41 protein-coding genes (2 of these 41 running past the window's edge) are annotated in these 57,671 nt (G+C 34.7%); 17 read left to right on the top strand and 24 right to left on the bottom strand.

From position 1 onward, the window contains the following. The 5 genes from ACHRV5_RS12075 to ACHRV5_RS12055 form a co-directional block, all read left to right on the top strand. Positions 1–775, top strand: the 3' portion of a protein-coding gene (locus ACHRV5_RS12075; RefSeq protein ID WP_395426923.1) for an alpha/beta hydrolase. Its footprint begins 329 nt before the window's first position; the window shows 775 of its 1,104 coding nt (coding positions 330–1,104); its start codon lies beyond the left edge, outside the window; it ends in the stop codon at positions 773–775. A gap of 164 nt (positions 776–939) precedes the next feature. After that, positions 940–3,312, top strand: coding sequence for a TonB-dependent siderophore receptor (locus ACHRV5_RS12070; protein ID WP_395426922.1), 2,373 nt, complete (start codon positions 940–942; stop codon positions 3,310–3,312). A 76-nt stretch (positions 3,313–3,388) separates the two neighbouring features. Further along, positions 3,389–4,114 (top strand): DUF4198 domain-containing protein, encoded by a 726-nt coding sequence (locus ACHRV5_RS12065; RefSeq protein ID WP_230005054.1) that lies wholly within the window; start codon positions 3,389–3,391, stop codon positions 4,112–4,114. A 293-nt stretch (positions 4,115–4,407) separates the two neighbouring features. Continuing rightward, a complete protein-coding gene (locus tag ACHRV5_RS12060; protein ID WP_395426921.1) occupies positions 4,408–6,726 on the top strand; it encodes a TonB-dependent siderophore receptor in 2,319 nt (772 codons plus the stop codon). 201 nt (positions 6,727–6,927) lie between these two features. Next, positions 6,928–8,247: an APC family permease gene (locus tag ACHRV5_RS12055; protein ID WP_395426920.1), complete on the top strand. Its 1,320-nt coding sequence runs from the start codon at positions 6,928–6,930 to the stop codon at positions 8,245–8,247. Between the two features lie 90 nt (positions 8,248–8,337). On the opposite strand, the gene ACHRV5_RS12050 is transcribed toward ACHRV5_RS12055, so the two are convergent. Further along, complete coding sequence (locus tag ACHRV5_RS12050; RefSeq protein WP_395426919.1) at positions 8,338–10,971, bottom strand: valine--tRNA ligase; 2,634 nt, start codon at positions 10,969–10,971, stop codon at positions 8,338–8,340. Positions 10,972–11,203: 232 nt separating this feature from the next. Here ACHRV5_RS12050 and ACHRV5_RS12045 point away from each other — a divergent pair, with 232 nt between their 5' ends. Then, positions 11,204–11,584, top strand: coding sequence for a DUF1573 domain-containing protein (locus ACHRV5_RS12045; protein WP_230005050.1), 381 nt, complete (start codon positions 11,204–11,206; stop codon positions 11,582–11,584). A gap of 82 nt (positions 11,585–11,666) precedes the next feature. Here ACHRV5_RS12045 and ACHRV5_RS12040 read toward each other — a convergent pair whose 3' ends face one another. The 5 genes from ACHRV5_RS12040 to ACHRV5_RS12020 all read right to left on the bottom strand — a co-directional run bounded on the left by ACHRV5_RS12040 (position 11,667) and on the right by ACHRV5_RS12020 (position 19,494). After that, the gene (locus tag ACHRV5_RS12040; protein WP_395426918.1) at positions 11,667–12,155 is read right to left on the bottom strand and encodes a hypothetical protein; all 489 of its coding nucleotides are present in this window, start codon (positions 12,153–12,155) and stop codon (positions 11,667–11,669) included. 138 nt (positions 12,156–12,293) lie between these two features. After that, a complete protein-coding gene (locus ACHRV5_RS12035; protein WP_395426917.1) occupies positions 12,294–14,420 on the bottom strand; it encodes an OmpA family protein in 2,127 nt (708 codons plus the stop codon). Between the two features lie 10 nt (positions 14,421–14,430). Then, on the bottom strand, positions 14,431–15,366 hold the full coding sequence (locus ACHRV5_RS12030; RefSeq protein ID WP_395426916.1) for a type IX secretion system membrane protein PorP/SprF: 936 nt from the start codon (positions 15,364–15,366) through the stop codon (positions 14,431–14,433). A gap of 32 nt (positions 15,367–15,398) precedes the next feature. After that, positions 15,399–18,029: a gliding motility-associated C-terminal domain-containing protein gene (locus ACHRV5_RS12025; RefSeq protein ID WP_395426915.1), complete on the bottom strand. Its 2,631-nt coding sequence runs from the start codon at positions 18,027–18,029 to the stop codon at positions 15,399–15,401. Positions 18,030–18,168: 139 nt separating this feature from the next. Further along, complete coding sequence (locus ACHRV5_RS12020; RefSeq protein ID WP_047775550.1) at positions 18,169–19,494, bottom strand: PDZ domain-containing protein; 1,326 nt, start codon at positions 19,492–19,494, stop codon at positions 18,169–18,171. Between the two features lie 123 nt (positions 19,495–19,617). Between ACHRV5_RS12020 and ACHRV5_RS12015 the strand changes: the two genes are divergently transcribed. The 6 genes from ACHRV5_RS12015 to lgt all read left to right on the top strand — a co-directional run bounded on the left by ACHRV5_RS12015 (position 19,618) and on the right by lgt (position 24,931). Further along, complete coding sequence (locus ACHRV5_RS12015; protein ID WP_395426914.1) at positions 19,618–20,817, top strand: pyridoxal phosphate-dependent aminotransferase; 1,200 nt, start codon at positions 19,618–19,620, stop codon at positions 20,815–20,817. A 205-nt stretch (positions 20,818–21,022) separates the two neighbouring features. Further along, a complete protein-coding gene (folE, locus tag ACHRV5_RS12010; RefSeq protein ID WP_047775547.1) occupies positions 21,023–21,694 on the top strand; it encodes a GTP cyclohydrolase I FolE in 672 nt (223 codons plus the stop codon). A gap of 71 nt (positions 21,695–21,765) precedes the next feature. Beyond that, positions 21,766–22,113, top strand: coding sequence for a four helix bundle protein (locus ACHRV5_RS12005; RefSeq protein WP_395426913.1), 348 nt, complete (start codon positions 21,766–21,768; stop codon positions 22,111–22,113). An 83-nt stretch (positions 22,114–22,196) separates the two neighbouring features. Beyond that, the gene (gene cysS / locus ACHRV5_RS12000; protein ID WP_395426912.1) at positions 22,197–23,672 is read left to right on the top strand and encodes a cysteine--tRNA ligase; all 1,476 of its coding nucleotides are present in this window, start codon (positions 22,197–22,199) and stop codon (positions 23,670–23,672) included. A 21-nt stretch (positions 23,673–23,693) separates the two neighbouring features. Next, positions 23,694–23,933, top strand: a complete 240-nt coding sequence (gene yidD / locus ACHRV5_RS11995) for a membrane protein insertion efficiency factor YidD (RefSeq protein ID WP_047775542.1) — start codon at positions 23,694–23,696, stop codon at positions 23,931–23,933. A gap of 65 nt (positions 23,934–23,998) precedes the next feature. After that, positions 23,999–24,931 (top strand): prolipoprotein diacylglyceryl transferase, encoded by a 933-nt coding sequence (gene lgt / locus ACHRV5_RS11990; protein WP_230005041.1) that lies wholly within the window; start codon positions 23,999–24,001, stop codon positions 24,929–24,931. 245 nt (positions 24,932–25,176) lie between these two features. Here lgt and ACHRV5_RS11985 read toward each other — a convergent pair whose 3' ends face one another. From ACHRV5_RS11985 to ACHRV5_RS11930, 12 genes are all read right to left on the bottom strand, one after another. Beyond that, positions 25,177–25,800, bottom strand: coding sequence for an acyloxyacyl hydrolase (locus ACHRV5_RS11985; RefSeq protein WP_395426911.1), 624 nt, complete (start codon positions 25,798–25,800; stop codon positions 25,177–25,179). A gap of 82 nt (positions 25,801–25,882) precedes the next feature. Further along, positions 25,883–28,858, bottom strand: a complete 2,976-nt coding sequence (gene secDF, locus ACHRV5_RS11980) for a protein translocase subunit SecDF (protein ID WP_395426910.1) — start codon at positions 28,856–28,858, stop codon at positions 25,883–25,885. A gap of 227 nt (positions 28,859–29,085) precedes the next feature. Further along, positions 29,086–30,021: a malate dehydrogenase gene (gene mdh / locus ACHRV5_RS11975; protein ID WP_395426909.1), complete on the bottom strand. Its 936-nt coding sequence runs from the start codon at positions 30,019–30,021 to the stop codon at positions 29,086–29,088. Between the two features lie 111 nt (positions 30,022–30,132). Then, positions 30,133–32,073, bottom strand: coding sequence for a DNA topoisomerase (ATP-hydrolyzing) subunit B (gene gyrB / locus ACHRV5_RS11970; RefSeq protein ID WP_047775536.1), 1,941 nt, complete (start codon positions 32,071–32,073; stop codon positions 30,133–30,135). Positions 32,074–32,378: 305 nt separating this feature from the next. Further along, positions 32,379–35,111 (bottom strand): M16 family metallopeptidase, encoded by a 2,733-nt coding sequence (locus tag ACHRV5_RS11965; RefSeq protein ID WP_395426908.1) that lies wholly within the window; start codon positions 35,109–35,111, stop codon positions 32,379–32,381. 201 nt (positions 35,112–35,312) lie between these two features. Continuing rightward, positions 35,313–36,929, bottom strand: coding sequence for an asparagine synthase B (asnB, locus tag ACHRV5_RS11960; protein WP_047775533.1), 1,617 nt, complete (start codon positions 36,927–36,929; stop codon positions 35,313–35,315). 241 nt (positions 36,930–37,170) lie between these two features. Beyond that, on the bottom strand, positions 37,171–38,847 hold the full coding sequence (gene asnB / locus ACHRV5_RS11955; protein WP_395426907.1) for an asparagine synthase B: 1,677 nt from the start codon (positions 38,845–38,847) through the stop codon (positions 37,171–37,173). Between the two features lie 170 nt (positions 38,848–39,017). Then, positions 39,018–40,586, bottom strand: a complete 1,569-nt coding sequence (locus tag ACHRV5_RS11950) for a hypothetical protein (protein ID WP_395426906.1) — start codon at positions 40,584–40,586, stop codon at positions 39,018–39,020. Positions 40,587–40,607: 21 nt separating this feature from the next. Continuing rightward, on the bottom strand, positions 40,608–41,057 hold the full coding sequence (locus ACHRV5_RS11945; RefSeq protein WP_395426905.1) for a hypothetical protein: 450 nt from the start codon (positions 41,055–41,057) through the stop codon (positions 40,608–40,610). Between the two features lie 507 nt (positions 41,058–41,564). Then, entirely contained in the window at positions 41,565–43,319 is a 1,755-nt protein-coding gene (locus ACHRV5_RS11940) for a TonB-dependent receptor (protein WP_047775772.1), read from the bottom strand. 121 nt (positions 43,320–43,440) lie between these two features. Further along, the gene (locus tag ACHRV5_RS11935) at positions 43,441–44,304 is read right to left on the bottom strand and encodes a PhzF family phenazine biosynthesis protein (RefSeq protein ID WP_395426904.1); all 864 of its coding nucleotides are present in this window, start codon (positions 44,302–44,304) and stop codon (positions 43,441–43,443) included. Between the two features lie 132 nt (positions 44,305–44,436). Beyond that, entirely contained in the window at positions 44,437–47,451 is a 3,015-nt protein-coding gene (locus tag ACHRV5_RS11930; protein ID WP_395426903.1) for a tetratricopeptide repeat protein, read from the bottom strand. 239 nt (positions 47,452–47,690) lie between these two features. On the opposite strand from ACHRV5_RS11930, the gene ACHRV5_RS11925 reads away from it, so the two are divergent. From ACHRV5_RS11925 to ACHRV5_RS11915, 3 genes are read left to right on the top strand one after another with little or no spacing between them, the layout of a single operon-like run. After that, positions 47,691–48,374, top strand: coding sequence for a cell division ATP-binding protein FtsE (locus ACHRV5_RS11925; RefSeq protein ID WP_047775522.1), 684 nt, complete (start codon positions 47,691–47,693; stop codon positions 48,372–48,374). After that, positions 48,374–49,261, top strand: coding sequence for a glycosyltransferase family 2 protein (locus ACHRV5_RS11920; protein WP_395426902.1), 888 nt, complete (start codon positions 48,374–48,376; stop codon positions 49,259–49,261). Before ACHRV5_RS11925 ends, ACHRV5_RS11920 begins: the two co-directional genes overlap by 1 nt. Beyond that, complete coding sequence (locus ACHRV5_RS11915; protein WP_395426901.1) at positions 49,262–50,188, top strand: glycosyltransferase family 2 protein; 927 nt, start codon at positions 49,262–49,264, stop codon at positions 50,186–50,188. Here the strand turns inward: ACHRV5_RS11915 and ACHRV5_RS11910 are convergent. Then, on the bottom strand, positions 50,159–50,578 hold the full coding sequence (locus ACHRV5_RS11910; protein WP_395426900.1) for a sugar 3,4-ketoisomerase: 420 nt from the start codon (positions 50,576–50,578) through the stop codon (positions 50,159–50,161). The genes ACHRV5_RS11915 and ACHRV5_RS11910 overlap by 30 nt on opposite strands. After that, positions 50,575–51,321 carry a glycosyltransferase family A protein gene (locus ACHRV5_RS11905; protein WP_395426899.1) on the bottom strand — a complete coding sequence of 249 codons (747 nt, stop codon included), beginning with the start codon at positions 51,319–51,321 and terminating at the stop codon, positions 50,575–50,577. Before ACHRV5_RS11905 ends, ACHRV5_RS11910 begins: the two co-directional genes overlap by 4 nt. Positions 51,322–51,443: 122 nt before the next feature. On the opposite strand from ACHRV5_RS11905, the gene ACHRV5_RS11900 reads away from it, so the two are divergent. Both ACHRV5_RS11900 and ACHRV5_RS11895 read left to right on the top strand, forming a co-directional pair. Continuing rightward, positions 51,444–52,574, top strand: coding sequence for a glycosyltransferase (locus ACHRV5_RS11900; RefSeq protein ID WP_395426898.1), 1,131 nt, complete (start codon positions 51,444–51,446; stop codon positions 52,572–52,574). Between the two features lie 103 nt (positions 52,575–52,677). Next, on the top strand, positions 52,678–52,839 hold the full coding sequence (locus ACHRV5_RS11895; RefSeq protein WP_395426897.1) for a hypothetical protein: 162 nt from the start codon (positions 52,678–52,680) through the stop codon (positions 52,837–52,839). A 292-nt stretch (positions 52,840–53,131) separates the two neighbouring features. On the opposite strand, the gene ACHRV5_RS11890 is transcribed toward ACHRV5_RS11895, so the two are convergent. The 4 genes from ACHRV5_RS11890 to ACHRV5_RS11875 form a co-directional block, all read right to left on the bottom strand. Beyond that, positions 53,132–53,476, bottom strand: a complete 345-nt coding sequence (locus tag ACHRV5_RS11890; RefSeq protein ID WP_395426896.1) for a hypothetical protein — start codon at positions 53,474–53,476, stop codon at positions 53,132–53,134. A gap of 6 nt (positions 53,477–53,482) precedes the next feature. Continuing rightward, positions 53,483–54,247 carry a hypothetical protein gene (locus ACHRV5_RS11885; RefSeq protein WP_395426895.1) on the bottom strand — a complete coding sequence of 255 codons (765 nt, stop codon included), beginning with the start codon at positions 54,245–54,247 and terminating at the stop codon, positions 53,483–53,485. Positions 54,248–54,392: 145 nt separating this feature from the next. Then, on the bottom strand, positions 54,393–54,857 hold the full coding sequence (locus ACHRV5_RS11880) for a hypothetical protein (RefSeq protein WP_395426894.1): 465 nt from the start codon (positions 54,855–54,857) through the stop codon (positions 54,393–54,395). 3 nt (positions 54,858–54,860) lie between these two features. Continuing rightward, positions 54,861–57,671: the end of an RHS repeat-associated core domain-containing protein gene (locus ACHRV5_RS11875; RefSeq protein WP_395426893.1), read on the bottom strand. It continues 4,320 nt past the right edge of the window; only the last 2,811 of its 7,131 coding nucleotides appear in the window; the start codon falls outside the window, past its right edge; it ends in the stop codon at positions 54,861–54,863.

Here is a 57,671-nt window from a genome sequence, read left to right as displayed (position 1 = left end):
AGCGAATCGTCAGGCCTTTTTTGATAAGACAAAAAAGCAGTTTCAACAAAGCGGCGGCAATAAAAATTTTATTACTTTTTTAGAAAAAGAACTCAGACCTTATATCGATACCACTTACAGAACTTCGGGTTACAATGTTTTAAACGGACACTCTTTTGGAGGTCTGACTGCCGTGAATATTCTACTGCACCACACCTCTTTATTTAATTCTTATGTTATCATTGACCCGAGTCTTTGGTGGGACAATGAAATTATGAACAAAAAAGCCGATTCTATCTTCAATAAAAAGGATTTTGCTAAAAGAAGTATTTATCTGGCTATGGCCAATAAAAAAAGCATCCCTCAGGATACTACAACCGATATGGCCAGAGGAATCAGGAAATTTGAAAATTTGTTGAAAGTAAAAAAACCTAAAAATCTGCGATGGAATTTTAGATATTACGAAAACGAAGATCATGGAACTATTCCTATTCCGGCAGAATATGACGGTTTGCGTTTTATTTTTGAAGACCATCTGGTCCAGGTAAAAGAAGCGGTACAAGATCCCTCCTTAGTAGAACAACAATATGCAAAACTTTCTGAACAACTTGGTTTTTCCTTTACCCCTTCTGAAAGTTATCTGAACTGGATGGGAAATTATTGTTTAGGAATTGACAAAATAGATAACGCTGTTCGTTTTTTTAAAATGGCAACCCATTATTACCCATTAAGTACAACTGCCATAACAGTATTAAATCAAACAGTAGAAAAGCAAAAAACAAAGGATAAAAAATAACTTAAAGAATAAACTTACTTCTTCATTCTCTTAAAATTAAAAAACCATTCAGTTATAAACTATTATTGATATTTAATCTAAATAAGACTTGTTGAACTAATATTATATTTTACATTTGCAATTATTTTTAACAAGTCTAAATAATAACCAACGAATTTTATAAAATGAATGAATTGAAGTATTGCAAAAAATTTATACTGGTCTTAAGTATTTTTATGCTTTCTATAGGGACGTCTTTTGCACAACAGGGAGGAACTATAAACGGTAAAATTGAAACCAGCGATGGTAAAGCGGCAGAAGGAGTATCTGTCTCTATTAAAGGTACAAACAAAAACACAATTGCCGGAAACAATGGATTTTTTGAGTTAAAAAATGTCCCTGCAGGAACTCAGACCTTAATTGTTACATTAGTGGGTTACAATGACCTTCTACAGCAAGTAACCGTTAATGCAGGAGAAATTACTAATTTAAATTTAAAATTAGATTTATCGAATACTGAATTGAATCAGGTGGTGGTTTTGAGTAATAAAAGTGCTTTTAAAACCAATAGAATTTCATCTTCTCTTCGTTTGCAATCAGCCATTATTGAAATCCCGCAAAACATTCAGGTAATTACCGGAAAATTAATGCAGGATCAACAAATTTTTGATATGCTTGAAGGGGTTACCCGTAACGTGAGTGGGGCTACAAGAGTAGAACACTGGGATAATTATGCTAATATCACTATGAGAGGAAGTCAAGTTGCTGCTTTCAGAAATGGTATGAACGTAAGTACAACCTGGGGACCCTTGACCGAAGATATGAGCTTGGTAGAAAGAATAGAATTTGTAAAAGGACCGGCAGGTTTTATGCTTGCCAACGGAAACCCAAGCGGATTTTATAATGTTGTAACTAAAAAACCAAGTGGAAGAAACAAAGCAGAAGCGAGTTTATCTTACGGAAGTTTTGACATGTACAGAGGTACAATAGATCTGGACGGAAAATTGACCAAAGACGGAAAACTTTTATACCGTTTTAATGCGATGGGCGAAAAGAAAAACAGTTTCCGTGATTTTGATTTTAATGACCGTTATACTTTTGCTCCCGTTTTAAAATATTTAGCAACAGACAAAACAGCTATAACACTTGAATATACACAGCAATTTTCTAAAGTAAATGCCATTGGTAGTAATTATTTGTTTATGCAGAATGATTATCAGGAACTGCCAAGAAGTTCTACTACCTCAGAGCCAAATTTAGATGCAACAACAATGCTTGAGAGAAGTATCTTAGGAATTATCGAACACAAATTTGACGATAACTGGAAGGTAACTTTACAAGGGTCTTATCTAAATTTCAAACAACAAGGACTGTCTTTATGGCCTAGTGGCTTTGAAAAAGATAAAGTTGGAATCCTAAAAAGAGCCGGAAGTATTTGGGATGTTTTAGGAAAAACCTATATGATACAAGCTTTTGCAAATGGTTCTTTCCAAACGGGACCTATTTCTCACAAAATATTGGGAGGAATAGATATGAGCAATAAAGCGTATTATCATGATTTCGGGCAATCTTTTGTAATGTCAGATTTGGACATCTACAATCCGGTACATGGAACTCTTGCTGAATCTCCTGTTTTTGACAGAAGCAAAAGCATAAAAGAAAGAGGCACAGCATACAAGAATAGTTATACAGCAAGCTACGTACAAGATGAAATTGGTTTTTTTGAAAATTCACTTCGCTTGACATTAGCGGGAAGATTTACCTTACTACAAGCCTCTAATGATTATTCTGGCGGAACCTCTAATGAAAAATTTACTCCTCGTGTGGGATTGAGTTATTCTTTAGACAAAAACAATGCTTTTTATTTTGTACGTGATCAATCTTTTACAGAAAATTATGGAACAGATGTGAACGAAAAAAGTTTTAAACCACAAACGGGAACTAATTTAGAACTAGGTTATAAAAGAGACTGGTTCAACGGAAAATGGAATTCTGTTGTTGCGGCTTACCAAATTACGATGAACAATGTACTTACACCGGATTTAGAAAATCCATATAGTGGAACTAAACAAAATTTCAAAGAAAATGGTCAACAAAAAGTAAAAGGTGTTGAGGTCGATGTTAGAGGAGAAATCCTTAAAAACTTTGATGTTATCTTAAATTATGCCTTTACACAAGGTAAAATAACAAAAGATAGCCATGAAAATCTGATTGGAAATCAAATTCCGGGATCTACGAGACATATTCAAAACACTTGGTTAAACTATAGATTTGACAATGGTCTACTAAATGGATTTGGTGCATCATTAGGTTACCAATATCAGGTAAAAAGAGCTCATTGGTTTATTTCAAATGGCAACAGTGGTACTTTACCGGATTATTTCCGTGTAGACGGAGGTTTGACTTATCAAACAAAAAAAGTGTCGGTAAACCTTATTGTTAATAACATCTTTAACAAATACTTATATTCAGGAGGTTATTACGCCTATTCTGATATGTATTACCTACAAGCCGAAGCAGGAACCAACGCAAGGGTAACTGTTACTTACAAATTCTAATCCTAAAATAAGATCCCTTATTACTCAAAAGGTTTAAGGGATTTCTTTTAACTATTAATTTTAATCCTAATCTATTATGAAATCAAACACTTTAAAAACAATAACATTTTTATTTTTAATGTTCGTTGCTGCCCCTCAATTATTTGCTCACGCACTTTGGATTGATACTAAAGCTACCGGAACAAAAGGAAAAGCACAGGAAATTTCAATTTACTTTGGAGAATTCTCTGAAAACGATATTACAAAAGCAGATAAATGGTTTTCTGATTTAAAAGATTTCTCTTTGGTATTGATCAGTCCATCAAAAAAAGAAACTAAGTTAACGGCAAAAGCTTTAGACAATAGATACCAAGCCTTTTTTACTCCAGATGAAGACGGTGTTTATACCGTTGTGATGCACCATACCGTAAAAGATGTTTATGGTACAATGAAATTAGATTACAATTCAAGCGCAACAGTAGTAGTTGGAAACAAAACTGCCGGAAATACTGCTACAGCAAACAAAAATACAATTAGTGTATTTTCTGAAAATGCCGATGTTGCTAAAAAAGATACCAAAATAGCAGGACTTGCTTTATTTGATGGTGCTATTGCAAAAGAGACCAAAATTAAAGTAATTGCTCCAAACGGTTGGGAAAAAGAGCTTTGGACGAATGACAAAGGAGAGTTTTCATTCACTCCGATCTGGTCAGGAAATTACATGGTAGAATATGCACACACTGATAAAGCAGAAGGTGAGCATAATGGTAAAAAATACAATGAAATCTGGAAAATGGCTACTTACCAAATTACAGTAAAATAAAAACAACAAATACGAATAGCTCTAATTCAAATACTTACAAAAGTTCAATGAATTACTAGCTCGATTAAATATTCATTTTCCTTAAAAACGAGACCTACTTAAAAAATAGGTCTCGTTTTTTATTTACAAGCAATTCCTTGTTCAATACTGCCATAGATTAAAATAAAATAAGAATAACGTTAATAAATCCTAAGACTATCTTAAGACAACCTTAAGACAAATAAGTTTTAATAACGAAAGTCCAAGCCTACTTTTGCGCAAAATTATTTTTATTTATTCTAAATAAGTTACCAATGAAATATATTCTACTCTTCGGATTATCCATTCTAAGCTTAACCTCTTATGGTCAGCAATATACAAACAATGATAGTGGTAGTTCGATAAACGATACTGTTAAAAAAAGAAAAGGTGAAGAGCTTAAAAGCGTTATCATTACAACTAACAGAGAGCCTAAACCAGTTACCGCAGTTCGTTCGGGTTTAAAACCAATGGACAATCCACAAAGCATACAAGTGATCGGTTCTGAAGTAATCGAACAACAACAAGCCATTCGTTTGAGTGACGTTATAAAAAATGCCAATGGTGTTTATGTGAGCTCTGCTCGTGGTGGCGCGCAAGAATCTTTCTTCTCAAGAGGATATGATATGTCTGCCAATAATATGTTTAAAAATGGATTCCGTTACAACTCGGGTTCTATTCCTGATGTTTCAGGTTTAGATAAAGTGGAATTTCTTAAAGGGGGTTCTGCACTATTATTCGGAAATGTAGCTCCGGGTGGAATCTTGAACCTGGTTACTAAAACTCCATTATTTAAAGCAGGTGGTGAAATCTCCATGCAAATGGGAAGTTATGCTTTCTACAAGCCTTCTTTTGATTTTTATGGTCCACTTAGTAAATCGGTTGCTTTTAGAATAAACGGTTCTTACGAAAACTCAGAAAGTTTCAGAGATGTTGTGAAAAACGAGCGTTTGTACATCAATCCGTCTTTACTTTTTGTAATCAATCCAAAAACACAAATTACTGTTCAGGGAGATTACCTGACAGCAGATTGGACTCCTGATTTCGGAACAGGAATTATAGGAAAAGAAATCCTTGATTTACCTCGTAATGCTTTTTACGGATCTCTTTGGTCTAATGGTACTACCAAATCAGCCAGTGCTTCGGTTTTATTGAACCATGATTTTAATAAAAACTGGAAACTTAATTTCAATAGTTCTTTCCAAAGTTACGATAGAGCTCAATTGTCAACAGCTCAATTATCTGGCTTAGAAACCTATGCAACTCCTGGTGATTGGAATAGAGGTTTGTCAAAAACTAAAAACTTAGAGCAAATACTTGGAGACCAATTGAGTTTACAAGGAAATTTCTATACCGGATCGGTAAAACACCAATTATATACGGGTGTCGATTGGGAAAACTCTTTCGCGACCGCTTATACCTATACATTTGATGAAAAATATGTTCAAACAGGTACAAAAAATGGACTACCTGTATATGGACCAACATTGTACGACACCATAAACTTATTTACGTTTGATCCTAATACTCAAAGAAAAGATATCCCTACTACAGACAGAGCAACTGCAATAAGCAAAACTGACACTAATCGTTTTGGGGTTTATTTTCAAGATTTAGTTTCGATTACGGAAAAATTCAAAGTACTGGCTGGTCTTCGTTGGTCTTGGCAGGAAACAGAAGTTAGTACTTATTCAGAAATATTAAATGCTGCTAAAACGGCTCAAGTTGTAGCTCCTGAAAACGCGACAGCTGTTGTTGCTCCTAAAAAATTAGACAATGCTTTTTCTCCAAAAGTGGGATTAATCTACCAACCAATAAAAGAAATCTCTTTATTTGGTAGCTACTCAAGCTCGTTTACACCAAATACCGGAACAACTGTTGACTCAAAACCAATCGCCCCTTCTATTATTGACCAATACGAAACAGGGATTAAAATGGACTTCTTACAAGGAATGTTGACTACAAACGTTACCGTTTACCAAATCACCAACAGTAACCTGGCGCAAACAGCAGAATTTGACGCAAACGGAGCTCTTAATGTAAATTCACAATTAAAAGTATTAGGTGGGGGAACAAGAAGTAAAGGTGTTGAAATTGATGTTACAGCAACGCCAGTAGAAGGTCTTTCTGTAAATGCCGGTTACAGTTACAATGACATGCGTTACACCAACACTTCAGGAACAAACGGAAGTTTTGTTGAAGGGGATCGTGTAGCAAGAACGCCACAGACTACAGCTAATTTAAGCTTCTTCTACAAACTAAATGACGGAATGTTTAAAGGTCTTTCATTCGGAGCTATCGGAAACTACATCGGGAATCGTTTAGGCGGATGGAATGATGATTATTTATGGACAGAGAATAAAACACCTGTAACAAACCCGAAAACATACAAGATAACCATTAGAGATCGTGATATTCCTTTAGAAGCATATACTACTATTGATGTATCTGCCGGTTATGAGTGGAGAAAATTCTCTATCTTATGTAAATTATCTAATGTTACAAACGAATTGAATTATACAGTTCACGAAAATTACAGCGTAAACCCAATCGCACCTCGTCAGATTATGACAAGCCTTAAATATAAGTTCTAAATTTTTTGAATTAGTTTTTTAACTTCCAAAGCTTTTTCTGTACTCGATCTCGAGAAACAGAAAAGGCTTTGGTCTTTTATAGCAATTAATACATTTAAAAAAAACCAAAACCTCGTTTAGTCTTAGACGAGGTTTTTAGCTTTAACAAAACAAAGTTTTTTTATTATAACTACTTTTGCTCACCAAACAAAACCATTACAAATGATAGATTCCAAAAAAAACCAATTAAAAAAAAGCTTAGGATTAAGTTTTAATATTGCCGTCTTAATTGGGGGAACCATTGGAGTCGGAATTTTACGAACTCCCGGTACAATCGCTTCCTTACTGGACAATTACTGGCTTATTATTATTTCGTGGCTCATTGGCGGATTGTATGTGCTTTTAGGAGCAAACTCTTATGCCGAACTGGCCACCATGCTTCCAAAAGCGGGAGGTTCCTACAATTATATCAAAAGAGCATTTGGGGAATATGCCGGTTTTTTATCGGGTTGGTTTGACTATATTACTAATGTAATCCCACCTGCTTTTTACTGTATCGTAATCAGCGAATATATCATTATTTTATTTCCCGATCTGGCCAGTTATTCTACCGCGATTGCAATTTCGTTATTACTCGCCTTTGTACTGCTGCATTTAAGCGGTGTAAAAAACGGAAGTGCCATACAGCAAATCACAAGTTTTATAAAAGTGATTTGTTTCGTCTGTTTATTGGTTGCTTGTTTTATGTATTCGGGAGTAAAATTGCCTGCTATTCCAAAAGACAATTCGTTTTTTCAGATGGGACTTCTGCTTGGTTTTTTCAAATCACTCCAATTGATCATCGGAACTTATAATGGCTGGAATGGAGTTTGCTTTTTTGCAGAGGAAAATGACAATCCGGGTAAAGACATTCCGCGTTCGCTATACAGTGGCGTGTTATTGGTAATTGCCATTTATGTTTTATTGAATGTTGCTTTTTTCCATGTACTACCGGTCGAGACTTTAGCAAAATCTAATTTGGCTGCCGCAGATGTAGCGAACATTATTTTCGGAAAAAACGGCGCTATCATCGTTACCGTTATTTCTATTTTTTCATTAATCAGTATTCTAAATGCCTTTATGATGATTCCGCCAAGAATCTTATACGGACTAAGCAGGGATGGTTTTTTTGTTGAAAAAGGAACAAATGTTAATAAAGGCGGAACTCCAATTGTAGCGCTATTAGTTTCTTCTTTGTTCAGCTTAATTTTAATCTGTATTGGTTCTTTCGAAGCCTTATTTTCGTTTGCAGCCTTTACCTCTATTATTGTTTGGGGACTAGCCTATCTTTCGCTATTGAAACTTAGAGCAAAAGAACCTGATTTGCCAAGACCTTACCACTCCTTTTGGTATCCTTGGTCTACTATTATTGCTATTATTACTTCACTGGCGTTACTAATTGGTTTTATATACAGTGATCCGAAAAGTTTTGGAATTATTGTGGTTATCACCTTAATTTCTTATCCTTTGTTTTTGATTTTAAATCGAATAAAAAATAAATAAAAAAATAAACCCGACAGGTTTTTTCAACCTGTCGGGTTTGTATATTTAAAATAAAATCTAATTATTACTTCAAACCAGTTAACCTCTTTGTTATTTCAAACCGGCTAAACTCTGCTCGATTGTAGCAATTTTTGCTAAGGCATCGGCTTCTTTTTGTCTTTCGTTAGCCAGAACTTTTTCCGGTGCACCGGCAACAAATTTTTCGTTTGCTAACTTAGATTGAACCGATTTTAAGAAACCTTGCGTATAAACTAACTCTGCATTCAATTTTGCAATTTCAGCTTCTACATCAATATTTCCTGTAATCGGAATAAAGTATTCGTTTGATTTTACACGGAAAGACAAAGCTCCGTCTACTTTATCAGAAACATATTCTAATGCCGTGATATTTCCTAATTTTGTTATTACAGTATCAAAATAAGTAGAAGCGTTATCGTTGTTTACCGCTTTCAATTCAATAGCATCTTTAAACGGAATGTTCTTGTCTTTACGAATCGTTCTGATTCCGGAGATTACTTCCATTGCATTTTCAAAATCAGCAATTAATTTTGCATCAAATGGCTTCAATTCCGGCCAAGTCGAAACAATTAAAGCTTCTTCCGACGTTCTTTCAGCAATTAAATGCCAGATTTCCTCGGTAAGGAAAGGCATAAACGGATGAAGCAACTTTAAGTTACTTTCTAACATTTCGATAGCGCTGTCAAACGTCTTTTTATCGATTGGTTGTTGGTACGCCGGTTTAATCATTTCAAGGAACCAAGAACAGAAATCATCCCAAACCAATTTGTAAATGGCCATTAGAGAATCAGAAATTCTGTATTTCTCAAAGTTATCTTCAATATCAACTAAAGTTTGCTGCAATTTTGCTGCATACCACTCGATCGCTACTTTTGATGATTCCGGTTGTGGAATCGTTTCTGAAACTTCCCATCCTTTTATCAATTTAAAGGCATTCCAAATCTTGTTAGAGAATGCTTTTCCTTGATTACATAATTCTTCATCAAACATAATATCGTTTCCGGCAGAAGCACTTAAAAGCAATCCCACACGAACACCATCAGCACCAAATGTGTCGATTAAATCTAAAGGATCAGGAGAATTTCCTAATGATTTAGACATCTTACGACGTTGTTTGTCACGTACTAAACCGGTTAAATACACATTGGTAAATGGTTTTTCGCCAGCATATTCGTAACCTGCAATAATCATTCTCGCTACCCAGAAAAACAAAATATCCGGACCGGTTACCAAATCATTTGTTGGGTAATAATATTTATAATCTTCACTTTCGGGATCCATTATTCCGCCAAAAACAGACATTGGCCAAAGCCAGGAAGAGAACCAGGTATCTAAAGCATCAACATCTTGCCTTAGATCTTTTGTTTCAAGTTTCAAGTTTGATGTTTTCTCTTTTGCTAATGCTAAAGCTTCTTCGATAGTTTCTGCTACTACGAAATCTTCTTTTTCGTCTCCGTAATAGTATGCCGGGATTTGTTGTCCCCACCATAATTGACGAGAGATATTCCAATCGCGAATATTGTTTAACCAATGTGCGTAAGTGTTTTCGAAACGTTTTGGGTGTAATTTAATATCACCATCAACCAAAACAGATTGAATTGCCGGTTTTACTAAATCTTCCATTTTCAAAAACCATTGGTCTGATAATCTTGGTTCGATTACCGCTTTGGTTCTTTCAGAAGTTCCTACTTTATTTAAATGGATTTCGGTTTTTGCCAAAGCTCCGATTTCTTCCAGTTCTTTTGCGATTTCAGTACGAACAACAAAACGATCCTTACCTTGATAATGTAATCCGAAACTGTTTAATGTAGCATCTTCATTAAAAATATCAACGATTTCAAGGTTGTGTTTCTCTCCTAAAGTTTTATCGTTCATATCGTGCGCAGGAGTAACTTTTAAACAACCTGTTCCGAACTCAACATCTACATACTCGTCTTCAATAATAGGAATTACTCTTCCGCAAATTGGAACGATGGCGTTTTTACCTTTTAAATGGGTGAAACGTTCATCATTTGGATTGATACAAATAGCAGTATCTCCAAAAATAGTTTCCGGACGGGTTGTCGCGATCGTTAAGAAATCTTCTGATCCTTCAATTTTATAGTTTAAGAAAAATAATTTCCCTTGTTGTTCTTCGTAAATTACTTCCTCGTCAGACAAAGTAGTTTTGGCTTCCGGATCCCAGTTTACCATCCGGTATCCTCTGTAGATTAATCCTTTGTTGTACAAATCAACAAAAGAACGAATTACAGATGCAGACATATCGGGATCCATAGTAAACTTGGTACGTTCCCAATCGCAGGAAGCACCTAATTTTTTAAGCTGATCTAAGATTACCCCACCATATTTATCTGTCCATTCCCAGGCGTGAGCTAAAAACTCTTCACGTGTTAAATCATTTTTATTGATTCCTTCTGCTTTCAATTTAGCTACAACCTTTGCTTCTGTAGCAATCGATGCGTGATCCGTTCCGGGAACCCAACAAGCATTGAATCCTTTAAGACGCGCTCTTCTGATTAATACATCCTGAATGGTATTGTTCAGCATATGCCCCATATGCAAGACTCCTGTGACGTTTGGCGGCGGAATTACAATTGTATAAGGCGTTCTATGATCTGGTTCTGAATGAAAATAATTATTTTTCATCCAGTAATCATACCATTTATTCTCGATCGTTTTAGCGTCAAATTGTGCTGGAATTGTCATTGTATATTGGATATGTTATTTCTGTTTATTACTCATTGGTCCTGCTTGTTTTTTTGGCTCTAAAATAACCAATAAACACATTGGCCTGTAAACTTTTAGACTTTGGTTTAATTTTTGTATTTATTATTGACAGCAAAAGTAAATAATTAAGTACACTATAAAAAGCGAAATAATAATTTGTGTATTAATTAAAAGAAAGTATATTTACTTACAACTCAAAAATAATTTCAAAATGAAAAATGTAGCCACTTTTATCGTAATCGCATTGTTTACCACAATTGGTTATACGCAAAACGGCCCAAAAATTGAATTTGCAGCCTCGGACAACACAATTGATTATGGAAAAATTTCTAAAGGTGATAATGGACTCCGCTCTTTTGAATTCACCAATACGGGAGATGCACCACTATTGATTACCGGCGCTGAATCTACAGTTAGCTCCATTATTGTTACCAAACCAGCCGCAGCAATTTTACCCGGTAAAAAAGGAAAAATTGATGTAAAATATAACATGGCTGCCGGCCCGATTCGTAAAACAATCACTGTTGAAACTAATGCCGTAAATTACCCTGATGGTAGAGTCGCCCTAAAAATTAAGGGAGAAGTTTTATAAAAAAATTAAAAGCTAAAAAATAGTAAAAGCCGTTTCTTAAATTGAGAAACGGCTTTTTTTCTGCTTTTTTTTATTTAAATAGCTACTTTGACTCTTCCACACAGTCTACAGTTGTAAATTTGTATTTAACGTTATCAAAATCGATAGGTTTATCTTTTACCAAATAAGTTACGCCCATAGTAGTCTGCATTGTTCCATTTCCTAAAATAAGCTGTTTGTCTCGTTTTAAAAGAGCCATCGGATTTTTGAATTTGGTATTCTTGTTGGTCTTGTCACTAAACGTATAATCTACAAATAAGGTATCTCCATGAAATTCTCCTTTGATATCGCCAATCTTCTCTGCTGCCTGAGCAACCTTCATTACCATGTTACCCGTTATTTTACCATCTTTCAAAGTATTCAACTTTAAGTCAATAGTATCCTTTTCGTATATTGCTTTGTAACATTGAACACTTACAACTTTTTTAGCTTCAGTTTTGGCAGCTTCAATTGCTTTCCACTTTTCATCATTTTTACAGCTTTGGAATCCAATACAGGTTAAAAGCAGGCAGGATAAGGCTAGATTTCTCATAGTTAAATATTTAATTTCATGGTTATTTTATAAAATTAAATAAAAAACGTTCCAAAAAAAAGATTTCTAAATTAAATCTCAATTGAATTAACCCGATTTAAGAAACCGCATTGATTTTCAATCAAATAAGAAACTAAATTATAAATTCTTAATCACAAATTCGCTTCGTCTGTTTAATTCGTGCTGCTCTTCTGTGCAGGAATCATCGGTTTTGCATTTTACAATTGGGATTGATTCTCCATAACCTTTAGCAAGTACTCTCTTAGGCTCAATTCCGGATTCTAATAAAAATTCTCTGGTCGAAGAAGCTCTTTTCTGAGATAATTCTTCATTAAATTTAGCATTTCCTCGCGAATCTGTATGGGAACCTATCTCAATAACCATCTCCGGATATTTTTTCATCAGGGCGACAACTCTGCCCAAAACTACTTTGGACTCTTTACGAATGTACCACATATTATAATCAAAATAAATCGGATCGGTTTTTATAAGCAATCGGTCCTTTTCTTTTACAACATCTTTTTCCTGTTTTAAAATCTGGTCCTCTTTTTCCTTTTTCTTAATTTCTGCTGCTGCTATTTCCTCCGCTTTTGCTTTTTTCTCTGCTTCTTTTAAAGCGATAACTGCCAATGCTTCTTTCTCTTTTTTCTGTTCCGCAAGTCGTTGTTCTTCTTTTCTTTTATTTTCGGCTATTTGTTGTTCTTCTAATTTAATAGCTTCTATGGATCGGAGCGTCATCGAAGCATCATTACTGGTATTTCTGGTTTTCCCCGATGTTACCGCTCTTGATTCGTTGGTGTATTTTTCTTTGAATGCCAGAACGATAAACGAGCTTTCACAGCCAACCGTAAAACTAAACTTTCCATCTGCGGCAGTAGTAGCTGTACTTATTGTTTTTTTCTCTGAATCTTGTAACATTACCGTTGCATTTTCTAATACCTGTTTTGTATCAAAATCAGTAATGATTCCTGCAATAAACTGTTTACAATCTTCTACAATTAATTCTTTAGTTTCGGTAAATTGATAAATATCGTCACTCCCCTTTCCTCCTTCTCTGTTTGATGCAAAATAACCTTCTTTAGTTCCTGAAATCGTAAAAGAAAAATCATCTAAATTAGAGTTCAAAGGCAAACCAATATTTACCGGTTTTGAATAGTCATTTCCACTAATTTCTGAAACAAAAACATCCAGTGATCCATATCCTAAATGACCGTCCGAAGAAAAATAGAGCTTATTATCTTCCGAAACAAAAGGAAACTGTTCTCTTTTGTTGGTGTTAACAACAGGTCCGAGGTTTTTTGGAGTATCAAATGCTCCTTTATTGATATTCACCGAAAAAATATCAAAAGACCCCAATGTTCCGGGCATATCTGAAGAAAAATACAGCACTTTTTCATCCGCACTTAAAGCAGGATGTTCAACGGAATAATTCGGACTGTTAAACGGAAGTGCCGTTACGTTTGTCCATTTTCCCTCAACTAATTCAGCTTTAAAAATTTGAAGATTCGAAATTTTCTGTTCGTTTTTTCTTTTCTTTCCGTTTTTTGAATTGTTACGGGTAAAATAAATGGTTTTGCCGTCTTTTGTAAAAACGGCATTCGATTCGTGCATTCCGGTTTTTAATTCATCTGCAAAATATTGTAACACTGCCTCTTTGGAATTACTGTTTTTTGTTTGTACTGCAACTAAATTTAAATAGGTTTCATTGTCCCATTTAAACTTTTTATCAAACAGACCCGGATTTAATTTAACCCCGGCAAAAACCAAATTATCTTTGTACTCTACCGCGCCAAACTCGGAATTAGGGGTGTTTATTGCTAAATTTTTAATCTCAAATCGATTCCCGATGGCAGAGACATTTTCCAGTTCTTTTAATTCTTTCTCAAAATAAACGGCCTCTTCTGCATTGGCTGATTTGGCATAATATTCTCTTAGCGCAGCATTAGCCTGATCGTCACTGTTACTGGCTTTTAAAGTTTGTGCGTATCGGTAATAATATTCTCTGTCTAAATCTTTATTGTAGCTGTTTATTAAAAGTCTATAATAACGCTGCGCTTTTATCAGATCATTGGTGAAATAATAAGAATCTGCCAAGTTTTTAATCACCTCCTGAGACGGTTTATCCACCGCTAGTTTTCCGTATAATACGATAGCTTCACTGTAATACGTTTTATCAAAAAAACGTTTGGCTCTTACCAAATCCTGATCCTGGGCCTTTATAAACTGTATTGAAAATACGAATATAATAACGAGTAGTTTTTTCATATTTTTCATTTTAAAAGAATCTTGGTGATTTATCAAACCCTTTTCCTAATAAGTCCAAATCAAAAAGCAGCATAATTTCATGGCTACCTGAATTAAACTGTCCTAAATTAGAAAGCGTGTAGTCGTAAGCATAACCCACTCTAAGGGTTGGTGTAATATTTATGTTTGCCAAAATACTCACTGCATCATCTAATCGGTAAGCTGCTCCTAACTCAAACTTTTCATTGTATAAAACGTTTAACGATAGATCTAAAGCAATCGGAGCTCCTTTAACAAATCTTGACATAAAGGCTGGCTTTAATTTTAACATGTCATTCATTTGAAAAACATATCCGGCCGTTAAAAAAGTATGAACATTCTCGGATCCAAAAGCATTTATTCCGGACCTTTCTTCAATATGTTTAGTCTTCAATAAACCAGGGGACGATATTCCTACATATAAATTATCTCTGAAATAATAAGCACCTACTCCTATATTAGGTTTGGATACATTAACGTCTTGAGCAAAAGCCAAATCAGTATTGGCATTTCCGCTTTGCAATAAGAAACCGTTAAAATTGGTTTGCAAGGACGTAAATCCGGCTTTTAATCCAAGTGAAAGTTTATTTTTCCCACCTAAATTTAAGACATAGGCAAAATCAGCATAAAAATTATTTTCTTTTTTAGCGCCATCTCCAATATCATCAGAGATCAGCGACATTCCTACTTCGACTTTATCACTCACGGCTGTATGTCCAAAAAAGGTAAATGTTTTTGGTGCACCGATAGCTCCAACCCATTGTGTTCTGTACAAACCACCAACATTCAACATGGCAGGTGTACCCGTTGCATATGCGGGGTTTACGACACTCATATTATACATATAATGCGTATACTCCGGATCTTGCTGTGCTGAAACTGAGGTTATATAAAAGAGGAAACTTATAAAAAGTATTATTTTTTTCATTTGAAAATCATATTAAAGAACGCAAAAATCAATTATCTGTTTAAATAAAGACGTCCTTGTTTTGGTGGTTTGTTTCCTTTATTAAAATAGAGCACGTAAAAATAAACGCCGTTCGGTGCTATTCCGCTGCTAATGCCACTGGCTTCATAATTTAATCCGTCCCAACCCGGTTTATTCTTAAATCCTTTATACATTTCGTTTCCATATCTGTTGAAAATCTGAAGTGTGTAACTCGGATACAAAAAGTCGATGTCCTGAATTACAAAAGAATCATTTACACCATCTCCATTAGGCGAAAATCCATCAGGGATAAAAACATTTTCTAAAGAATCACATTTTGTTAAAAATACAACAACTTCAAGACTATTCTCCGAAATACAACCTGTTGTACTTTCAAAATCGAACCCAAAATAATGTCCATTTTCAACCAATGGCGTAGTTGATGGTACTACATTTCCATTGACACGAGCGTCATACCAAACGACCGATAAGGGTGAATTGGTTCGATTAGTCAAATCTGCAATCGTAGGCCTATCTAGTCCGCAAAAACCTGCTCCCTCTGAATTTAACACCGGAGCTGCTGAATCATTTATCGTAACCGCAATCATAGTTGGTTCTGATGTACAACCGGCACTGGAAGTTTCCCTTACATAATAATTCTCTGATTTCAGAATGTATGTTGCGGCAAGTGGTGTCGTTGCTGTTTCAGAAATATACCATTTATATGGAGCTCCATTGGGTTGTAAGTTGGCAATTGTCGCACCGTCTGCTTTACAAAAAGACTGAGGATTTGCCGATGGAGCAACAGGAATCGCATTTATCAAAAAAACATCTGACAAATTGGTTATATTGGTACCACAACCTGTTATATTATTAGTCAGTCTCGTAATCGAAACAGTATAGGTTCCCGGATTTGTCGCGGGACCGGAAGGAAGTACAAAACTTGCATTGCCACCCGATACAGGCAAACTAACGGTTAACGGTGTAGAAGTGGTGTTATCTGCTACAGTATACGATAATGAAATATCTGTTAAAGTTCCTAGTCCACTAACTTGAACAGAAACAGGCTCTCCAAAACAAACGTCTTTAATTTGCATTCTTACTGTTGCTGTAGCTGGTAATGGATTTATCAAAATATCACCACTCAAATTAGCAGTATTGGCACATTGAGAAATCACATGACTGATATTTGTAATCGTTAATACCGCAGTACCCGCATTGGAATTTAAAATAGCCGGAAGCGAAAAACTCGCATTGCCAGCCGTAAATGTAGCTCTTGCTATTTGTCCGGTGGCCGTATTGGCTCCCGCTAAATTATAAACAAGATCATAGGTTCCATCTGTAATTTTTATGGCATCAGAAATCTGCACTGTTGCACTCTCGTTCTGACAAGTTGTAATTGGTGTAATTTTGGCATCACTTAAATCCGGTATCGCATATACGACTAAGTCATCGGATAAATTATTGATAATATTGGTACATTTTCTGGAACTATTAAATGCAAAAATATCCTGAATACTTACGTTAAAACTTCCTACCTGTTGAAAAAACTTTGAATCTAATGGAAATATAAGAACTCCATTAGTAAAATTTGCTATTACCTCTACCGCTCCTCCATTTGGCCCTGACACCTTATATTGTACAAAATAGCTTCCATTGGGAATAACGGCGTTTCCTTTTCTTATCGTAACGGAATAATTTGCCGTTGCAATCTCCGTTTCACAGATATCCGTATTAACTGTAAGAGTAGCTCCTGTAAAATCAAGCTTTTTTTCAAGCCTAAACCATACGATTGTTTCTTCTGGATCGCAAATTGGTTTTGGAGATAAAACCCTATAGGTAAAGTAAAAATATCCTTCCCCAAATCGGTCGTATATCTTTTCCATATCTACAAAATGGTCGCCTGAAAAAGTTAATTCCCCTGTATTTATACGGTTACTGTCACTCCAAGTTCCACCTGCATCCTGATCTTTTAGCAGTGTATAAAGATCAAAATTGGTATAAGCAGACAAACCATCACTTGCACACAAAGACAAACGTATTGGTTCTCCTGATTTCGGTGCCCTGACAACGGTTATAACAGCCGATGAAGACACAGCTGGACAGCTACCAATGGCGGGCATTGTATAAGTAAATTTATAATCTCCTTCAAAATCAGTAATATTAATTGAAGAATCAACATTTTTATTGGTCGTGTTATCGAACCATTGTCCATTATACTGTGGTCCTAAAAAGAGACCATTAAAGGCTTCAAAAAGATTAAAACTGCCGGTTGCGCTACACTGTGTTGAATTTGAGGTAATCCCCGAATAACCACCAATGGTTACCGTTACTGTGGCCGAATTATCTGTACAGCCAGCCCCGCCATTAACTGTATACGTATAATGGTAAATTCCGCTTTGGCGAATAAGATGTACATTTAAAACTCCTGTTGTCGCATTTAATCCCCCTGTCTCATCGTCATCTGACCATACTCCTCCCGCTGTTGGTGTTCCTCCCAATGCTGCATATAAATTAATCGATTGATTAGCAGGATTAGGAATATCACATACCGTAAGATTACCATCATTCCCGGCACATTGTGCAAAAACTGAAGAAGGCATAAACGAGAAAAAGACAAAAAACAATATAAAATATAAGAATTTGATGTGATTTTTGAACATAGATTCTATTTTTAGACAAACATATGAAAATATTAATCCCTCGTAAATAAAAAACAAAATTTTCTTGTTAATTTTAACTTAAAATTGAAAAGATTAACATTCCTTAACCCCTAATAAACCTACTTTATCGACAAACGACCTACAATTCGTCTTCAAGCTTAAATCTGAATTTCAAAATCAAACTATTTCGCTCTACTTCTAAAGTAATCCAAATATCATCTTCCGATTTTAAAAGCGCATTTATTTGTTGAAGCGAATATTTGTATGGCAATACACTATTGATACTCACAATAATATCTCCTTTCATCAAACCGCATTTTTCAGCAGCCGAAAACTTGCGGATGTTTACGATTTCAAAAACGGGCTTTAAACTAAATTTGTACCTAAAATCATTTCCTTTTCTTGCATTTGCTTCCATCTCACCCAGAGATGATGTAACTTGCACCGTTTCTAAGTGAACAGTCTCCTGTACCCATTGCAAACCATTGTGTTGAACTGTAATACCGCTTTTATTATAAGTGAACGGTTCCGAAAATTTGCTGTTTTTTTTCAGAAACAGCTTTTGATCTGCATAGTCTAACACCACTGTAAATCTTTTTAAAACTTCACCCCCAAGAGAACCAATACGCCCGGGAACCATTTTTACATTCCGAACTGATGTTGAATCGGGAAAAGAAACAATTGGATTTTTAAACTCAAAGTCCGCGATCGAAAATTTTGAAATTTTTGCCCTGTGTCCCTCAATGTCCCCACTGAAGCCTTTTCCTAAAAAATCAGGAAAGTTTTTTGTTGGCAATTTTATTTTATCATTTTCAAAAACCCAAAAAGCATCACTGTTGCCAATATCAATAAGCAGTTTAGCAGGAATATCCACACCGTCAACAACAGCCGTTGATTGTATATAAGGTTTGGACCTTTCAATTGTTATTGGAATTGTTTCAAATTTTTTCTCAAGTCTCTTTCTGGTCTTTTCATTATTAAGATGTATAGTAACTTTCTTTTTTTGATAATTAATTTCAACTAAATTATTTTTAAAAAATTTATAGCCAATAATTCCATTTACGGGAATTCCGATATGTGAAGACAAATTAAATTCCTGATCGAGAATAATATAAAGCAATTGATTTATAGATTTCAAGCCATGGGTTTCTAAGACGTTGTTGGTAGATTTCAACCCTTCAATTTCTTCGTCACCTCCTAATCCTCTCAGTTTTATTTTTTCAACATTATTAAAATGAACTTCTTGTCTTTCGTCCATACTAAACAAGATGGTTTCTTCTACACCGGAATCCAGTAGAAAATTTAATTCTACTCCATTTACCTTTATAGGAATAAAAATAAGATTGTTGATCAATTTAAAAGGGATAGTAACCTTCGAGCGCTGGTTTTCTATCATAAAATCATTTTGAGCATTTAATAGAAAAGGTGTTAAAAGCCCAAAAAACAACACTATATATTTTTTCATTTATAATATTTTAGTATAAATTTAGTAAATATATTCATAATTGTTACATTTTCATAAGTACCTATAATGTTTACCTTAAATTCGAAAAAAAAATGCAAATTTGCACTTCAATACAAATAGCTCATGCCAACAATTTCGCAAAAAGGCATCAACATGCCCGAATCACCGATACGTAAACTTGCTCCTTATGCAGATATTGCAAAGCAAAAAGGACATAAAGTGTATCATTTAAACATTGGTCAACCGGATATCAAGACACCCGAAGTAGCCATCCAGGCGGTAAAAAATATTGACTTAACTATTATAGAATACAGCCCGTCTGCCGGCTATGAAAGTTATAGAAAAAAACTAGCACAGTTTTACCAACGCCAAAATGTAAATGTCAACTCTGAAGATATCATTATCACTACCGGTGGTTCTGAAGCCTTATTGTTTGCGCTGGCCACCATAACAGATCCGGGAGATGAGATTATCATTCCGGAACCTTTTTATGCAAATTATCATGCCTTTGCATCATCAACCAGTGCTACTGTGGTTCCTGTTATTTCGACTATCGAAACGGCATTTGCATTGCCAAGCATTGAAACAGTTGAAAAATTAATCACACCAAAAACAAAAGCCATCTTAATCTGTAATCCGGGGAATCCAACAGGATACCTATACTCCGAATCAGAAATTAAACAACTGGCCGGTTTGATTAAAAAATACGACTTATACTTAATTGCCGACGAGGTTTATCGTGAATTTCTGTACGATACAGATGATGTTCATTACTCGGTAATGAATTTAGATGACGTACAACAAAATGTAATTATGGTCGATTCTGTTTCTAAACGTTACAGTATGTGTGGCGCTAGAATTGGCTGTCTGGTTACCAAAAACAAAGAAGTTTTGGCAACCGTAATGAAATTTGCTCAAGCAAGACTAAGCCCTCCGACTATCGAACAAATTGCTTGTGAAGCCGCTATAGACACCCCTCAGAGTTATTTTGACGAAGTTATTTCGGAATACAAAGAGCGTCGTGATACTTTGATTACTGAATTAAATAAAATAGAAGGCGTAATTGTAACCAAACCTAAAGGTGCTTTTTATTGTATTGCTCAATTACCAATTGACAATGCCGATGATTTTGCACAATGGCTTTTGGAAAGTTATGATTTGAATGGAGAAACCGTAATGGTCGCTCCTGCCGCAGGTTTTTATTCTACTCCCGGAATGGGACTGAATCAGGTTAGAATTGCCTATGTCCTGAACAAAAAAGACTTAGTTAGTGCCGTAAATGTTCTTAAAGAAGCTCTTTTAGTTTATAACAGTAGAAAATAATACCACTCCAATAACATCAATCGCAAAAGACAATAACAGCTTAAAGTTATTGTCTTTTGTATTTTAAATAAAGCGCTCTTTGGTTTTAATTTAAACGATATCCAAAAAGTAGGCACTAAATAATAAAAACGATAGAAAAGGTTTGCTTTTTATTAATTATCTTTACCGCCTTAAAAAGATTTACCACATATAATAGTAGTTTTTAATGATAAATAACGAAGATTTTTTAGACGAAATGGGTGACAATCACTTTAGCAGTAATGCGCAAAACCCTCTTAGAAAGGACGCTTTTGACTTAAGTGACGATGAAAAAATAGAAAAAATAAAAAAAGATGTCGAAAACATTCTGCAAACGCTTGGAATGGATTTGACGGACGACAGCATAAAAGGTACTCCAAACCGAGTTGCTAAGATGTTTGTAAAAGAAATTTTTGGTGGTCTTAATCCTTCCAAACAACCAAAAGCTTCTACTTTTGATAATAATTACAAATACGGTGAAATGTTAGTTGAAAAAAACATTACCGTTTATTCTACCTGCGAACACCATTTATTACCAATCATCGGAAGAGCTCATGTTGCTTATATTTCGAGCGGAAGAGTTATTGGTTTATCTAAAATGAACCGAATTGTTGAGTATTATGCCAAAAGACCTCAGGTTCAGGAGCGTCTAACCATGCAGATTGTTCAGGAATTACAAAAAGCTCTTGGTACAGAAGATGTTGCCTGCGTGATCGATGCCAAACACCTTTGCGTTAATTCAAGAGGAATCAAAGATATCGAAAGCAGTACTGTAACCTCAGAATTTGGTGGAAAATTCAAAGATCCACAAACCAAAAGAGAATTTCTTGATTACATAAAATTAGAAACTCAATTCTAGGTTAATCGTTGATTTGTTTAACTGTTTAACCAATTAAACAAATCAACAATTAAACGACTAAACCAAAACCAATGTACGTTTTTTCATTTGAAAAGTTAGAAGTTTGGCAAAACTCAAGATTTTTTACTTTGGATCTTTACAAATTAACTAGTAAATTTCCATCAAATGAATTATTTAGAATTACATCTCAAATAAAAAGAAGTACTTCGTCAATCACAACCAACATTCCAGAAGGAACATCAAGAGATACAAATAAAGAGAAAGCTCGTTTTTTGACAATTTCATACGCATCAGCAATGGAAACTTTAAATCATTTGATTCTTTCAAAAGATTTAGGTTACGTTTCGGAAGAGGAATATATTCGATGCCGCGAAAAACTTGAAAAAATTTGCAATCAGATAAATAATCTAAAAAAATAGTATCTTTCAAAAGAATAAAATTGACCAATCCGCATTAAACAAAATAACACTTTAACAGTTAAACGATTAAACAAAATAACATTATGCCACTATACACAAGTCAACCTCTAAAAATATACAACTCACTTTCGGGTGAAAAAGAAAGTTTCAACCCTATTCATATAGGAAATGTTGGAATGTATGTTTGCGGACCTACGGTTTATAGCAATGTACATTTGGGCAATGTTAGAACCTTTATGTCTTTTGATATTATTTTCAGATATTTTTCACATCTGGAATACAAAGTGCGCTACGTAAGAAACATTACCGATGTTGGACATATTGTGGATGATGTGGATGAAGGTGAAGATAAAATTGCCAAAAAAGCACGTTTAGAGCAAGTTGAACCAATGGAAATTGTACAACGCTATACAGTAGATTTTCATGATATTTTAAGATCATTTAACTTTCTGCCGCCAAGCATTGAACCAACTGCTACAGGACACCTTATTGAGCAAATTGAAGTCATCAAAAAAATTATCGATACCGGAATCGGATACGAATCTAACGGATCGGTTTATTTTGATGTTGTTAAATATAACGAAACCAAAAATTACGGCATATTAAGCGGCAGAAACATCGAAGATATGCTTGCTAATACACGTGATCTTGACGGGCAGTCTGACAAAAGAAACCCTCAGGATTTTGCGCTTTGGAAAAAAGCAGAACCGGAACATGTTATGAGATGGCCGTCTCCATGGAGTGATGGTTTCCCTGGCTGGCATCTTGAATGTACAGCCATGAGCACCAAATACTTGGGTAATCATTTTGATATTCACGGAGGTGGAATGGATTTAAAATTCCCGCACCACGAATGTGAAATCGCACAAAATGAGGCTTGCACGGGTCACTCTCCGGTTAATTACTGGATGCATGCCAACATGCTTACCCTAAATGGTAAAAAAATGGCGAAATCAACCGGAAATAACATTTTACCGGGTGAAATACTAAGTGGAGACAACAATATTCTAAGCAAAGCCTTTTCGGCTTCTGTGACCCGTTTCTTTATGTTACAGGCACATTACAGAAGTATTTTGGATTTCTCTGACGATGCTATTGTTGCCGCAGAAAAAGGGTACAAAAGATTAATGGAAGCCGTTAACGCTTTACCGGCAATCACTTCAAGCAAAACAAGTTCTATAGATATTACATCTTGGAAACAGTTGTGTTATGATGCCATGAATGATGATTTTAACACACCTATCTTAATCGCACAACTATTTGAAGCCGTTCGTTACATCAACTTATTAAAAGAAGGAAAAGAAACTATTTCTAAAGAGGATTTAGCAATCTTTACCGCTGCCATCAATGCTTTTGTATTTGATGTTTTAGGTTTGATTGACGAAAAAGCAGAAGGTAATAATGAGAAATTAGACGGTGTTGTAAATATGCTTATCGGAATGAGAAATCAGGCCAGAGCAGATAAAAACTTTGCTCTTTCTGACCAGATTCGTGACCAGTTAATTGAACTTGGTATTCAGTTAAAAGACGGAAAAGAAGGTACCAGTTTTTCCTTGTAAACATTCAATTTCTAATAAACCATGAAAGTAATCACTCCATTTGTTTTATTAGTGCGTTTTTATCAAAATGCCATTTCGCCCTTTACACCGGCAAGTTGCAGATTTGAGCCAACCTGTTCCAGTTATATGATACAGGCGCTGCAGATGCATGGATTATTTTATGGTGGTTACCTCGGAATTAAACGTATTTTGAGTTGTCATCCCTGGGGAAAAACCGGTTACGATCCTGTTCCCGAAAAGAAATGTTTGCACAAACATTAACTTTTAATAAAGACTTACTCTGTTATAAATATTTATTTTTACAACACAAAAAAACAATTCAACATATGACACATGCCTTAAACATCATTTGGAATCCTTCAGAAGGAATCGACTTAGGATTTTTTATGATTCGTTATTACAGTTTAATGTTCGTAATCGCTTTTGGACTAGGATGGTACTTAATGAAAAAGATTTTCGAACGCGAAAACGAACCAATCGACAAATTAGACTCTTTATTTGTATGGACTGTTTTAGCTACTTTAATCGGTGCACGTTTAGGTCATGTTTTATTTTATGATTGGGAATATTTTAGAAATCATTTACTTGAAATCTTTCTGCCTTTTAGATTTGAACCAAAGTTTGAATTTACAGGATTCCAGGGATTAGCAAGTCACGGCGCAGCAATTGCCATCATTGTGGCCATGTATTATTTCAGCAAAGTAGTTTTAAAACGTCCTTTATTATGGATCTTAGACCGAGTTGTAATACCGGTTGCCAGTGGTGCTATTTTTGTTCGTTTAGGAAATTTTTTCAATTCTGAAATCATCGGACACGAAACTACTTCTCCATTTGGAATTCGTTTTCTTCACGATCAATTCAGCAAAGCAGAAGCTGTAAATGCGACCAGTATACAAAACCCTAAAGAAGCTTATAATGCTATCGTAGCAGATCCAAAATTTGCCGATTTGTTAGCACAAGTACCAGCAAAACACCCGACACAATTATATGAAGGCTTTTGTTATATTTTTGTGTTTGCAATCTTATTTTTCTTGTACTGGAAAACAAATGCAAGACTTAAATCAGGTTATCTGTTTGGACTATTTTTAGTATTGTTATTTGCGGTTCGCTTTGTTGTCGAGTATGTAAAAGAAAGCCAAGGCGGAATCGAAGAAGAACTTGGTCTGTTCTCAACAGGACAATGGCTAAGTATTCCATTTATTATTGTTGGACTATACTTTATTATCAGAGCACAAAGAAATCCTTTAGCGACTTCTTAATTACAATAAAGTCAAAAATACAAGCGAGGCTGTTTCAATACAAATGAAACAGCCTCGCTTTTTTTGTGTTTATAGGTTCAGGGGCAAAAGCTGGAAAATATTTAAACCATATAAGCAATGTAAGTTCATTTTAGATTTACTTTGCGATACTTACCGAAAAAGGATCAAGCGCCAAAAGTTGTGTGGAAAATCATAAGGTAGAAAAATCAGCAACTTAATACTCATTGAAATCAAGCACTAAAACTTTAATCCTTCCCAAGAGAATACGAAACACCAAACTCAATATTCTTTGTATTATAGCCCGCATTTGAGCTTCCTAGACCTGCATTAGAAACATGCCTGATACTTGGACGCACATCAAAATGGAATCTTTGCGCTTTCACCGAAAATCCAAGCGCTAACACATCGGCAAAAGCAAATCCTTCAGACATACGTTCTGTTTCTGTGTCTGTGATCATCGGACCAATACTTCCTAAAAAATAAACGGAAAGACTTTTATTTATCGGCTTTCGGATCAAAAAACCAATATTCAGCACATATTCATGAATGTTTTTTAGTTTCGTATAAGCAGCACGTTTTTCCAGATAATCAGGTTCCTCCGGTTTAACAAAATAGAAATTCAGCAATTGGTGCGTTCCAAAATTAACTTCGGGCTGGACCAAAACCTCATATTCAAAATGTTTTGTTTCTTTTAACCGGTAATACAATTGAGCTTTATAAAAGTGATTGGTGAAGGTGTAATTCCTATTCTTTAATTCACTTCCAAAACCATAATTAACCCCGACCCTCAAATTACCCTCACGCTCTTGTCCACTCATCCTAAAGACACCTAAAAAAACCAACAAACCCAATAGTAAAGTTCTACTCATAAATTACATTTATAAATTTAAATATAGCACAAAAAAAAAGGATCCAACTTTCGTTGAATCCTTTTTTTTATATAAAACTTAATTATTCTGCTTTATTATGCTTGTCTTCAATATTGTGTTTGTCATCACTCGAAATAGTATCAACTAATACCGGTGTAGCAATAAATAGAGAAGAATAAGTTCCTACTACAATACCAACCAACATCGCGAAGATAAATCCTCTAATTGACTCTCCACCAAAAATAAACATCGTTAACAATACAATGATCATCATTAATGACGTATTCAATGTTCTTGACAATGTAGTATTAATAGAAGCGTTTACAATATCTTCAAAACTACCTTTACGGTTTCCGATGATGAACTCTCTAATTCTGTCAAATACAATTACAGTATCATTCATAGAATAACCGATTACCGTAAGAATCGCAGCGATAAAGTGCTGATCCATTTCCATGTGGAATGGCATGAATTTATAACATAAAGAGTAGATTCCTAATACGAAGATAACGTCATGCGCAACAGCTGCAATCGCACCTAATGAATATTGCCATTTACGGAACGATACCATTAAGTATAAGAAGATCGCTGCCATAGCACCTAAAACTGCCCAGTAAGAGTTCGTTTTAATATCCTCAGAGATAGAAGCTCCAACTTTAGAAGCTTGTAATACTCCCACTGTTTTACCATCGTAAGTGTTAGTAAATTTATCATAAGAAGTATTAGGATAGTATTTTGCTAACGCTTTGTATAATATTTGATTTACTTCCTCATCAACCGCTACTCCATCTTGTTGGATTTTGTATTTAGTTGTGATTTTCAACTGATCGTCATCTCCTAAAATTTTAGCTTCAACCGGAGTTCCGAAAGCAGCAGACAATTCATCTGAAATTACAGTAGCATCAATTGGTTTTTCAAATTTAACCTGGAAAGTTCTTCCTCCAACAAAATCAACACCTTCATCTAATCCGTTAACGAAAAAGATAGAAACCAAACTCACTACAACAACAATTGAAGAGAAGATGTAAGTGAATTTTTTAATTTTGATAAAATCAAAGTGGAAATTAGTAAACCAGTTTTTAGTAATATTAGTAGAGAAAGTTAAATCTCCTTTACCTGCAATGTTTCTATCAATAAAGATTCTCGCAATAAAGATTGACGTAAACATAGAAGTTACGATACCAATAAGTAATGTTAAAGCAAAACCTTTAATTGGTCCTGTTCCAAAAATAAACAAGATTGCTCCAGTTAAAACGTGTGTTACGTTTGCATCAATGATAGAACGCATTGCTCCGTGCCATCCGTAAGAAGCAACAACTGCTTCAGACAATGATTTACCTTCACGTAATTCTTCTTTTGCTCTTTCAAATATAATAATGTTCGCATCTACCGCCGTACCTAATGTTAATACGATACCTGCAATACCTGGTAATGTTAATACAAAACCAAAACTTGCCATAATTCCAAATAAGAAAAGTAAGTTTAATAATAAGGCAAGATTAGCATACCAACCTGCTTTACCATAATAGAATACCATCCATAAACAAACTAATAAAAATCCTAATACAGAAGAAATTGTTCCTGCATCAATAGCTGCCTGACCTAAAGATGGTCCTACAACAGTTGATTGAATAATATCTGCAGAAGCCGGTAATTTACCTGCATTTAATACGTTTGCTAAATCTTTAGTTTCAGCTACATCAAAAGAACCTGTAATTTCAGATCTTCCACCTGCAATTGGACCACTAGTAACACCTGGCGCAGAATACACGATATTATCTAAAACAATAGCAATATAACTTTTTTGAGAAAAAGCTCTACCTGTTAATTCTTCCCAAACTTTAGCACCTTGGCTGTTCATTTGCATAGAAACAGCTGGTTTACCCATTTGGTCAAATGTATCTTTCGCATCAGTCACAAGACCACCGTTCATAGCTGGTACATTGTCTCTGTTTCCTTTTAAAGCGTATAATTCAACTACTTCAACATCTTTTGCTTTTGCATCTTTTATTGTAGTTGGTTTACTCCAAACAAATTTTGCATAATGTTGGTCAGCAGCTAATAAAATTCTGATTTCCGGTCTTTTAAAATAAGCATTGATTGTTGCTGTATCTTTTGGAGCAAAATAACCTAAAACCGGTCCACCACCTTGTCCAACAATTTTGTCAAATAATGGGTCGTTTCCTTTTTTAGCTTTAGTTGAATCTTGTGTGTCAGTCAATAAAGCGTTCAATGAATCTTTAGCAACTGTTTTAGTTTCTGTTTTTTTGATTTCAGTCTTTTTTAAAGCTTCGTTAGTTGCTACTAAAAAGTTTCCAATTTCTTCAATCTTATACGTTTCCCAAAACTCTAATTGAGCTTTTCCACCTAATAATTTTTTAATTCTATCCACATCTTTAGCACCTGGAAGCTCCACTAAGATTCTTCCTGTAGCACCTAATTTTTGGATGTTTGGTTGTGTAACACCAAATTTATCGATACGCTCTCTTAATACTTTGTAAGCACTTTCGATAGACTCATCTACTTTTTTTCTAATTACTTTCTTAGCTTGAGCATCAGACATTTCAAAAGCAATTCCGCCTTCACCTTGCAAGTTTCTGTTAGCAAAGATTTCAGGAGAAGCTAATTTTGTTGTTCCGCTTGAATTTGCATCAAAAGCCTCAAAAAATTTATCTAAATAACTTTTGTTACCTTCTAAATTTGCAGTCGCATCAGCCAATGATTTATTAAATACCGGATTTTTAGAATTGTTGGCTAATCCTTTCAAAACATCTTTAATAGAAATTTGAAGAATAACGTTGATTCCTCCTTCTAAGTCAAGACCTTTATTGATTTGTTTGTTTTTTACTTCATCATAAGTAAAATCCGTAAATCCAAGATTCAGTACCTTTACTTTACCAATAGAATCTAAATATTTTAGCTCTTTATCAGGATTATCTCCTGCAAAAGCTTTGGCCTCACTTTTGACATTGCTTGCCACGTAAGTGAACGAAAGTTGGTAAATACTTACCAACGCAAATAGAATTGCGAAAAATTTAATAAGTCCTTTATTCTGCATTATTACTAAAAATTAATTAAGTTTTATTGTTTGTTTTTGTTTTAAAGTCCTATAGAATAAGCCCTGACATGATTTTTTTAAAACTAAAAAACTAGATCACGAATTACAACATTTTTTTTAAACCGAGCAAATATATAATTTACGAAAAGATTAACCAATTTATTTATTAATTAATCTCAAAAAAAAGACTGCAAAAGTGCAGCCTTATCTTTTTTTTATCAAAATCATTATACTAAAATCGATTTTAGAGCGTCATTCATCCCTCTAACTGCATCAGCACTTTTAGCAAATAAAGCTTTTTCTGCGTCGTTTAACTGGATGTCCAAAATTTCTTCAATTCCGTTTTTACCAATTATACAAGGTACTCCGATACAGATATCATTTTGCCCATATTCTCCTTCTACAAAAACAGAACAAGCAATCATTTTCTTCTGATCGTTTAAAATGCTATCCACAAGATATGCTACAGAAGCTCCCGGCGCATACCATGCTGAAGTTCCTAAAAGACCTGTAAGAGTTGCTCCTCCTACCATCGTATCTGCAGCCACTTTCGCTAACACTTCTTCAGAAAGAAATTCGCTAACCGGAATTCCGTTATAAGATGCCAAACGTGTCAAAGGAATCATAGTTGTATCACCATGACCACCTATAACCATAGCTGAAATATCATTTGCCGGTTTGTCTAAAGCCAAAGAAAGATACGTTCTGAAACGTGAGCTATCTAAAGCTCCACCCATACCTATAATTCTGTTTTTTGGTAATCCGGTAGATTTTAAAGCCAAATAAGTCATTGTGTCCATTGGATTAGAAACCACAACAATAATTGTATTTGGTGAATGTTTTAATACATTCTCAGCAACTGTTTTTACAATCCCTGCATTTATACCTATTAATTCTTCGCGGGTCATTCCTGGTTTTCTTGGAATTCCGGATGTAATTACTACTACATCACTACCGGCAGTTTTAGAATAATCGTTGGTTACACCTGAAACTTTGGTATTAAACCCTGTATTTGTAGCGCATTGCGTGATATCTAATGCCTTTCCTTCAGCAAAGCCTTCTTTAATATCCAACAATACTACTTCACTAGCAATTCCTCTATAAGAAATAACATCTGCACATGTAGCTCCAACATTTCCTGCTCCTACAATGGTAACTTTCATATTTTATACTTTATCGGTTATTAATTAATTTGTATGTCTTTAAATTGACAATTCGTTTAATCGTTTAGTAAATTTAAACAATTAAACGAATTGACCTATTAAACTTTTATTTTATGCGTCAATATTTGCATAAACAGCGTTTTTCTCGATAAACTCTCTACGTGGCGGTACTTCATCCCCCATTAACATAGAGAAAACTCGATCTGCTTCTGCAAGACTGTCGATTGTTACCTGACGTAAAGTTCTGAAACTCGGATCCATAGTGGTTTCCCATAATTGCTCCGCGTTCATCTCTCCAAGACCTTTATAACGTTGAATAGCAGCACTTCCTCCCATTCTTTCGTTGGCCTGATCACGTTGAACATCATTCCATGCGTATTCTTTCTTATTTCCTTTTTTAACTAAGTATAAAGGTGGTGCCGCAATATAAACGTGACCTTCTTCGATCAGTTCTTTCATGAAACGGAAGAAGAATGTTAATATTAAGGTAGAAATGTGACTACCATCGACATCCGCATCACACATGATGATTACTTTGTGGTATCTTAGTTTTTCAAGATTTAATGCTTTACTGTCTTCTGCTGTACCAACAGTAACTCCCAAAGCGGTAAAAATATTACGGATCTCTTCGTTTTCGAATACTTTATGATGCATCGCTTTCTCTACATTCAGAATCTTACCACGTAATGGTAATATCGCCTGAAAGTTACGATCACGACCTTGTTTTGCTGTTCCACCAGCCGAATCTCCCTCGACAAGGTAAACCTCACATCTTGCAGGATCCTGCTCCGAACAATCTGATAATTTACCCGGTAATCCACCGCCACCCATAACGGTTTTACGTTGTACCATTTCACGTGCTTTTTTAGCAGCGTGACGGGCCTGAGCAGCCAAAATTACTTTTTGGATAATTACTCTTGCATCATTTGGATTTTCTTCCAAATAATTCTCCAGCATTTCTCCAACTGCCTGAGAAACAGGAGAAACCACCTCTCTGTTTCCAAGTTTGGTTTTGGTTTGTCCTTCGAATTGTGGTTCTGCAACTTTTACCGAAATAATAGCTGTTAATCCCTCACGGAAGTCATCTCCCGCAATTTCGAATTTCAATTTATCCAACATTCCGGAAGCATCTGCGTATTTTTTAAGGGTTCTTGTCAAACCACTTCTAAAACCTTGTAAATGTGTACCTCCTTCGTGAGTATTGATATTATTTACATAAGAAAATATATTCTCAGTATAACTTGTATTGTAAATTAAAGCCACCTCAACCGGAATTTCACCTTTATCGTGATCCATGCTGATTACGTGAGAGATAATTGGCTCACGATTCCCGTCCAAATAACGGATATATTCTTTCAAACCTTCTGTTGAATGAAAAACTTCACTTCTGAAATTCCCGTCTTTATCTACTTCTCTTTTATCGGTGAAAGTAATGGTGATTCCTTTATTCAGGAAAGAAAGCTCACGCATACGAGCCGACAATGTATCATAAGAGAACTCTGTTGTCTGAGTAAAAATAGTATTATCAGGGTAAAAAGTCTGGCGTGTACCTCTCTTATCTGTTTCTCCGATTTGTTTTACGGGATACATTGATTTTCCTCTTTCATACTCCTGCTCATAGATTTTTCCTTCTCTGAATACAGTTGATTTCATATGAATCGAAAGGGCATTTACAACCGAAACACCAACTCCGTGTAAACCTCCTGAAACCTTATACGAATCTTTATCAAATTTACCTCCGGCACCAATTTTAGTCATTACAACCTCAAGTGCAGAAACTCCTTCTTTTTTGTGTAAATCGACCGGGATACCACGACCGTTATCTTCAACTGTTACCGAACCGTCTTCATTTATTGCAACACCAATGGTATCACAATGTCCTCCCATCGCCTCATCAATCGAGTTATCAACAACCTCATAAACCAAATGGTGTAGCCCTCGAACTCCTACATCTCCAATATACATCGACGGACGCATTCTTACGTGCTCCATTCCTTCTAATGCCTGAATACTATCTGCTGAATAATTGTTCTTCTTGATTTCTTCGCTCATATAATTTATTCTAAAAAATGTAATTATTGTCTAACACGCAAATATATAAAAACGCAAATTATATATCCGTTAAATTACGATTTAAAGCGTGTAAGTTATCAACACAATTGTGATAAATTCCAAAAAAATAAATTCCAAATTCCAAAAAAGCAACCTCTTTTTATTAAAAAGGCAATTTTTTAAAATTCCAAATTCCAATTTTGAAATAGAAAATCCGAAACAGACATTTAAAATGTTGTTTCGGATTTTTAAAAATGTTTCAAACCCACCCAAAATTTGGAATTTGGAATTTGAGGTTTTGGAATTTATTTTTTAGTAAAGTCCCCTACATAAATAGAAGTCATTTTATCCAGACTGATATACTTTTTCAATACCGTATTTACTTCCTGAATTTTCAATGCTTTAACTTTACTTTCTAAATCATCGTAATCTTCCAATGGGATTCCGTAAATAAGATGTGTATTCACAAGCCCCATCAAAGTATCATCACTTCCTAATCTGGTTTTCCTTCCATTCTGCCAGCTTACTAAGTTTGTTTTTAATTCCTCCTCCGTAAATCCATCTTTTAATGCTTTTGTGATTTCTTCTTTTGTAGCCGCTTCAACCGCTCCTTTTTTAGTTGGATTTAGAAAAGCATAATATTCCCAAAAAGCAACATCATTATCAACCGGTACATTGATAAATGAACCAGCTCCATAACTAATTCCTTCTTTTTCTCTTAATCGCATTGGGATTCTTGCCGTCAAAAAGCCACCACTTCCAATGATTTCATTCACCATAATAAAGGCTGGATAATCCGGACTTTTTCGATCCATTTTCAAGCTGATTTTTCCAGTTGCCACAGCATTTTCTTTATCCGGAGTAATATAGTCTTTGTCTACTTTCTGACTATCAAAATAAGTTGGTTTGGCACGTTCGTATTTAGATTTAGAATTCCACTTCCCAAAAGTATTTTCGAGAATTTCGACTGTAGTTTTAGTATCTAAATCTCCAATAACACAACCTACCCCATTATTTGCTCCTAAAATGTTTTGGTAAAAATCTACTAACTCGGATTGTTTTATCTTTTTAAACGCATCTATTTGCTCCTGAATTGTTGCCGTGTAGAAGATATTTCCTTTCGGATATTTAGCCGTTAATCTTGAAATTTCATTAAAAGCTATCGCCTGAGGATCATTAAGATTGGATTCTAAGTAGGTATTGTACTCTGTAATTGTCTTTTGCAGCTCATTTTCAGGAAAGGTAGAATTAACCAGTAAATCACCTAATATCGCCATTACATCTTTAAAATTCTCTTTGTAGGTATTAATATTAACCGATAAAACTTGTTCTGAGAAACCAAAATTCACACTAGACTTCAATTGATCTAACTGATCCTGAATTTGCTCTTTTGTTCTGGTTTTAGTACCTGTTTTAAGCAATTGTGCCAAAATTCCACCAACATCTGCTTTACCGTCTAAATCCTTCTCATTACTTACATAGAATTTAAAACTCGCCTGAACCTTGCCTCCTTTTATTTCTTTTTTAACTAATCCGTATTTTGCACCATTACTTAATTTGCCTTCAACAAGATTTTGCTTTAAATTTTTGATGGATGCCTCAAATGGAGCGGCTTCTTTTTCGATTGCTTTTCCTTTGTAGTCTTTCGTCAAAGCAACCAATTGTTCGTCGGTATATTCTACCGCTTTCAGCCTTTGTTCGTCTTTTGACGGAATAAATATACCTACTGTTCTGTTGTTACTTTTAAAGTATTTTTCTGCTACTCTTTGTATATCTTCCTTTGTCAGTTTTTCAACCGCATCTCTATAAATAAAACCAAGTCTGTAATCTCCTGCTCCAATAATTTCTGTCAGACCAACTGCAAACGAAATAGTATTGTTTTTTACACTTTCAATTTGTTTTATCAATTTTGCTTTAGCTCTGTTTACATCTTCATCTGTATATTTTGTAGTTGTAATTTTATCCAACTCTGCTCTTACGATATTTTCGGTCTCTTTAATATCTTTATCGTTTGGTACTGCAACTCCAAAATACATAAAACTTGCATCTTTTACGGTAGGCTGCCAAGTGTAGATACTTGAAACTTTACGCGTTTCTACCAAAGATTTATACAGATAACCTGATGGATCTGCCGTTAAAATTTCAGCCAACGCATCAATTGCAGCATAATCTTTATCTGCATATGGTGCGGTATGATACACTGCTCCTACATTTTTGCTTTCACCTGCTCTTTTTAGTTCTACAAATTTTTCTCCGTCCTGAGCCGGTTCGAGTGTGTAAGGCTTAGCCAAAACTCTTTTCGGTTTTGGGATCACAGCAAAATACTGTCCAATATATTCTAATGCTTTCTGTTCATCAAACTTACCTGCAATAACCAAAACTGCATTGTCAGGCTGATAATACTTTTCGTAAAAAACCCTTAATGTATTTGCTTTTACACGTTCAATATCTTCTTTGCTTCCAATAGTACTATTTCCGTAGTTATGCCATAAATAAGCTGTTGACAGGATTCTTTCTTGTAAAACTGCATCTGGATTATTTTCACCTATTTCAAATTCATTTCTAACAACAGAAAATTCTTTGTCTAAATCTGCTTGTAAAATTGTCGAATTAATCATTCGGTCGGCCTCCATCTCGAGACTCCATTTCAGGTTCGCATCACTGGAAGGAAAAACTTCATAATAATTGGTTCGGTCAAACCAGGTCGTTCCGTTTGCATTTCCTCCTTTATCGGAAAGCATTTTTTTTATGTCTCCCAAATTTTTAGTACTCTTAAAAAGCATGTGCTCCAACAAATGCGCCATTCCTTTTTCGCCGTATCCTTCATTAATCGACCCCACTTTGTAAACGATATTTACAATCATATTACTTTGTGAAGCATCCGGAATTAAAAGAACTTTTAATCCGTTATTTAAAGCATATTCCTTTACCCCTTCTACATTTGTAATGTATTTAGGCTGTTCTTTTTTCTGAGCGTAAACAGAACTCATTACACCCAATGAGCAATACAAAATTCCCCCAAGCACTAATTTTTTCATATTTTTATTCAATTATAAAGTAAACTATTCTTTTATGACTTTATCAAATATAGTGCTTTTCAAATACAAAATGAATAATTTAAAATCCACTTTAATAAAAAAATCCGAAACAAACAGTTAAAATGTCGTCTCGGATTTTCTGAAATTATCGAAATTCAATTGGGATTTGAATTTTATTTTCTGCTCTATTAAATTTTAAAATTATACTGCTGCGCCGGAGTTTGTTGTTGCAACAGCTGCCTTTAAATGGGCTGCATTTGCACGTCCGCTTGGATCTTGATTTTCCTGCCATTTCGGTATCCATTTTCGAACGGTTTGCGCCGCACTGACCTGTGGATAATATTTATGAAAAATGGAACGGTACAAATAGGCTTCTTTGGTAGTAGGAGAATTATACGGAAACTCTGTATTTGCTCCTTCTAATTGCTGATCAGAAACCTGAGTCGCGCAATATTCGATTAATTCATCAATCCAATTATACCCCACTCCATCCGAGAATTGTTCTTTTTGACGCCATAAAATATCCGATGGCAAATAAGGCGTTTCGGGAGTATCAAATGCTTTTCTTAAGATGTATTTTTCGATTCCCTCGTATGTTTTAGGCTGTTTTTCTTCCGGTTTAATCAACATCGTAACATCCAGAAAGTTTCGGTCTAAAAACGGAATTCTTGTTTCTAAACCATTTGCCATTGTAGATTTATCGGCACGCAATAAATCGGCCGTAAATAATTTTTGGACTCTCTCGATACTTTCCTTTTGAAATTCTTCTGTTGATGGAGCATTTCTGAAATACAAATGTCCTCCAAAGATTTCGTCGGCACCTTCTCCGGAAAGAATTGCTTTTACTCCTTTATCGGCAATCGCTTTAGACAACAGGTACATAGGTACACTGGCTCTAACGGATATGATATCGTAAGTTTCGATATGAAAAATTATTTTTTCTAAAAGCCCTATTCCTTCTGCTACTGAAAAATGAACTTCATGATGGTCTGTTCCCAAAAATTCAGCCGCTTTTCTGGCAGCAATAGCATCGGGTGCATTTGCATCTAAAGCAATTGAAAAAGTTTTCAGTTTTTTCCCTTTGTCAGCTTTCAGTCGGGAAGTGATGGCCGCAATTAAAGAAGAATCCAAACCACCGGAAAGCAGTGCTCCAATGGGCACTTCACTCATCAAACGTTTACTCACGGCTGCTGTAAGACTTTCTCTGATCAAAGACAATTCAAGATCCTGACCTGCTTTTTCATAATCCTCATACTCCGGACGGTAATATTTCACAAAACCTGTTTTTGGAGTATAATAATGCCCCGGAGGGAAAGTTGAAAATGTTTTGCATTGATCTGCAATTGGCTTCATTTCGGAAGAAAAGTAAATTCTTCCTCTTTCGTCCAAACCATAATACAACGGTTTTACTCCTAATGGGTCTCTGCCGGCAATATAATCATCACCGTCAACGATTACGAAAGTCCAGTCACCATCTAATTTATTACAAAAATCATATCCATACTCTTCGTACAAATGCACGATCACTTCTGAGTCTGATTTTGTTCTGAAAGTGTGGTCTTTCAAAATTCCATTTCTTAATTCCTGGTAATTATAAATTTCACCATCGTGCACCATCCAGGCTTTATTAGTCCCCTGAATAGGTTGTTTCCCTGAATTAAGATCTATAATCGACAAGCTCTCGTGACAAATAATGCTTCCATTTTCCATGATCTGATAACCTCTTTCATCAGGACCACGGTGCGACATTCTTTCAGAAAGCGCTCTAACGAGCTGGGGATCTTTTCCTTTACCGATAACAGCTAATATTCCGGACATACTATTCTTTTTTTTATTTCTAAATGTTATTCAAAGTAAACATAAACCTCATTTTATGCCACTTTCTAAATTAAACTTAAACCACTCTCTTGAGTAATGTCAAATATAAAAAAGAAAGTTAAATAATTCCCAAATTATTATCTCAAGTAGCTGAAATAATACAATTTATTATCCTAAACCAAGAAAACGTCCTTACAATTAAGAACGTCTTTCCTGATACTAATTAATAAACAAAACCCCTTTATGCTTTAGCGTAGGCATCATCATGAACGCTGGCAACAGCTCTTCCTGATGGATCATTCATGTTTTTGAAAGCCTCATCCCACTCCAAAGCGATTTTGGTACTACAAGCTACACTGGCTTCCTGAGGTACACATAATGCTGCTGCATCACTTGGGAAGTGTTCTGCAAAAATAGAACGGTAGTAATATTCTTCTTTTGAAGTTGGCGTCTGTAACGGAAATTTAAATCTAGCGTTTGCCAATTGTTCATCTGAAACTTCTCTTGCTACTACTTCTTTCAAAGTATCAATCCAGCTGTATCCTACTCCATCCGAAAATTGTTCTTTTTGTCTCCATGCCACACTTTCCGGTAACATCTCTTCAAAAGCTTTACGAACTACCCATTTTTCCATCGGATGCTCTTTGTTGATCATTTTATCTTGTGGGTTGATGCGCATGGCAACGTCCATAAACTCTTTATCCAAGAATGGAACACGCCCTTCGATTCCCCAAGCCGCCAAACTTTTGTTGGCACGCAAACAATCGTACATATGTAGTTTCCCTAATTTGCGTACGTTTTCTTCGTGAAATTCTCTTGCGTTTGGTGCTTTATGAAAGTATAAATAACCTCCAAACAATTCATCTGCTCCTTCTCCCGAAAGGACCATTTTGATCCCCATTGATTTAATAACTCTCGCCATCAACCACATTGGAGTCGATGCTCTCACTGTAGTTACATCATACGTTTCCAGGTTATAAATCACATCACGAACTGCATCTAAGCCTTCCTGAATTGTAAATTTAATTTCATGGTGAATAGTTCCGATATGATCTGCAACAACTCTCGCAGCTGCTAAATCAGGTGAACCTTCCAGTCCAACTGAAAAAGAGTGCAATTGTGGGTACCAGGCATCTGTAGTATCGTCTGACTCAATACGTTTTTGTGCATATTTTTTAGCTACTGCTGAAGTAATAGACGAATCTAAACCTCCGGAAAGTAAAACTCCGTAAGGAACATCACTCATCAGTTGTCTGTGAACGGCTGCTTCCAATGCTTTTTTAATTTCAGGAATACTTGTTTCGTTGTCTTTTACCGCATCATAGTCCGTCCAGTCTCTTTTGTACCATTGTACAAATTCACCCTCTTTACTGGTCATATAATGTCCCGGAGGAAACAATTCAATTTTTGTACAGTACCCTTCTAACGCTTTCAATTCTGATGCTACATAAAAAGTACCATCCTGATCCCAACCGATATACAACGGAATAATTCCCATATGATCACGAGCGATAAAGTACTCATCTTTATCTACATCATAAATAGCAAATCCGAAGATTCCGTTCATTTCGTCAATAAAATGAGGCCCTTTTTCTTGATAGAGTGCTAAAATAACTTCGCAGTCACTTTCGGTTTGAAAGTCGTATTTTCCTTCAAATTGTTTGCGTAATTCTCTGTGGTTATAGATTTCACCGTTTGCTGCCAAAACCAATTTTTTATCTGCTGTAAACAAAGGCTGCTTCCCCGAAGCCGGATCTACAATTGCCAAACGCTCATGAGATAAAATTGCTTTATCGTTGCTATAAATACCACTCCAGTCCGGTCCACGGTGACGGATGATTTTAGACATTTCTAAAACTTGAGGTCTTAAACTTTCTGCTTTTTGCTTCAGATCAAAGGCACATACAATTCCACACATAACTATATCTTTTTATTTTATAAATTTTATTTTGATAAGGCAAAGATGCAGTAATGGTTATAATTGAAAAACACAAAAGCTAATTTCAGTTATAATTTAAAACCATAAAATCAATTTTACATATAAAATGTAAAATTTTAGTATAAAAAACAGGTTGGAACTTAAAAATTTTAATTTTTAAAAATAATTCTGGAAGAAATATAGTCTGGTAATTTAGAAACAGCCACTTGCAATTTAGATTGATTTAGCTTTTTTGCATTTTCATCTTTCAAATTGTAATTATAATTATCAAACAAATAATACATTAATACTCTATTATAGTCGTCCAAATCAGTATCAACTATCATATTTAATAAATTCATTTCCACTAATGTAGGATTGGAACTTTCAGAAAGAGCACGCCCAACTCTATTTATATTGGAGAAATAATGGTTCTCGGATGGATTTTCTATTCTTAAAGATATCCCTAAAATCAAATCTAAAACATTTATATCTAAAACCTCAATCTCCTTGATATATGTATTTCTTGCCCCTTGAGCATAACTCCCGTCACTAGCCCTGTCAAAACGATCATTCATTATATTAAGGTGAGATCGAAGAAAAATTTCCCATTTTGTAGTTTCTGCGGAAAGCATTGCAATATTCAAAGCATGTACTCTTGGGCTGTCATCCATACTACAGCCACCAATAACCCGCCTGTTTCTTTTTAATTCGAGTTCTTCCCTTTTTCCAATAAAACGACCTACATATTCTTCAAATTCTTCGTCTGAGGATTTATTTATTTTCGCTTCAATAAATGCTTCATTCAACATTAAATCAAAATTTTTATCAGCCTTTTCTATAGAATCTAATCGAGTAAATTTTACGGATTCCCATTTTTCTAAATTCTTTTGGTAAACCTTATATTCTTTTTCTGCGACCTCTTTATTCGCAATATCCTCTTTATTCTTTTTCATTGAATCAGCATCGAAAGCCATTTCGTCATAACCATAAATAAGAGATAATTTCTCATAGCTAAAACTTGGCTTTTTCAAAGTATTATTAACATACTCTTTAAATTTTGTTGCCTTGTTTGGCAAACTATCGAAATATCTAACACCTGAGTTTTTTGCATCTTTATAAAAAATTTGCGCAGTTGTGTCTATTAAACAATCCGCATACTGAATTAATTTAGCATACTTATCTACAATTGGTTTTGACTTAAATTCTTCTATAAAATAAAAAGCACGTAATGACTCCTTTGAATACTTTGTTTTTTCCTGATATTCAAAAACCCATTTACCTTTAAAATTATTGTTATAAGAATCTATCTCATTTTGACTAGAGCTTATTGTCTGTCTTTGCCTTTCCCCTAATTCTAAGCTTGAAAAATTTACATTTTTCACATGTTCATAATTAGTGTAGTGAGATTTTATCACAACTAAGTTCTCATCAAAAGCAGCCTTTGGATACTTCGTTTTAAAGTCGGAATACGATATATTATTTTCCAGATCTTTTTTAGCTTCTGATGCATCGGATTTGTTTATCTCAATAAAATTGACTTTTGTCTGGGCAGAGGAAAGAAAGATCTTCTTGAAATCACATACTTTAAATTTCAAATTCAACGAATCAACAATATGCTTCAGTTTTCCAACTGAGTTTTCAGAATAAATCAGTCCATTATCGTAAACTTTAAATTCTGTATTCTGAGCAGTTAAATCCATGCAAAACAAAACCATCAAAACAAAAAATATTCTCATAACTTTCTTCTTTTAAATTAATTACAAAACACTTTCAATAGTATAATGCGTTTTATTAATCTCAAATTCAAACCCTACTTTATTACCCATTAAATGATTCCCCAAAGGAGATTGAGGCGAAAGCGCAATAACGTTTATACCATCAATTGTAATTTTAGGAAGTGCTACACTGAGGTATAAATAAATTCCGTTAGCCTTTACCAAACTCCCTAAAACTATATTTTCTGTACTTTTTGATGCTTCAATTTTATCTAAAACGGCTTTTTGGCTTATTGCTTCTTTTAGTTTATTTGTTAATTTTTCCTGCTCGATATGCATCATCGACAAAGCGGTTTCGTGTTTATCACCGGCTGATCCTTTTGCATCGTTTTTAGAATCTTCAGTCAAAGCCGAAATCATGTCTCTGAAAACATCAATGCGGTCCTGAACCATTTGTAGATAATGGGAATATATTTTTTCTTTGAAAGTCATTTTTTTTTGAGGGGCTAAGTTACTGAGGTTCTAAGTTGCTGAGATTTTTGTTTAACCGCAAGGTACGCGAAGGTTTACGCAAAGATCGCAAATTAATCTCATTTTATTTCTAAAAAAAGTTAGCCACGAATTAACGAATATTACTAAAAATAATTCGTGAATTTCTGGCTAAAAAACTTCGCTCCTTGCCTTTATTTTTCGATTAAAATAAACTAAAGGCTCGCAAAGATTTTCTTTTGCACGCTGATCTGGCAGATTAGGCTGATCTAATTTACCTCTTAAAAAAAATCTGTGCAATCTGCCAGATCTGCATGCTAAAAAATTAGGTGCAAAATTAAAACGGAGCTGTAATGCTACAATTAAACTTTGCCAGTCTTATCTAAGCTTGGCAAAAAAGTTAGCCACGAATTAACGAATATCATTAAAAACAATTCGTTAATTCGTGGCTAAAAAAAACTTCGCGTTCCTTGCTTAACCCTTCGCGCACCTTGCGGTTAAACCCTTTTCTTAAAAGTCGAATTTATAATTTCCTCCTCCTAGAACCTGGAAGCCCTGCACCGGATAATTCAACCATTTTTCATAGGCCTGATTACCAATATTATTAAGTTTCAAGAAGAAAGTCAAACGTTCGCTGAACTTATACCCTACGTGAGCATTGGCATCAAAATAACTTTTTAAAGTAACAGGGGTTGCAACGGGTGCAATAGTCAAATTGGTCTGCATGTCTTTACGATCTCCCACATAAAAAACATTTAAACCGGCGTACCATTGTTTTGTAATAGTAACATCCAGATTGGAACTCAATTTAACCGTTGGTAAATTCCATGCTTCTAATTGGCCGTCATTTTTGTAACTATTGAAAGTTCCATTGATTCCAAAACTAACATTCTCGGAAAAATCAGCTTTCAATTCTCCATAAAAACGGAATGTTCTCAGGTCCTGATAAACCACTCCAAAAGAGTTTCCGTAAGCATAGTTTTCATTTGAGATAACTTCTGTATAATCATTACTTTTAAACAAGGCTCTGTCTTTTTCATTCAAATAAGATCCTGTAATGTTGTAATTGATATTATTAGCCAATTTTCCTTTTAAACCTGCAAAAACAGTGTATTGATTGTTTGTAGGTTTCACAGCGAGCGTTGGTGATAAAAACGGATTTTCGGTCACAAAATCAGCATAGGAATTCTGATTTAGTCCACCATTTACTCCCGTATAAAAAATCATCAAATCACCCACTAATTTATAAGAGGCATTTACTTTTGGATACAGATAAAACTTGTTTCCACTGTTTTCAGAATCTAAACCATAAAATATTCCGGCTCCTAATTCTAAGGTCCAGTCATTTTCCAGAATCACAAAACTAGGTTCAATTCCAAAATTGGTAAGACTGTATTTTAAAGGCTTCGTATTGTCACGGGCATAATTATTTTCGAACGAGCCGCTTACATGATCAATAATAACATTTGTATTTATAGATTGATCCATTACCTCTACTTTAAACGACGGCTTTACATAAAACCGGTTTTCAGAAGAAGAAAAACTATCGGAGAAATTAGTAAACCTTGCTTTTACTTTGCTAAAAATGCCTTCATTAAATTCAATATTTCCACCTAAAGAAATGGTATTATAAGAATGATTTGGATTCATTTTATTCACTAAATCAAAACGCTCACCCGGAAGCAATGTCGCACCAAATTCGGCAGGTAAACCGTACCAATTGTATATTTGATTCTGGTATCCTAAATCTACCGCCCAAGACATATCGCGATTGTCAACACCATATCCAACATTTAAGGCTGTGTCGTAAAATTCATCATTTAATTCTATATCCTTAATACCACCCTGAGAAGAATGATGGCGAAACATTCCGGTAATATAATCGCTGTTTCCTAAATCCTGCGTTACAAACAATTCCCCGTTTAGAGTTCCATAATTTCCAACTCCAACAGTGGCGTAATTACTGAATAAACGCTCTTGTTTTGATTTCTCAACCCCTTCTGCTTTTCCTTTTGAGGGTGTAAAAGTCGAAGCCACAGGAACCGATAAAATACTGTATTTGATCGTTTCCTTAGGTTGATTTCCTGAATCGTCAAGCGAAGGAGTTTCTTTTACTTTAAAGGCATCCGAAATGGTTGGTGAATAAGGTTTTACAACATTTACCGTTTCTGTCCCAATGCTCTCCTCTTTCTTCTGCGAAAAGGAAAGCTGAAAAGCAAACAGCATTATCAAAATGATGGATTTATTCTGGAAATTAATTTTCATATTTCTCTTATTTTGTAAAAGGTGTTTTGTAAAATGTAAAAGGTCTTTTTAAGGCATTTTACATTTCACTTTTCACAAATTACATTTTACATTATCTTATTTCTTAATTTATCTTTCTAATCTAAACTTCCCAATCACCCTTGGCGACAAACTGACTTTTACCTCCAATTTGTATGGCAAAATTATCTTCTGTTAATGCTCCTTTAAAATAAATCTGCGACGGGCGGTTTATAAAATCCCCCTGCTGATTTATTGTTTCAATCTTAGCCGAGTGGTATTTTAAAAGAAAAGCCTGTAAACACGTACTGGCACTTCCTGTTGCAGCATCTTCAACCAATTGGTTGTGTTCTACGCATAACATTCTGCTTATTATTTTTGAATCTTCCCAAACATAAAAATAAAGAGCCCTGTGATTTGTTTTGCAATTCTTTATCAACCAATCGTTCATTTTATCTTTATCCAAAACCAAGGCTTTTAAAGCTGCTACACTTTTTAAAGGAACAATTACAAAAGCACTTCCCGTTGTCACTTCCTGAATTGGGTATTGCACATCAAAGTCATCACTTTTCAGATTACTGAAGGATAAAAAACCTTCCTTATCAAACACCTCTAAAAACTCTGGTTGAGCTGCTTTTAACCAAATCAAATCCTCCGTTTTATGAATCGGAATTTCACCAATCGGAACCTGAAGTGTAATTGCTTCAGGAGCATTTTGGAATATTTTATGCATCAACACCCAAGAAGTTCCAATAATCGGATGTCCCGCAAACTTCATTTCGTGTGCCGGTGTAAAAATTTTAATCTCTGCTTTATTGTTTTCAAAATCAAGCTTTGTAATAAAAGTGCTTTCAGCGAAATTTATCTCTTTGGCTATTTTTTGCATTTCTTCCGAACTAAGATTACCCGCCTGTAAAAAAACCGCCAACTGATTTCCGGCGTATTTCTTTTCAGCAAAAACATCAATAATATAAAATGGTAAAGTCATGTTTGTAAAATCTATTTTGTGAGATGTACTTTGTGATCTGTGAATTGTAAAATGTATTTTGTGAGTTGCAAAATGGAAAATATTTCACTTTTAACTTTTGACATCTCACATTCAACATTTCACCCAAAAAACCTATTTCGTAATTGATGAATTTGTTTTTGACTCCTCTAACTTAATAACACTTAGTTCTTTTTTAGCTTCCTCTACTACATCCGGATAATCGGTAAAATTGTTAATTACATTATCTAAAATATAAGTCGCCTGATAACTGTCTTTTAATCCGTAGAAATTTTCGGCCATCAAAACCAGACTCTTTGCTCCGTAATACTTATAAGCGGAGTAGCTTTTGGCTAATTTCTGAACGGAAACATTTGAGGCTTCAAATTTGCCTTCTTTCGTTTTAAAATAGGCATCATAATACAAGGCTTCGGCCGCCAATTCTCCTTTTGATGTTGCAGACAATTTTGCATACGCTGCTTTTGCTTTGTCCTGATCTCCGGTTTGCATGGCAGCACGTGCTACAATAATTTGCGCATCTGATTTTACATTGGCATCAGCTTTTGGATTTTGCAACACCTTATCTGCATAAACTACCGAATTGTTATAATCTTTTTTATCATAATAACACTTCATTAAATTCGCCTGAGCGAAAGTTTTATTCTGAGGAAAGTCGGCTTCGTCCTCTAAACGAACCAATACGGGAATTGCTTTGTCACAGTCTTTTGCTTTCAAGAAAATCTGAGACAATCGGCTTAACGACTGTTCTGTGAATTCATTTCTTGGCTGATCAATCACATATTGGTAATTGGCTACCGATTTACTTTCAGAACCTTCTGCATAATACAACTGTGCTATGTAAAAATTAGCCTCCACTGCGTGAATCCCGGATGGAAATTTAGCGATGTAACCTGCAAGACCTGTAATAGCGGCTTTGCTGTTATTTTGACTGTACTGTTTAAAAGCTCCTTCGTACGTATCGTTATCCAATTCTGCATCTGTAACCGCAACAAAGTCCAATGTTCGTACCCAGGTAGCATATTCATCTACTTTTCCTGAATCAACGTAGATTAATCTTGCTGTTGAAACCGCTTCTAAAGCTTCTGATGTTTTTGGAAATTCAGCCGCCACTTTTTTAAATTTAACTAAAGCCTGTTCGTCACGATCTGTATTGTAATAAATCAGACCTTGTTTCAGAATAGATTTTGAAGTAAACGAACCGTTTTTGTACTCGGAAATTAACTGATCGTATGTTTTGATCGCTAAATCATTCTTTTTCTGAGCTACATAAGTATTCCCCAATTCATACAAAACATCATCTCTATAGGATGATTTTTTATACATCAGCAGGAAATTATTCAGTTCCTCTATTTTTTTGTCATTTTTAGACACAAAACCATACGAAAGTGCTTTCTGATATTGTGCATAATCGGCATCAACGCCTTTTGCATCAATTGCTTTTGCATAAGCTTCCATTGCAGGAGCATATTTTGCAGTTACAAATCGGCAATCTCCTAAGCGTAAATACGAATCATTCAAACGTACTTTGTCTTCTTTTGAATTGTCAATTTGTGCCTGAAAAGAATTTCCGGCCTGATCGTACTCTTTTAGTTTAAAATAAGCGTAAGCAATATTGTAGTTAATGTTTTTGTATTCTTCTGTCGTTTTAGCACCCGCCAAACCTGCAAATTGTTTGTAACTCAGCAATGCCGATTGAAAATCGTCTGTTACATATTCTGATTCTGCCTTCCAGAAAGTTGCACGTGCTGTAAACTCAGGATTCTTTTGCTCTTTGACCGCATTATTGAACATCTTTAAGGCTTCTGCATAATTCGATTCCGAATACAATTCCAGACCTCTATAAAAAAGCACCTTTTGGTAGGCTAATTTGTTTTCTGCAGATCTATTTTTCTCTAATAAAATCAAGGCTTCTTTATAATTTTTAGAAGAAATATAAGAATCAACCAATAATTTTTCTACTTCCCCTTTACTGGAATTGTTTGGGTATTTTTTCAAAAAATCAAGTAAAATTCCCGGAACCGTTTGATATACATTCCCGATTTCATAGCTCAACTTAGCGTAATTCAAAGCGGCATCTTCCTGAATTTGAGTATTGAACTCCATTTCAGACGCGTTTTTAAAAGCATTCAGGGCTTCTTGTTTTTTACCCGTATTCAGGTAACTTAAACCTAAATGGTAGTAGGCATTTTGCGCAACGAAATCTTTTCCTTCAATAATTTTATTAAATTGAGATATAGCACTTTCGTAGTTTTTTTGCTCGTAATAGGCATACCCTAATTGATAAAAATCGGTGTTGTTCCACTTTCCTTTTTTTCCTTTGTATTCTTCTAAAAACGGAATCGCTTTGTCGTATTGTTTTAGATTGAAATAACACTCTCCGATGATTTTATTCAATTCTGATTTTTCAATTTCATTTGATTTATTCATTGCTTTTTGCCCTAAATCAATTGCTTTTTGAAAATTTCCTAATTTAAAATTCATATCAGCCTGATAGTATGAAAGCTTTTCTTTGTACTTTTCTTCGCCTGAAACCTCATCAAAATATTTGGTTGCTTCTTTATAATCATCGCCTTCGTAGGCCATAAATCCTAAGTAATATTTGGCCTGAGAACCAAACTCGGCGGAATTAACCACTTTATTAAAATACGTGGTGGCTTCCTTCTTCTTTTTAGCATTAAAATAGCTGTAGCCTTTTTGAAAATTAAACTTATCCAAGTCAGACTTGCTCATGTAACTTTCATCAACTTTATCAAACCATTGCAACGCTTTTGGATAATTTCCCTGCTCAAAGAAAAAATGAGCAACTTCAATATAAGCCTGATTTTGTTTGGTACTGGTTGGATAATCGGTTACAAACTTTTCCATCAGTTCATCTGCATTTGGCTGATTGGTTCTAATGGCACAGTTGGCGATATAATAGGCACAATCGGACTGAACTTCTTCTGTCGTTGCATTGTTTTTTACATATTCAAAAATAGGTTTTGCCGAAGCATATTGTTTGTCTTTGTATAAAGCCAGTGCTTTGTCAAAATCCTTTAAATCGTAGGTATAAATAGCTGATTTTTGTGCCGAAACCGTCGTCGAAATAAGGATAATTTGGAATAAAAAGAACCAGGAAAGTCTACGCATTTTAGTTTTATTTAGTATTCAAATTTATCATTTTCTACCGTTTATAACGAAACGTTTCAATCTTTTATTATGATTCTTTTTTTTAATGGTGCTTATTTAACAGCTTATTAATCCTCAAAATATTGGTTCTCAAATGTTCTAAAACTATTATTTTTTATAACGTTTTCTTCAGAAATGATTAAAATTTATTTTGAATCCAACCGTTATCTTATTACTTTTACCATTCAAATCAATTTATTATGTCACAAACCGTACTGTCTCTTAAAGAAGTAACTATATATCAGGAAGGAAGAAAAATTTTATCTCATATTAATTTAGATGTCCAACACGGAGAATTCATCTACATTATTGGAAAAACCGGTTCCGGAAAAAGTAGCTTCATGAAAACTTTATACGGTGATTTGCCTTTAAGCGAAGGAGAAGGTCACATTGTTGAATTTGATTTGGCAGCTTTAAAAGAAAGCGAAATCCCGTTTTTGAGACGTAAAATCGGAATCGTATTTCAGGATTTCAAATTGCTACCGGACCGCTCTGTAAAAGACAATATGCTTTTTGTTCTAAAAGCAACAGGCTGGCATGAAAAAGAGGCAATGGAGCACAAAATTGATGAAGTTCTGGACAAAGTAGGAATGAAGGAATTTGTGAACAAAATGCCGCACCAACTTTCCGGAGGTGAACAACAACGTGTTGCCATCGCAAGAGCTTTATTAAACGATCCTGAATTTATTTTGGCCGATGAACCAACCGGAAACCTTGATCCGCAAACAAGTTCTGAGGTTTTGGAGGTATTGAAAAAAATCAATGCTAATGGTAAAACGATTATCATGGCCACTCACGATTATGCTTTATTGATGAAATTCCCTTCGAAAACATTAAAATGTGAAGATGAAAGGATTTTTGAGGTTGTGCAACGCAGCGTGTAATGCTTTCTATCTTAATTCCGGTTTACAATTACAATGTTTTTACGCTGGTAGAAATACTAAACAAACAAACGCTGGAATGCGATATCGTCTTTGAAATTATCTGTCTGGATGATGCTTCTGAGTATTTTTTAGCTGAAAACAAAAAGATCAATCAATTTAAGAATGCGACTTATTCGGTTTTAGAAAAAAACATCGGAAGAAGTGCTATTCGGAATTTACTGGCTCAAAAAGCAAGTTATGAAAACCTGCTTTTTCTCGATGCCGATACTATTCCTGCTTCTGAAAATTATATTTCAACTTATATTTCGCAGATCAATAACGTCGAAAAAATTGTTTACGGTGGAATCCTCTACGAAGACATAAAACCTTCCAAAAATGAAATTCTACGTTGGATTTACGGCATAAAAAGAGAAGCATTAAAGGTCTCTGATCGAAACAGCAGCCCTTATCTTTCCTTTCTGACTTTAAATTTCCTGATCAAAAAAAGTATTTTTTCAAAAGTTGCTTTTAACGAAGACATCCCGAATCTGAGACATGAAGACACGCTCTTTTCGTTTGATTTAATGCAAAAACAGATTGAGATTGTACATTCTGAAAATCCTGTTTATCATTTAGGTTTAGAAAGCAGCGAAACCTTTCTGAGCAAATCGGAAGAAGCTGTTTTAGCCTTAAAAAACTTAATCGATTCTAACCTGATTTCAACGGAATATGTGAAGTTGTCTCATTACTTCCAAATCCTGAAAAAATACCATCTAAGACCTTTAACTGCTTTTGGATTCCGTCTTTTCAAGCCTTTACTTAAAAGACAGTTGCTAGGAAAACACCCGTCTCTTTTTATTTTTGATCTTTATCGATTGGGGTATTATTGCACTTTAAAAACCAACTAGATGTCTTTTTTTTCTATCATAATTCCGCTCTATAATAAAGAAGATTTTATCGAAAACACAATACAAAGTGTTCTCGATCAAAATTTTCAGGGCTTTGAAATTATTATAGTTAATGATGGGTCAACGGACAAAAGTGAAGAAAAAGTATTTCAATTCAACGACAGTCGAATACACTATTTCTCTAAAAAAAACGAAGGAGTTTCCATCGCACGGAACTTCGGAATCGACAAAGCAAAAGCTAATTTCATAACATTTTTGGATGCAGATGATTATTGGTATCCTGATTTTTTAGCTGTTATGCATCAAGGAATAAATGATTTCCCAAATCAAAAAATTTTCTCAGGCGCAATTGAAATTGAAACTTCAAGAAAGAGATTTCCGGCTCAATATTCTGTCACTATCACCAACGATTTTCAACTTGTAAATTACTTTAAAGCGAGTCAGAAAGAATCAATTATTTGGACTTCCTGTGCCGTCTTTCACAAAAGTATTTTTGAAGAAACAGGTAATTTTGATCCACAAATAAAAAGTAATCAAGATACTGATTTATGGATCCGTATCGGGTTAGTTTATCCTATTTTATTTTCCGGTAAAATTCTGGCGCGTTACATATATGATAAAAATAGCCTATCAAGAAACAATAACTTATTAAATGCCAAAATGAATTTATTGAAATTTATTGAAATCGAAAAAACAAATCAGGATTTGAAAAATATCCTGGATTTAAATCGATTTTCGTTAGCAATAAAAAGTAAATTAAATTCGGATAAAATTCTCTTCAACTATTATTACAGAGGAATTGATTTAAAAAAAATAGGAATTAAAAAAAGGTTTCTACTGTTACTTCCTCCTTATTTACTACGCTTTCTAATTCAACTCAAACTTACTCTAGCAAATTTAGGCCTTGGATCCTCTGTTTTTAAATAATTTAAAATTTTTATATTCTCTGATATAATCTTCTTCTTCGAATCCATCTGAGGCCAACACCAAACAAACAGCACCTGACGAAAAATTTCGTAGCTCCCGCCATATTCCATCGACAATCAATAAACCAAAATTAGGTTTATTAAGAAGCATGATTTTTGTAGTTTTCCCATCTTTTAAAACCACATCAAAACTTCCGCTTAAAGCAATTAAAAATTCCTGCTGCTTTTTATGTGCATGTCCACCACGTTTACTCCCACTTGGCACATCATACAAATAGTAAACCCTTTTCGAAACAAACGGAATAGTTGTTCCCTCGATAACCGAAAGATTCCCTCGCCTATCCTGAATTTTTGGAATTTCTATAAATTGAACCTCTGCATTTGTAGTCATAATTTATCATGAGTTAATCGTTTGTATTTTTCAATTCCCTTACTTCCTTCTCTGTATTTTTTTACTGCTTGAGAAAATCTTATATTTTTTTTTCGAATTAAAAAAAATACATATTTTAAAAGCCATCCATAAGCCAACACACCGTATAATTTGTAAAATAAAGCTGCTCTGGAAAAAATTAAAATATCTGTCCCTTCCATTTTTCCTGAAGACATCTCCGGATGTGAAACAATTACTTTTGGATTAGACCAAACCTTTAATTTCTGGTCTAAAGCTGCTCTTAAAAACAAAAATTCTTCTGCTGTTTCAAAAAGGGCCCCTAAACCAAAATTCTCTTCAAATCGAAGTTCCTTCTTTTTGATTTCTTCCAATCTGAACGCAATTTCAATAGAACTTACATTCCAAATACTTTTTCTGTCATGCTCAAAGATGTTATCCCTGTTTTTTATCGGCTTGAAATTTCCAGATCTGGTATGATTAAACGTAATTATGTCAGCATTTTGTTGCTCCTCAAAAACCAAAGTAATACTTTCTCTTAAATTTTCTTCAAAAATAACATCATCATCAGCAATAAGACAGATTTTTTTACAAGCGTTATCAATTGCCTTATTTCTACTTTTAGACAAACCTTTTTCTCGGCAGTTTATCACCTTAACAGAATCAAATTCAGAACTTAAAAAACTACTTTCTGATTGATTAACAATTAACAAATTAAAATTCGAAAAATGTTTATGTGGAAACATTGGCAACAAAAAATTAAAATTGCTCCTATCTTTGGTCGCAATTAAAATTTCAAGATCGTTTTCATAAAAAACATTTTGCATTTTGATATATATTTACGTAAATATAAATATTTTCGACAAACATGAGAATACTATTAGTGGGAGAATACAGCAGATTACACAATTCCTTGAAAGAGGGTTTGGAAATCTTTAATCATGAGGTCACAATAATAGCAACGGGAGACAGTTTTAAACAATTCCCTGTAGATTATTCTATTTTTCCAAAGTTTTTCTTAAACAATTCATTCTTAGATTTTTGCAACAAAATCTTATTCCGACTTTTCAAAATCGACTTACAATTGGCAGAAAAGGGAATCCGGTTCTGGAGATTTTTACCCCAATTAAAAGATTATGATGTTGTTCAATTAATCAATTCAAATGCAATTGAAACTTATCCTTTTTTCTCTAAATATTTATTAAAAAAATTATTTAATCAAAATAAAAAAAGCTTTCTTTTAGTTTGCGGAGAAGATACACCAATCATTGATTTCATGTTGAAAGACGCATTAAAATATTCTATTTTATCACCGCTCTTACAAAATAAAGAACTGGAATCAAATTATCATTTTTCACTAAAATATACACAGAACAATTATCGCAATTTATATAATTTTATTGAATCGAACACCTGTAAAACAATCGTTTCTGACTTAGATTATAAAATCCCATTACCCGAAAAGATCCTAATTCCTAATCCTATTAATATTAACAAAATAAACTTTCAACCTTTAGATGCTTCAGAAAAAATAATTATTTTTTTAGGAAAAAATAAAAATAGCGAAATCAAAAAAGGCATTTCTTATTTCGAACAAGCACTTAAAATAATTAGCCAAAAATATGACGATAAAGTTCGCGTAATAATAGTAGAAAACATACCTTATAAAAAATACATTACATCATACAATAATGCCCATATTTTACTTGATCAAGTCTATTCTTACGATCAAGGATATAACGCACTGGAAGCCATGGCAAAAGGAAAAGTAGTCTTTACAGGTGCAGAAATTGAATTTACCACTTATTATAATATCACAGAAAGAGTATGTATAAATGCAATGCCTGATGTTAATTATTTAGTAAATGAATTGTCTTTCTTAATTGAAAATCCAGATGAAATTATCTCTATTGGAAACCGCGCCAGAGCTTTTATTGAAAGTGAGCATAATTATATCAAAATTGCTCAAAAGTACTTAAAAAGTTGGGAAACCAACTAATAAAAAGTAGTGTCTCACTAACTTTGTAAGTTCAAAAATGATGGAATTGTTAAAACCACAATCAAAAACCTTATTGTTTTCCCTCATCTTATACAGATAATGATTGAGCCCACTTATTGACCCGCTTGTAACCTTTGAAGAAAATATTCCTCAGCAAATGATGATAGAAGACAAAACACTTACAGAGCAGGTTAAATTAATTCAAGAACTAGAACCAGATAAAAAAAATATGGTCTTCAAAATGGTTGATGCTTTCTTAACCTAAAAGAAGTTTAAGGATTTCTTTCAAAAAAATGTAGCTTCACTTTAAAAACATAAACCCCGAGCAAATTGCTCGGGGTTTATGTTTTTATTTATTTTAGTTCAAAGGTACTTTATTAGTGCTTATTTGCCCTTTAAATAAGATATAATTTTCTTTACGCATTTTACTAAGAATTTTTCTCTTTTTTATATTAATAAATTCAGATTGATAAAAATCAAGACTTAAACTGAAATCATTTTCAATCCTAATCCAATTTTTTCTGCTTCTGAAAGATAATCGTTTAAACAGATATTAATTAATTCTTCAGAGTTGTTTTTAACAAAAAAACATCATACTTTTTTTGACTGTAATTCTTACTTCTCTCATTTTCAAACCTAACAGTCATTATTTGAGTTTTTATCGTATCATTTACAAACAGATTAAATTTTACAAATGTACCTAACGAAAAATCTGGTTTTGTGTCTCCAAATGTAAAGTTATTATTTATAACATAATTTACATCTGAATTATTATTAATTTTTAAAGTTAATAGTACTTTTTTATCAGTAGTTTTTTTTGCATTTAATAACTCTATATTAACGTCTTGACCATAACCAAGGCTTAAAAAACTTAAAAAAAATATTAAAAATCTAGTCCTCATATTTTGTTATTTATTCAATTGTTTCCCCCAATAATTCACTTGACCGTGTCCATCTGGAGCATCATAAATATAATTCCAAGAGTAATGAACACTATATTCTTCTTGCTTTATTTCCAAGGCCGATCGATTTGACCAAGTTTGAAAATTCATATCACAATTATACACTACATGTGATAAATCTGCACCATAAGTATAAACAAAATCTAAATTTGTTTTTATTCTGGTTGTTGATAACGATATCTCGTATTTACCATTCGAAGTCATATTTGTTCCACCAGAAGCCTCACCCCCGTTTTTATTATACACATTTGTCGCTACCACTAACTCTCCTAATTTTCTTGCTGCCTGCCTAAATAAACTATATAATTCATCTACAGCATTTATATTGTCTATGAATTCTTCATTTGTAAAACCAAATTTACCATCAGGTTTTATTCCTTTTGCTTCTAGCTGTTTCCTAAATGATTTGTTTTCCTTCATCTTATGCAACGTGTGATTCAGTCCACTCACAACAAGCCCCGTCACAGCACCTTGCCAAAAATTACCGCCAGTAAGTGCTGCTCCCACTCCTCCGGCAACGGTACCGAAAGCTATCGTGCCCAAATCCCCCAGATTATCACCAATGCTATTAAAAACGGTGTTTGCAATACCTACAGTCTTTCCTCCAACTGTAGAGGTATTGGTTCCTCCTTGATAAAGACTACTGGCAATACTACTCAAAGCGCCGGCAGCAAAACCACTCCAAAACTTCCCTCCGGAGATTGCTGTCATGCCTCCCTGAAAAGTACCATGAGCTGCGGCCTGAAAATTACTTTGTGGTACTTAACTTTATGGACACGAGCCTGAGGTATTACAATAGCCGTTGTGATTTTTCTGCCCGGACCAGCTGGGCAAATCGCAAAGTTTTTTTGATGTTTTATTCAATTTTTGGTAATGACTTTGGTTTTAACCAAAGGGAATTAAAAATACCATCGTCGTTAATAACTACAATGCAATTATCTATAAATTCAACTGCATTTTCTTTACTATATGGATTTCCTATACAAACCCAACCTGTTTCGATATTTACATAAACCGAATATTCATAATCAAAAATATCGCTAACTCCATACGAGAACCCATAATCTAAATTATGTTCAACTTTTAATATTCCTTTTTTGCTCTTTGGCACTTTAATATTAGTTAGCATTTCCTTATTTAAACCACAAAAACCACTTAATGCAAAAACTCTGTTATTAAAAATTTGCAGCGCAATTTTATTAATTATTAACTCTAAATCAGCATTTAGGTCTTTATAATCCATATAAAAAGAGCATTCATTTTCAAGGTATAAAAGCTCTTTTCTAATTATTCCTGAATAATATTCAATATTAAATTTCATAAATTATCGTTTTACTGATTTAAACAAAAAATGATAAATTACTTTTGTTTCTGGATTTATGCCTAATTCCCATACTCCTTGACTACCTTGAAAAGTGCCAGTAGCTCGATAATTGACCCCACCTTTAAAAAATTTATCTGCAGATTTTGTTCCAAATTCCATAATGTTCTTAATTGTAGATGGAGAATTTATGTAAGGTCTAGAAGATAAATTATTAGCTACAGTTTTAGTAATAGAATATCCCCCTTGTTCTATTGAAGCTGCTCTACCAAATCCACCATACATCAAACCTCCACCAGCACCTTCATCTCGCATAATTTCCATATGGACACTATTGATACCTCTTGCCCATTTATCAAACCAAGTTTCCCCTTCGTGATAAAGCGGATAATCTCGCCACTCTCTATATTCCTTTAATGTTCCATACTTATTTCCATGCTTTCTAGGCGGATCTCCCGGGTCATCATCGTTCATATGCAACGTATGATTCAAACCAGCAACTACTAACCCAGTTACAGCGCCCTGCCAAAAATTACCGCCAGTAAGTGCTGCTCCCGCTCCTCCGGCAACGGTACCGAAAGCTATCGTGCCCAAATCCCCCAGATTATCACCAATGCTATTAAAACCGGTGTTTGCAATACCTACGGTCTTTCCTCCAACTGTAGAGGTATTGGTTCCTCCTTGATAAAGACTACTGGCAATACTACTCAAAGCGCCGGCAGCAAAACCACTCCAAAACTTCCCTCCGGAGATTGCTGTCACACCTCCCTGAAAAGTACCATGAGCTACTGCACTAACCGCAGTCCTAACATAAAAACTGCCAATTGTCCCCGCTGCACTCCCAATACCAAAAGTCACCGCAGCACTTGCCGCTCCAATAAAAGTAGCCTTTGCCAGTCCACCCACACTAAATGGAACATCTGCCAATAAAGCGGTCAAAGTGTAGGTTAATGCTGCAATAGCCGCGCCAATAGCAACAACCACTCCAAAACCAATTTCTGCATATTCACCACTTGGATCCGTATACTTAAGCGGGTTGTTTAACACATACCCGTATTTATTATAATTCTGTGTATTATAAGGCTCTTGTATATAATTGTCGGGTTGCAGGAATCGATGCAGTTTTGGGTCGTATAAACGTCCGTTCATATGTATAATTCCAACACTTTGCAAATGTTCGTGTCCTGTATACCCTCGGTCTAAAACGGTCAGACCTGCCAAAACATTACCGGCTCCATCCTGCACTTTTACCAGTGCACCCCAGGCATCAAAAAGTCTTTTTTCGACCAATACTCCTGTATTATCACTGATCGCCAGAATGGTACCCTGATAGTCTCTATGCAAATATAAATAATTTTGTGCTGTCCCATCGCTTTTTAGAACTACAGGAGCACTGTAGCCATCACCTCCAATATAGGTTACAAATTCAAGAGCTCCGGTCACCGTATTTTGTTTGATCTCCATAGTACCGTCTGCCGAATAATGTTTGCGATAGGTTCTCAGCAGTTTGTCTGTCTGTAGTCCACCATAAAACATACTGCTGCGGTCGTTACCATCGTTGTAGGTAAAACTAATTTTATCTACTCCCGTTTCTTCAATCTGTACCGGACTTTTGAAAGTATTGTAACTTATATTTAGGGCTCTTGTCGTCGTTGGTGCATCACTGGTTTTACGAATCTGAACGTCATCGTACCAAACGTTTCCTGATCCGTTGTTGTCTAATCGCAAACGTAATTTTCTGATGTTGGCCGGAACGGTAAATGTTGCTGTTATCTGCGTCCAGTTACCCTTGGTATTGTTTACTGTACTTACCTGTGTAACTGCATTGGCCGCATCTTTCATATACAAAAAGACTTCTGCCTGTGGATTGTCGCTGTAAAACCAAGCCGAGTAGGTATACTGTGTTGGGGCACTGTTGCTAATATCAACCCATTTGTCTGAAAACAAAAATTGCTTGGTTACAGCAGCGTTAACCAATTTTACAGCGCTTTTACCTGTACGAGAGGTTATATTGTCAAAGCTGTAAAATACTGTATTTGGATAGCGCTCTACTCCCCAGCCAGTTCTGTCTTCGAAACTGTCATTAAAAATCCCTTCTCTCGCGGCATAATAGCCAGTGGCTTCCAGAGTCGGGGTTATGGCTTTATTTTGATATGTTTTGGCAGTATCATATTCATAAGTACCAACTGCATTTTGCGTAATTCTTCCCTTGTCATCGTATGTCTGTGTTTCCTGAACTCCTAATCCGTTAGTATATTCGGTCAGGCGGTCTAAACTATCGTATTTAAAAGTTTCATTTCTGCTGAACAGACTATTGTTTCTGCTGTTCAGATTTCCTCTTTTGATTTCAAAAGCGGTAGTAAGAGTCATCACATTGACCACCGTTGGACCTGTTTTATCGTGTTTGATTTGAGTGGTATACCCGTATGGATTGTAAGCATTTGTTACCGCTATTCCATTCCCTAAAGCAGCTGTTAAAAGCTGTCCTCTCTCATTTAGTGTATTGGTCTGCCACAACACTTGTTGGGTGCTGTCATCTACAATTTGCCACGGAAATCCGTTTTGATACGTATTTTTTACCGTTTTGGCACTGGTTTTTCCGGCTGCGGTTGCTGTAGAGGTTTCTTTATCAACTCTTCCGAAAGTATCAAATGATAATTGTTTTACAAAAATCGCATAAGGCGTTGTTTCAGTAGTTTTAAACAGCCTTTTCAGAGCATCGTACTCATAACTATTGGTTGTGGTTTTTGCCTCTGTATTGTCTACAAAAGTACTGCTGATAATTTGGTTTAAACCGTTATAAGAATAAGTTGT

Source organism: Flavobacterium sp. FlaQc-52 (genome assembly GCF_044007495.1).
GTDB classification, from domain to species: domain Bacteria; phylum Bacteroidota; class Bacteroidia; order Flavobacteriales; family Flavobacteriaceae; genus Flavobacterium; species Flavobacterium cupriresistens.
This window is presented reverse-complemented; position numbering and strand designations above follow the sequence as displayed.

Excerpts from the sequence above, each read along its gene's own strand:
- ACHRV5_RS11885 (WP_395426895.1), bottom strand. The coding sequence starts at position 54,247 with ATGACAGCAATCTCCGGAGGGAAGTTTTGGAGTGGTTTTGCTGCCGGC.
- ACHRV5_RS11900 (WP_395426898.1), top strand. The coding sequence starts at position 51,444 with ATGAGAATACTATTAGTGGGAGAATACAGCAGATTACACAATTCCTTG.
- secDF (WP_395426910.1), bottom strand. The coding sequence starts at position 28,858 with ATGCAGAATAAAGGACTTATTAAATTTTTCGCAATTCTATTTGCGTTG.
- ACHRV5_RS12060 (WP_395426921.1), top strand. The coding sequence starts at position 4,408 with ATGAAATATATTCTACTCTTCGGATTATCCATTCTAAGCTTAACCTCT.
- folE (WP_047775547.1), top strand. The coding sequence starts at position 21,023 with ATGATAAATAACGAAGATTTTTTAGACGAAATGGGTGACAATCACTTT.
- ACHRV5_RS12015 (WP_395426914.1), top strand. The coding sequence starts at position 19,618 with ATGCCAACAATTTCGCAAAAAGGCATCAACATGCCCGAATCACCGATA.
- ACHRV5_RS12030 (WP_395426916.1), bottom strand. The coding sequence starts at position 15,366 with ATGAAAAAAATAATACTTTTTATAAGTTTCCTCTTTTATATAACCTCA.
- ACHRV5_RS12040 (WP_395426918.1), bottom strand. The coding sequence starts at position 12,155 with ATGAGAAATCTAGCCTTATCCTGCCTGCTTTTAACCTGTATTGGATTC.
- ACHRV5_RS12020 (WP_047775550.1), bottom strand. The coding sequence starts at position 19,494 with ATGAAAAAATATATAGTGTTGTTTTTTGGGCTTTTAACACCTTTTCTA.
- ACHRV5_RS12025 (WP_395426915.1), bottom strand. The coding sequence starts at position 18,029 with ATGTTCAAAAATCACATCAAATTCTTATATTTTATATTGTTTTTTGTC.
- ACHRV5_RS11950 (WP_395426906.1), bottom strand. The coding sequence starts at position 40,586 with ATGAGAATATTTTTTGTTTTGATGGTTTTGTTTTGCATGGATTTAACT.
- ACHRV5_RS11910 (WP_395426900.1), bottom strand. The coding sequence starts at position 50,578 with ATGACTACAAATGCAGAGGTTCAATTTATAGAAATTCCAAAAATTCAG.
- ACHRV5_RS12065 (WP_230005054.1), top strand. The coding sequence starts at position 3,389 with ATGAAATCAAACACTTTAAAAACAATAACATTTTTATTTTTAATGTTC.
- cysS (WP_395426912.1), top strand. The coding sequence starts at position 22,197 with ATGCCACTATACACAAGTCAACCTCTAAAAATATACAACTCACTTTCG.
- ACHRV5_RS11930 (WP_395426903.1), bottom strand. The coding sequence starts at position 47,451 with ATGCGTAGACTTTCCTGGTTCTTTTTATTCCAAATTATCCTTATTTCG.
- ACHRV5_RS11880 (WP_395426894.1), bottom strand. The coding sequence starts at position 54,857 with ATGAAATTTAATATTGAATATTATTCAGGAATAATTAGAAAAGAGCTT.
- asnB (WP_047775533.1), bottom strand. The coding sequence starts at position 36,929 with ATGTCCGGAATATTAGCTGTTATCGGTAAAGGAAAAGATCCCCAGCTC.
- ACHRV5_RS11985 (WP_395426911.1), bottom strand. The coding sequence starts at position 25,800 with ATGAGTAGAACTTTACTATTGGGTTTGTTGGTTTTTTTAGGTGTCTTT.
- ACHRV5_RS11920 (WP_395426902.1), top strand. The coding sequence starts at position 48,374 with ATGCTTTCTATCTTAATTCCGGTTTACAATTACAATGTTTTTACGCTG.
- ACHRV5_RS12050 (WP_395426919.1), bottom strand. The coding sequence starts at position 10,971 with ATGACAATTCCAGCACAATTTGACGCTAAAACGATCGAGAATAAATGG.
- ACHRV5_RS11915 (WP_395426901.1), top strand. The coding sequence starts at position 49,262 with ATGTCTTTTTTTTCTATCATAATTCCGCTCTATAATAAAGAAGATTTT.
- ACHRV5_RS12005 (WP_395426913.1), top strand. The coding sequence starts at position 21,766 with ATGTACGTTTTTTCATTTGAAAAGTTAGAAGTTTGGCAAAACTCAAGA.
- ACHRV5_RS11890 (WP_395426896.1), bottom strand. The coding sequence starts at position 53,476 with ATGAGGACTAGATTTTTAATATTTTTTTTAAGTTTTTTAAGCCTTGGT.
- gyrB (WP_047775536.1), bottom strand. The coding sequence starts at position 32,073 with ATGAGCGAAGAAATCAAGAAGAACAATTATTCAGCAGATAGTATTCAG.
- asnB (WP_395426907.1), bottom strand. The coding sequence starts at position 38,847 with ATGTGTGGAATTGTATGTGCCTTTGATCTGAAGCAAAAAGCAGAAAGT.
- ACHRV5_RS11905 (WP_395426899.1), bottom strand. The coding sequence starts at position 51,321 with ATGTTTCCACATAAACATTTTTCGAATTTTAATTTGTTAATTGTTAAT.
- ACHRV5_RS11925 (WP_047775522.1), top strand. The coding sequence starts at position 47,691 with ATGTCACAAACCGTACTGTCTCTTAAAGAAGTAACTATATATCAGGAA.
- ACHRV5_RS11935 (WP_395426904.1), bottom strand. The coding sequence starts at position 44,304 with ATGACTTTACCATTTTATATTATTGATGTTTTTGCTGAAAAGAAATAC.
- ACHRV5_RS12035 (WP_395426917.1), bottom strand. The coding sequence starts at position 14,420 with ATGAAAAAACTACTCGTTATTATATTCGTATTTTCAATACAGTTTATA.
- ACHRV5_RS12045 (WP_230005050.1), top strand. The coding sequence starts at position 11,204 with ATGAAAAATGTAGCCACTTTTATCGTAATCGCATTGTTTACCACAATT.
- mdh (WP_395426909.1), bottom strand. The coding sequence starts at position 30,021 with ATGAAAGTTACCATTGTAGGAGCAGGAAATGTTGGAGCTACATGTGCA.
- yidD (WP_047775542.1), top strand. The coding sequence starts at position 23,694 with ATGAAAGTAATCACTCCATTTGTTTTATTAGTGCGTTTTTATCAAAAT.
- ACHRV5_RS12070 (WP_395426922.1), top strand. The coding sequence starts at position 940 with ATGAATGAATTGAAGTATTGCAAAAAATTTATACTGGTCTTAAGTATT.
- ACHRV5_RS11965 (WP_395426908.1), bottom strand. The coding sequence starts at position 35,111 with ATGAAAAAATTAGTGCTTGGGGGAATTTTGTATTGCTCATTGGGTGTA.
- ACHRV5_RS11945 (WP_395426905.1), bottom strand. The coding sequence starts at position 41,057 with ATGACTTTCAAAGAAAAAATATATTCCCATTATCTACAAATGGTTCAG.
- ACHRV5_RS12055 (WP_395426920.1), top strand. The coding sequence starts at position 6,928 with ATGATAGATTCCAAAAAAAACCAATTAAAAAAAAGCTTAGGATTAAGT.
- ACHRV5_RS11940 (WP_047775772.1), bottom strand. The coding sequence starts at position 43,319 with ATGAAAATTAATTTCCAGAATAAATCCATCATTTTGATAATGCTGTTT.
- lgt (WP_230005041.1), top strand. The coding sequence starts at position 23,999 with ATGACACATGCCTTAAACATCATTTGGAATCCTTCAGAAGGAATCGAC.